This window comes from Nocardia sp. NPDC003726 (assembly GCF_053586955.1).
In genome coordinates this window covers 47,101-92,995 of the sequence record NZ_JBSFNF010000022.1, presented here as the reverse complement: position 1 = coordinate 92,995, position 45,895 = coordinate 47,101, and the positions used below count along the sequence as shown (strand labels likewise).

The 45,895-nt window shown below is 69.3% G+C and carries 41 protein-coding genes and 1 tRNA gene (1 of these 42 cut by a window edge); 15 read left to right on the top strand and 27 right to left on the bottom strand.

Annotated features, from left to right (window positions below):
* Nucleotides 1–343: 343 nt before the first annotated feature.
* Nucleotides 344–1,204, bottom strand: coding sequence for an aminodeoxychorismate lyase (locus ACWDMM_RS25660; protein ID WP_323124162.1), 861 nt, complete (start codon nt 1,202–1,204; stop codon nt 344–346).
* Here ACWDMM_RS25660 and ACWDMM_RS25655 point away from each other — a divergent pair.
* The 5 genes from ACWDMM_RS25655 (at nt 1,112) to ACWDMM_RS25635 (ending at nt 4,709) form a co-directional block, all read left to right on the top strand.
* Nucleotides 1,112–1,345 carry a hypothetical protein gene (locus ACWDMM_RS25655; protein ID WP_323124170.1) on the top strand — a complete coding sequence of 78 codons (234 nt, stop codon included), beginning with the start codon at nt 1,112–1,114 and terminating at the stop codon, nt 1,343–1,345. The genes ACWDMM_RS25660 and ACWDMM_RS25655 overlap by 93 nt on opposite strands.
* A gap of 101 nt (nt 1,346–1,446) precedes the next feature.
* A complete protein-coding gene (ygfZ, locus tag ACWDMM_RS25650; protein WP_357206582.1) occupies nt 1,447–2,559 on the top strand; it encodes a CAF17-like 4Fe-4S cluster assembly/insertion protein YgfZ in 1,113 nt (370 codons plus the stop codon).
* 101 nt (nt 2,560–2,660) lie between these two features.
* Nucleotides 2,661–3,377 carry an MOSC domain-containing protein gene (locus ACWDMM_RS25645; RefSeq protein WP_195078169.1) on the top strand — a complete coding sequence of 239 codons (717 nt, stop codon included), beginning with the start codon at nt 2,661–2,663 and terminating at the stop codon, nt 3,375–3,377.
* On the top strand, nt 3,374–4,327 hold the full coding sequence (locus ACWDMM_RS25640) for an asparaginase (protein WP_195078168.1): 954 nt from the start codon (nt 3,374–3,376) through the stop codon (nt 4,325–4,327). Before ACWDMM_RS25645 ends, ACWDMM_RS25640 begins: the two co-directional genes overlap by 4 nt.
* A 175-nt stretch (nt 4,328–4,502) precedes the next feature.
* Entirely contained in the window at nt 4,503–4,709 is a 207-nt protein-coding gene (locus tag ACWDMM_RS25635) for a DUF3073 domain-containing protein (protein ID WP_067795154.1), read from the top strand.
* 148 nt (nt 4,710–4,857) lie between these two features.
* Here ACWDMM_RS25635 and purM read toward each other — a convergent pair whose 3' ends face one another.
* The 7 genes from purM to purF form a co-directional block, all read right to left on the bottom strand.
* Nucleotides 4,858–5,934, bottom strand: a complete 1,077-nt coding sequence (purM, locus tag ACWDMM_RS25630) for a phosphoribosylformylglycinamidine cyclo-ligase (protein ID WP_195044398.1) — start codon at nt 5,932–5,934, stop codon at nt 4,858–4,860.
* A gap of 130 nt (nt 5,935–6,064) precedes the next feature.
* Nucleotides 6,065–7,753 carry an ABC transporter ATP-binding protein gene (locus ACWDMM_RS25625; protein ID WP_195078167.1) on the bottom strand — a complete coding sequence of 563 codons (1,689 nt, stop codon included), beginning with the start codon at nt 7,751–7,753 and terminating at the stop codon, nt 6,065–6,067.
* A complete protein-coding gene (locus tag ACWDMM_RS25620; RefSeq protein WP_195078166.1) occupies nt 7,746–8,744 on the bottom strand; it encodes an ABC transporter permease in 999 nt (332 codons plus the stop codon). Before ACWDMM_RS25620 ends, ACWDMM_RS25625 begins: the two co-directional genes overlap by 8 nt.
* Nucleotides 8,744–9,799 carry an ABC transporter permease gene (locus tag ACWDMM_RS25615; protein ID WP_357110277.1) on the bottom strand — a complete coding sequence of 352 codons (1,056 nt, stop codon included), beginning with the start codon at nt 9,797–9,799 and terminating at the stop codon, nt 8,744–8,746. The genes ACWDMM_RS25620 and ACWDMM_RS25615 overlap by 1 nt, the downstream gene beginning before the upstream one ends.
* 68 nt (nt 9,800–9,867) lie before the next feature.
* Nucleotides 9,868–11,433 (bottom strand): ABC transporter substrate-binding protein, encoded by a 1,566-nt coding sequence (locus tag ACWDMM_RS25610; protein ID WP_397071208.1) that lies wholly within the window; start codon nt 11,431–11,433, stop codon nt 9,868–9,870.
* A 306-nt stretch (nt 11,434–11,739) separates the two neighbouring features.
* Nucleotides 11,740–12,126 carry a hypothetical protein gene (locus tag ACWDMM_RS25605; RefSeq protein ID WP_449939907.1) on the bottom strand — a complete coding sequence of 129 codons (387 nt, stop codon included), beginning with the start codon at nt 12,124–12,126 and terminating at the stop codon, nt 11,740–11,742.
* A gap of 64 nt (nt 12,127–12,190) precedes the next feature.
* Nucleotides 12,191–13,780, bottom strand: a complete 1,590-nt coding sequence (gene purF, locus ACWDMM_RS25600; RefSeq protein WP_195078163.1) for an amidophosphoribosyltransferase — start codon at nt 13,778–13,780, stop codon at nt 12,191–12,193.
* 215 nt (nt 13,781–13,995) lie between these two features.
* Between purF and ACWDMM_RS25595 the strand changes: the two genes are divergently transcribed.
* The gene (locus ACWDMM_RS25595) at nt 13,996–15,264 is read left to right on the top strand and encodes a YhgE/Pip domain-containing protein (RefSeq protein ID WP_195078415.1); all 1,269 of its coding nucleotides are present in this window, start codon (nt 13,996–13,998) and stop codon (nt 15,262–15,264) included.
* A gap of 312 nt (nt 15,265–15,576) precedes the next feature.
* On the opposite strand, the gene ACWDMM_RS25590 is transcribed toward ACWDMM_RS25595, so the two are convergent.
* The 3 genes from ACWDMM_RS25590 to ACWDMM_RS25580 form a co-directional block, all read right to left on the bottom strand.
* Nucleotides 15,577–15,966: a sterol carrier family protein gene (locus tag ACWDMM_RS25590; RefSeq protein WP_195078162.1), complete on the bottom strand. Its 390-nt coding sequence runs from the start codon at nt 15,964–15,966 to the stop codon at nt 15,577–15,579.
* A gap of 79 nt (nt 15,967–16,045) precedes the next feature.
* On the bottom strand, nt 16,046–16,579 hold the full coding sequence (locus ACWDMM_RS25585; RefSeq protein WP_323124123.1) for a CPBP family intramembrane glutamic endopeptidase: 534 nt from the start codon (nt 16,577–16,579) through the stop codon (nt 16,046–16,048).
* Between the two features lie 176 nt (nt 16,580–16,755).
* On the bottom strand, nt 16,756–18,489 hold the full coding sequence (locus tag ACWDMM_RS25580) for an alpha/beta hydrolase (protein WP_357110144.1): 1,734 nt from the start codon (nt 18,487–18,489) through the stop codon (nt 16,756–16,758).
* Nucleotides 18,490–18,674: 185 nt separating this feature from the next.
* Here ACWDMM_RS25580 and ACWDMM_RS25575 point away from each other — a divergent pair, with 185 nt between their 5' ends.
* Nucleotides 18,675–18,965, top strand: coding sequence for a YiaA/YiaB family inner membrane protein (locus tag ACWDMM_RS25575; RefSeq protein WP_195078159.1), 291 nt, complete (start codon nt 18,675–18,677; stop codon nt 18,963–18,965).
* Nucleotides 18,966–19,026: 61 nt separating this feature from the next.
* Here ACWDMM_RS25575 and purL read toward each other — a convergent pair whose 3' ends face one another.
* Nucleotides 19,027–21,321, bottom strand: a complete 2,295-nt coding sequence (gene purL / locus ACWDMM_RS25570) for a phosphoribosylformylglycinamidine synthase subunit PurL (RefSeq protein WP_195078158.1) — start codon at nt 21,319–21,321, stop codon at nt 19,027–19,029.
* Between the two features lie 170 nt (nt 21,322–21,491).
* Between purL and ACWDMM_RS25565 the strand changes: the two genes are divergently transcribed.
* Nucleotides 21,492–22,805: a glycosyltransferase 87 family protein gene (locus tag ACWDMM_RS25565; RefSeq protein ID WP_449939902.1), complete on the top strand. Its 1,314-nt coding sequence runs from the start codon at nt 21,492–21,494 to the stop codon at nt 22,803–22,805.
* On the opposite strand, the gene ACWDMM_RS25560 is transcribed toward ACWDMM_RS25565, so the two are convergent.
* Together ACWDMM_RS25560 and ACWDMM_RS25555 are read right to left on the bottom strand one after the other, a co-directional pair.
* On the bottom strand, nt 22,754–24,052 hold the full coding sequence (locus ACWDMM_RS25560; protein ID WP_449939900.1) for a M18 family aminopeptidase: 1,299 nt from the start codon (nt 24,050–24,052) through the stop codon (nt 22,754–22,756). The genes ACWDMM_RS25565 and ACWDMM_RS25560 overlap by 52 nt on opposite strands.
* Nucleotides 24,053–24,279: 227 nt before the next feature.
* On the bottom strand, nt 24,280–24,804 hold the full coding sequence (locus ACWDMM_RS25555) for a MarR family winged helix-turn-helix transcriptional regulator (protein WP_323124121.1): 525 nt from the start codon (nt 24,802–24,804) through the stop codon (nt 24,280–24,282).
* Between ACWDMM_RS25555 and ACWDMM_RS25550 the strand changes: the two genes are divergently transcribed.
* Complete coding sequence (locus tag ACWDMM_RS25550; RefSeq protein ID WP_323124120.1) at nt 24,803–25,837, top strand: substrate-binding domain-containing protein; 1,035 nt, start codon at nt 24,803–24,805, stop codon at nt 25,835–25,837. The genes ACWDMM_RS25555 and ACWDMM_RS25550 overlap by 2 nt on opposite strands.
* 16 nt (nt 25,838–25,853) lie before the next feature.
* On the opposite strand, the gene purQ is transcribed toward ACWDMM_RS25550, so the two are convergent.
* Together purQ and purS are read right to left on the bottom strand one after the other, a co-directional pair.
* Complete coding sequence (gene purQ / locus ACWDMM_RS25545; RefSeq protein WP_195078154.1) at nt 25,854–26,531, bottom strand: phosphoribosylformylglycinamidine synthase subunit PurQ; 678 nt, start codon at nt 26,529–26,531, stop codon at nt 25,854–25,856.
* Nucleotides 26,528–26,764: a phosphoribosylformylglycinamidine synthase subunit PurS gene (gene purS, locus ACWDMM_RS25540; protein WP_195078153.1), complete on the bottom strand. Its 237-nt coding sequence runs from the start codon at nt 26,762–26,764 to the stop codon at nt 26,528–26,530. Before purS ends, purQ begins: the two co-directional genes overlap by 4 nt.
* Nucleotides 26,765–26,894: 130 nt before the next feature.
* Here purS and ACWDMM_RS25535 point away from each other — a divergent pair, with 130 nt between their 5' ends.
* Complete coding sequence (locus ACWDMM_RS25535) at nt 26,895–27,539, top strand: MBL fold metallo-hydrolase (RefSeq protein WP_195078152.1); 645 nt, start codon at nt 26,895–26,897, stop codon at nt 27,537–27,539.
* A 2-nt stretch (nt 27,540–27,541) separates the two neighbouring features.
* On the opposite strand, the gene ACWDMM_RS25530 is transcribed toward ACWDMM_RS25535, so the two are convergent.
* The gene (locus ACWDMM_RS25530; RefSeq protein ID WP_357110162.1) at nt 27,542–28,897 is read right to left on the bottom strand and encodes a dipeptidase; all 1,356 of its coding nucleotides are present in this window, start codon (nt 28,895–28,897) and stop codon (nt 27,542–27,544) included.
* A gap of 181 nt (nt 28,898–29,078) precedes the next feature.
* Here ACWDMM_RS25530 and ACWDMM_RS25525 point away from each other — a divergent pair, with 181 nt between their 5' ends.
* On the top strand, nt 29,079–30,470 hold the full coding sequence (locus ACWDMM_RS25525) for a glutamate decarboxylase (protein ID WP_357206594.1): 1,392 nt from the start codon (nt 29,079–29,081) through the stop codon (nt 30,468–30,470).
* 120 nt (nt 30,471–30,590) lie between these two features.
* Here ACWDMM_RS25525 and ACWDMM_RS25520 read toward each other — a convergent pair whose 3' ends face one another.
* The 3 genes from ACWDMM_RS25520 to ACWDMM_RS25510 form a co-directional block, all read right to left on the bottom strand.
* A complete protein-coding gene (locus tag ACWDMM_RS25520) occupies nt 30,591–31,292 on the bottom strand; it encodes a DUF2334 domain-containing protein (RefSeq protein WP_449939896.1) in 702 nt (233 codons plus the stop codon).
* A gap of 134 nt (nt 31,293–31,426) precedes the next feature.
* Nucleotides 31,427–33,595: a S9 family peptidase gene (locus ACWDMM_RS25515; RefSeq protein ID WP_357206598.1), complete on the bottom strand. Its 2,169-nt coding sequence runs from the start codon at nt 33,593–33,595 to the stop codon at nt 31,427–31,429.
* A 10-nt stretch (nt 33,596–33,605) separates the two neighbouring features.
* Nucleotides 33,606–33,977 (bottom strand): MerR family transcriptional regulator, encoded by a 372-nt coding sequence (locus ACWDMM_RS25510; RefSeq protein WP_195078147.1) that lies wholly within the window; start codon nt 33,975–33,977, stop codon nt 33,606–33,608.
* Nucleotides 33,978–34,023: 46 nt separating this feature from the next.
* Between ACWDMM_RS25510 and ACWDMM_RS25505 the strand changes: the two genes are divergently transcribed.
* The gene (locus tag ACWDMM_RS25505) at nt 34,024–35,112 is read left to right on the top strand and encodes an alkene reductase (RefSeq protein ID WP_357110174.1); all 1,089 of its coding nucleotides are present in this window, start codon (nt 34,024–34,026) and stop codon (nt 35,110–35,112) included.
* Between the two features lie 227 nt (nt 35,113–35,339).
* On the opposite strand, the gene ACWDMM_RS25500 is transcribed toward ACWDMM_RS25505, so the two are convergent.
* The 4 genes from ACWDMM_RS25500 to ACWDMM_RS25485 form a co-directional block, all read right to left on the bottom strand.
* The gene (locus tag ACWDMM_RS25500) at nt 35,340–35,762 is read right to left on the bottom strand and encodes an HIT family protein (protein ID WP_195078145.1); all 423 of its coding nucleotides are present in this window, start codon (nt 35,760–35,762) and stop codon (nt 35,340–35,342) included.
* 746 nt (nt 35,763–36,508) lie between these two features.
* Complete coding sequence (gene purB, locus ACWDMM_RS25495) at nt 36,509–37,930, bottom strand: adenylosuccinate lyase (RefSeq protein WP_449939894.1); 1,422 nt, start codon at nt 37,928–37,930, stop codon at nt 36,509–36,511.
* 6 nt (nt 37,931–37,936) lie between these two features.
* On the bottom strand, nt 37,937–38,635 hold the full coding sequence (locus ACWDMM_RS25490; RefSeq protein ID WP_323124119.1) for a TetR/AcrR family transcriptional regulator: 699 nt from the start codon (nt 38,633–38,635) through the stop codon (nt 37,937–37,939).
* 128 nt (nt 38,636–38,763) lie between these two features.
* Nucleotides 38,764–39,930, bottom strand: a complete 1,167-nt coding sequence (locus ACWDMM_RS25485; RefSeq protein WP_195078143.1) for a pyridoxal phosphate-dependent aminotransferase — start codon at nt 39,928–39,930, stop codon at nt 38,764–38,766.
* 53 nt (nt 39,931–39,983) lie between these two features.
* Here ACWDMM_RS25485 and ACWDMM_RS25480 point away from each other — a divergent pair, with 53 nt between their 5' ends.
* The gene (locus ACWDMM_RS25480) at nt 39,984–40,949 is read left to right on the top strand and encodes a M23 family metallopeptidase (protein ID WP_357110182.1); all 966 of its coding nucleotides are present in this window, start codon (nt 39,984–39,986) and stop codon (nt 40,947–40,949) included.
* 42 nt (nt 40,950–40,991) lie between these two features.
* Here ACWDMM_RS25480 and purD read toward each other — a convergent pair whose 3' ends face one another.
* Nucleotides 40,992–42,263 carry a phosphoribosylamine--glycine ligase gene (gene purD / locus ACWDMM_RS25475; protein WP_195078141.1) on the bottom strand — a complete coding sequence of 424 codons (1,272 nt, stop codon included), beginning with the start codon at nt 42,261–42,263 and terminating at the stop codon, nt 40,992–40,994.
* Between the two features lie 180 nt (nt 42,264–42,443).
* Between purD and ACWDMM_RS25470 the strand changes: the two genes are divergently transcribed.
* A complete protein-coding gene (locus ACWDMM_RS25470; protein ID WP_067795076.1) occupies nt 42,444–42,821 on the top strand; it encodes a PH domain-containing protein in 378 nt (125 codons plus the stop codon).
* A gap of 40 nt (nt 42,822–42,861) precedes the next feature.
* Nucleotides 42,862–43,287 carry an HIT family protein gene (locus tag ACWDMM_RS25465; RefSeq protein WP_195078140.1) on the top strand — a complete coding sequence of 142 codons (426 nt, stop codon included), beginning with the start codon at nt 42,862–42,864 and terminating at the stop codon, nt 43,285–43,287.
* Here the strand turns inward: ACWDMM_RS25465 and ACWDMM_RS25460 are convergent.
* Complete coding sequence (locus tag ACWDMM_RS25460) at nt 43,284–44,993, bottom strand: glycoside hydrolase domain-containing protein (RefSeq protein WP_449939888.1); 1,710 nt, start codon at nt 44,991–44,993, stop codon at nt 43,284–43,286. The genes ACWDMM_RS25465 and ACWDMM_RS25460 overlap by 4 nt on opposite strands.
* A gap of 878 nt (nt 44,994–45,871) precedes the next feature.
* A tRNA-Thr gene (locus ACWDMM_RS25455) sits at nt 45,872–45,895 on the bottom strand (it continues 151 nt past the right edge of the window).

Here is a 45,895-nt window from a genome sequence, read left to right as displayed (position 1 = left end):
CGGCGACCGATCACCGCAGCCCACGCGACCGATCACCGCAGCCCACGCGACCGATCACCGCAGCCCACGCGACCGATCACCGCAGCCCACGCGACCGATCACCGCAGCCCACGCGACCGAGCAACCCAGCCAGACGCAACCGAGCAACCCAGCCAGACGCAACCGAGCAACCCAGCCGACGCGACAACCGATCACACCGGCCAACGCGACAACTGATCTCGCAAGTACATGGGTAACTCACCGGGTACGCCCAGAACTCGCGCGGCACCCCACGCAGGACCTGTGACCAACCCACCCGCCTCCCAACCAGTACGGCCTGAAGACCCGGAGGGGCGGCACAGCATCACCAGTCGCCGATGGCTCCCGCTCGCTCGATGCCGCGATCGACCAGCCCGATGATCTCTTCGGCGTTGTCCGGCGCGGACATCCGCAGCCCGTCCAGCGAATTGACCCGCGCCGCAAGCGAAATGCTCGACAGCATCCAGATGCTGTCGCAGGTGAGCAGATCGGCGGTGAACAGCGAGTCGTAGCGGCATTGCCAGCCCGCCTTCTCGGCTTCGGCGAACAGCGCGCGCTGGGTGACGCCGGGCAGCACCCCGTTCTTCGCGGGCGGGGTGATCAACTGCTTGTCGCGGGCGATCACCACGGTGGAGCGCGGTCCCTCCAGCACCCGGTTCTCCGTGCTGGTGAAGATCACGTCATCCGCGCCCATGCGCGCGGCGAACCGGAGGGCGGCCATATTGGTGGCATAGGACAGCGTCTTGGCCCCGAGCAGCTGCCACGGCGCGGCCTGGGCGAGGTCGATCGAGATGCCGCGCGACAAAGACACCACGGCGACGCCTTCGGTGCGAGCCTTCTCGACCCGCTCCGGCACCGGCACCACGAGCACGAAAGCGGTCGGCACCGGCACGGCGGCGGCGAGGTCGCCGGTCTTCACCTTGTCGGGCGTGCCGGCCAGCTCGCAGTCGCGGCCGCGGGTGAGCACCAGCCGCATCACGCCTTCGCGTTCGCTGCCCCACTCCTTGGCCGCGGTCTCCACCGCCTCGCGCCATTTGCCCAATTCGGGCTCGGGCAGATCGAGCGCTTGTGCGGAGCGACGCAATCTGCCTAGATGAAATTCGATCGCGCACGCGACTCCCGCGCGCACGAGCACCGTTTCGAAGACACCGTCGCCACGCAATACGCCAATATCGTCCGCAAACAACAACGGCGCATCCGCATCTCGGACCGCGCCATCGAGAGTTACCAGAACTCGATCCACCATGCGACGAGCGTAGGCGGTGTGAGCGGACAATGCCTATGTCACGGCCGCTTTTGCCAGACCTTTTGTGCGGCCTCCCCATGAGGTCCGCCGTAATGCTCGGACAATGCCGATCCGCTATGCCGTTCCGCGACGCCGTGGCCCGGTTCGCGCACGGCCGGGCGGGCCCGCCTAGAGTGGGAGAGGTGTCCGTGGTCGTTGCGCCCAGCCCCATCCTCAGTGTGTCGGGAGCCGTCGCGGGAGCGGCGGGTTCGCCCGACGCCGCCGTCGCCTGGCACTACGGCGATCCGTTCGGCGAGCAGCGCGCGGCGGTACAGCGCGCCGCGATCGTCGACCGGTCGCACCGATTCGTTCTGCGCATCACCGGCGGCGAGCGACTGACCTGGCTGCACACCATCTCCAGCCAGCATGTCGCCGCCCTCGGCGACGGGCAGTCCGCCGAGAACCTCGACCTCGATCTGAACGGCCGGGTCCAGCATCACTTCGTGCTCACCGAACTGGACGGGACCGTCTGGATCGATACCGAGGCCGAGCGCGGACCCGACCTGCTGGCGTTCCTGCAGAAGATGGTCTTCTGGGCCGATGCCAAGCCGGAAGCCGCCGACCACGCGGTGCTGAGCCTGCTCGGCCGAGGTGTGGCCGCGCTGACCGAGACGCTGGGCATCACCGCCCTTCCCGAGGTCTACGAGGCCACCCCGCTGCCCGGCGGCGGATTCCTGCGCCGGATGCCGTGGCCGACGGCCGAGTCCTTCGATCTGGTCGTCCCGCGTGACCAGCTGACCGGCCTGTGGGACCGGCTCACCGCGGCGGGCGCCGTCCCCGCCGGAATGTGGGCGTTCGAGGCGTTGCGAGTCGCGGCCGTGCGCCCGCGGATCGGGCTGGACACCGACGAGCGGACCATCCCGCACGAGGCTCGCTGGATCGGCGGCGTCGCCGAACACGGAGCGGTCCACCTGGACAAGGGTTGCTACCGCGGCCAGGAGACGGTGGCCAGGGTCCACAATCTCGGCAAGCCGCCGCGGCACCTGCTGCTGCTGCACCTGGACGGCTCGGCGGACGAACGCCCGGCCACCGGCGACGACGTCACCGCGGGCGGCCGCGCGGTCGGCAGGCTCGGCACGGTCGTCGACCACTACGAACTGGGTCCGATCGCCCTCGCGCTGATCAAGCGCGCGGTTCCGGCCGACACCGCGCTGGTCGCGGGCCCGGTCGCGGCGTCCATCGATCCCGACTCGGTGCCCGCCGACGACGAACCGCAGGCGGGCCGTCTCGCGGTCGACCGGCTGCGCGGGCGCTGACCTGTTGACCGACCACCGGCAGGCGGGGGCCTTCCCTCAGCCGTCATCCGCACCTTTGCTCGATGCCGAGCTCCCCATTCCAGACGAGAGGAGCGCCGTTCATGCGCGTCGGTGATTCCGGAGAGGTGCTCGCGGCGTGCGTGGTGCACGCCGATATCGAGGTGCCGGGTCGAGTCGGTCGCAGTGCCATCGACAAGCGGCCGGTGGCGGGACGGGTCGCGGTGCGCGCCTTGGGCTTGGATGGCGATCACGTCTGCAACACCAAGGACCACGGTGGCGTCCACCAAGCCGTCTACGCCTACGCCGACGAGGACGCCCGCCGCTGGGGCACGGAGCTGGGCCGGGAACTGCCCGCGGGTTGGTTCGGCGAAAACCTGCGCGTGCGCGGCCTCCCCGTCAGCGACTCGGTGATCGGCGCGCGCTGGTCGGTCGGCGACACCTTGCTGGAGGTGAGCGCTCCGCGCGTGCCGTGCGCCACGTTCCAGCACTGGAGCGGCGAGCAGCAGTGGGTCAAACGGTTCGCCCTGCGCAGCGACACCGGCGCCTACCTGCGGGTGCTCACCGAGGGCACGATCGGAGCGGGCGACCGGATCTCGGTGGTGCACGTCCCCGCGCACGGCGTCACGGTCCGCGACCTGTTCACCGGCGCCGATCCGGACCTGTTGGCGATCCTGCTCGCCGACGAGCCGACCATCTCCGACGACGTGCGTATGCAGGTGCGACGGCACGCGCGCAGGCATGGCAACGCCGGGCGCGCCGCCGCGCACCGCCACGTGACAGCAAGCACCGACGACATCGGCACGGGAGCGAAATCGTGAGTGTGGAACTGGTCGAGGTGGTCCGCTCGGGCTTCCGCGAATGCGTGCACCGCGGCTCGGTGGTGGTGCTCGACGCCGCGGGCGAGCCCACCCTCGAACTCGGCGAAGTGCATCTGCCGATCTTCCCGCGCTCGACGAACAAACCGATGCAGGCGATCACCTTGCTGCGCAATGGTTTTCAACCGGTCGACGACGCCGAGCTCGCCATCGCCACGGCCTCGCACTACGGCGAGCCCGACCATGTCGCGCTGGTCCGCAGGCTGCTGGACCGGTTCGGCCTGCCCGATTCGTCCTTGGCCTGTCCGGCCGATCTGCCGTACGACGAGGGCGCGCGCACCGCGCTGCTGTCCGGCGGAGGACAGCCGCACCCGATCTACATGAACTGCTCGGGCAAGCACGCGGCAATGCTCGCGACCTGTGCGATCAACGGCTGGCCGACCGAGGGCTACCAGGACAGGGCGCATCCGCTGCAGCGCGCGGTGATCGCGACCGTGGCCGAGCTGACCGGCGAGCCGGAAGCCGATCTCGGCATCGACGGCTGCGGATTGCCGATCATCCCGGTGTCCCTGGTCAACCTCGCGCGGGTGTTCTCGGCCATGGCCACGGCCGAGCCGGGGAGCCCGGAACGGCGGGTCGCCGACGCGGTGCGGGCGCACCCGCGAGTGATTTCCGGCACGAACGCGCCCGATCTACTGACCATGCGGGCCACTCCGGGGCTGGTGTGCAAGATCGGCGCGGACGGCGTGCACGCGGGGGCGCTGCCGGACGGATCGGCTTTCGCGTACAAGATCGAAGACGGGCACGATCGCGCGCGAATGCCGCTGACGCTGGCGATTCTGCATCGAATGGGGATCGAGTGGACCGACGCGCACGCGGAGCTGGCGGCCCCCGCGGTGCTCGGCGGAGGCGCACGAGTGGGTGTGATTCGCGCGATACCGGGGGTGGTCTAGGTATTCCACGGCAGGGCGACAAGCGGGCAAACGGCACCGGTTCCGGAGTTCTTCACCCACTCCTGGAAGCGAGACCGCCGGACACACGCTAAAGTGTCTGTCAGGAAGAGTATTAATTCGAACGGGGCCGCCACCAAACCCCAGGCCGCCCCGCTGTGACGCGAGGGGGTCAGCCATGGGCCGTGGCCGGGCTAAGGCAAAGCAGACCAAGGTCGCACGCGAGCTGAAGTACAGCTCGCCCACGACCGACTTCGCGAGCCTTCAGCGCGAGCTTTCGGGAAGCCCCAACTCCCAGCGGGGTGGTGTGCTGTCCGATGAGCACGACGCGGACGACTCCTTGTCCCGCTGGGACGAGGACGACTACGACGACTGGCGCCGCTGACTCGGAATTACGCCGAAGGGGGAGGCCGACGGGCCTCCCCCTTCGGGCGTTGTCGCGGGTTGACGTCCCTGGCGCCGAAAAGGCTTGCAAGACACCGGAGTCCCGCATCGAACGCGGATGCGGGACTCTGACGTGTCTTCGCCGTGGATCAGAACCGCGGATGCTCACCGACCAGGACGGCGCGCACCGCGTCGGCGTCCTTGGCCTTCTTGACCGTGCCCAGCGTCCAGCACTCGATGTGCCGCGCGGTCAGCACCGCCAGCGCCCGGTCCACGTCCTCCGGAGCGACGACGGCGACCATGCCGACGCCCATGTTGAACGTCTTCTCCATCTCGGGCCGCTCCACCCGGCCGCGCTGGGCGATCATCTTGAACACCGGCGCCGGATTCCAGGTGCCGCGGTCCAGCTCGGCCACCATGCCCGCGGGCAGCACCCGGGCTAGGTTCGCCGCCAGGCCACCGCCGGTGACATGGGCGAAGGTGCGCACATCGGTCTCGGCGATCAGCGCGAGGCAGTCCTTGGCGTAGATCCTGGTCGGCTCGAGCAGTTCCTCGCCCAGGGTGCGGCCGAATTCCTCGACGTGTCCGGTGAGCGACATGCGGTCGATCTCCAGCAACACCTTGCGGGCCAGGCTGTAGCCGTTGGAGTGCAGTCCGGAAGACCCCATGGCGATCACCACGTCGCCGGGACGGACCCGGTCCGGCCCGAGCACCGCGTCGGCCTCGACCACGCCGACGCCGGTGGCGGACAGGTCGTAGTCGTCCGGGTCCATCAGCCCCGGATGCTCGGCGGTCTCGCCGCCGAGCAGCGCGCACCCGGCGCGCACACAACCCTCGGCGATGCCGGAGACGAGTTCGGCGACCTTCTCCGGGACCACCTTGCCGATGGCGATGTAGTCCTGGAGGAACAGCGGCTCCGCGCCGCAGACCACGAGGTCGTCCACCACCATGGCGACCAGGTCGAGGCCGACGGTGTCGTGTTTGTCCATCGCCTGCGCCACCGCGATCTTGGTGCCGACGCCGTCGGTGGAGGCCGCCAGCAACGGTTCACGGTAGCCGCCCTTGAGCGCGAACAGCCCGGCGAAGCCGCCGAGGCCGCCTTGGACCTCGGGCCGGGTCGCCTTCTTCGCCAATGGTCCGAACAACTCGACTGCGCGGTCACCTGCCTCGATGTCCACGCCTGCCGCGGCGTACGAAGCACCACCACTGGGGGTCTGTTCAGTCATTTTCGGGGAAAGCTCCAAACCGAATCGGCGGATAGATGCCTGCTCACGCTACCGGAGCCGGATAACGACCCCGCACCGGTGTTGGCTCGCCCTCTTGACAATAGGGCAGAGCCAACCGTAAAGCGGGCGATCAGTCCGTCTCGTCGCCGTAGAGCCGCGCCGCTCGTGCCCGGCGGCGGCGTTGCCGCACCGGATCCGGTACCGGCACCGCGGCGACCAGGCGGCGGGTGTAGTCCTCCTGCGGGGCGCGCAGAATGCGATTCCGATCGCCCTCTTCGACCACAGCGCCGTCGCGCAGGACCGTGATCCGGTCGGCGAGCTGGTCCACCACCGCCAAGTCGTGGCTGATGAACAGGCAGGCCCAGCCGCATTCGCGTTGCAGCTCACCGAACAGTTCCAGCACCGCCGCCTGCACCGAGACGTCCAGGGCGCTGGTCGGTTCGTCGGCGACCAGCAGGTCGGGGTCGAGGATCAGGGCGCGGGCCAGGCTGGCGCGCTGACGCTGACCGCCGGACAACTCGTGCGGGTAGCGGCGTTCGGCGCCCGCGGGCAACCGCACGTCGTCGAGCAGCCTGCGCACCCGGGCGCGGATCTCCGCCGCGCTTCCCGCCTTGTGCACCAGCAGCGGTTCGGCCACGCACTCCCCCACGGTGAGCCGGGGGTTCAGCGAACTGGCCGGGTCCTGGAAGACGAACCCGAAACGTCGCCGGATCGGCCGCAGCCTGCGCGGGGACAGCCCCACGATGTCCTGCCCGCGCACCCGCACCGTCCCGGAGGTCGGCCGTTGCAGCGCCGCGACGCAGCGGCCGATGGTGGACTTGCCCGATCCGGACTCACCGACCAGGCCGAGCGTCTCGCCGGGACCGATGCGCAGGCTCACCCCGTCGACGGCGCGCAAACGCGGCCGGCCGAACGGCCCGGGGAATTCGACCACGAGATCACGGACCTCGAGCACCGGGTCGCCTTCCGACCCGGCGGATCCGGACGGTCCGTGCGCGATCTGCTCGCTGCCCAGGTGAGGTACCGCGGCCAGCAGGGTGCGGGTGTAATCGGCCGTGGGACGGGCGAACAGCTCGTCCACCGGCGCCTGTTCGACCACCGCGCCGTCGCGCATCACCACCACGCGGTCTGCGATGTCGGCGACCACGCCCATGTTGTGGGTGATCAGCACGATCGCGCTGCCTATCCGGTCGCGCAGGTCTCGTAGCAGCGCCAGGATCTCGGCCTGCACCGTGACGTCCAGCGCCGTGGTCGGTTCGTCGGCGATGATCACCTTCGGCTCGCAGGCGATGGCGATGGCGATCATCACGCGTTGTTTCTGCCCGCCGGACAGCTGATGCGGGTAGTAGTCCACCCGGTGCTCCGGATCGGGCAGCCCGACCAGCCGCAGCAACTCCACCGCCCGCGCCTTGGCGGCCTTCTTGGACAGATCGGTGTGGGCGCGCAGCGCCTCCCCGATCTGGAAACCGACGGTGAACAGCGGGTCGAGGGCCGAGCCGGGCTCCTGGAACACCATCGAGACCGCGCCGCCGCGCAATGCGGTGAGCTGCTGATCGTTCATCGCGGTGACCTGCTCGGCTCCCAGGGTGACCAGGCCGCGCACCGTGGCCGTCTCCGGCAGCAATCCCATCGCCGTGCGCGAGCTCACGGACTTGCCCGAACCGGACTCCCCGACAATGGCCAGCACTTCGCCGGGATAGACCTCGTAGGAGACGTCGGTGACGGCGTGCACCGGCCCCGCGTCGGTGGCGAAGGTGACCGACAACGACTCGACGGACAGGGCGGGACGGCCCCGGTCCACGGCGGATGACTCAGGCATCGGTCGCGTCCTTCCTGCCGTCCGGACCGGCCGCGACCGCCGCCGCGCGACGGGTGCGCAGGACCGGATTCAGCACTTCGTTGAGACTCTCGCCGACCAAGGTCATGCCGAGCACGACGAGCACGATGGCGACACCGGGAAAGACGCCGGTCCACCAGATGCCGTTGGACACGTCCGGCAGCGCTTTGTTCAGGTCGAAACCCCACTCCGCGGCCTGGGTCGGCTCGATGCCGAAACCGAGGAAGCCCAGGCCGGCCAGGGTGAGGATGGCCTCTGACCCGTTGAGCGTGATGATCACCGGCAGCGATTGGGTGACATTGGCCAGGATGTGCCGGAACAGGATGCGCGTGGTCGACGCGCCGGTCACCCGCGCCGCGTCGACGTACGGCTCCTGCTTCACGGCCACGGTCGCGTTACGCACCACCCGGAAGTACTGCGGGACGAAGACCGCCGTGATCGCCACCGCCGCGGACAGCACACCGCCCAAGCTGGTCGAGCGACCGCCCGCGACCACGATGGACACCACGATCGCGAGCAGCAGCGTCGGGAAGGCGTACATCGCGTCCATGAACAGCACGAGCAATCGGTCCGGCCACCGGCCGACATAGCCGGACAGCAGGCCGAGCGGCACCCCGATCACCAGCGAGAGCACCAGCGAGATCGCGATCACCCACAAGGCGGTCCGCGCGCCGTAGACCACCCGGGAGAACACGTCTTCCCCGCGCACCGAGGTGCCGAACCAATGCTCGGCCGACGGCGCCTGCTGGCGCACGAAATCGACGCCGTCGGAGGCGCTCTGGGCGAATCCGTACGGCGCGATCAACGGAGCGAAGAGTGCGGCCACGACGAACAGACCGACCAGGGCGAGCCCGAGGACCAGCGTCGCACGCTGCAAACCGGCGGTCATCGCGAACAGCCGCAGGCCCGGCACACCCCGGCGCGCCGCGGGCGGGGGGACGAAAGGTTCGTTCAGCAATTCCGGAGCGGTCATCAGAACCTCACCCTCGGATCGATCAGCGCCACCAGCACGTCGACCAGGAAGCTCATCACCGCCACGATGAGCGCGATGAACGCGACGATGCCCTGCACGGCGATGAAGTCGCGCGCCGACAGGTACTGCGCGAACTGGTAGCCGAGGCCCTTCCACTCGAACGTGGTCTCGGTGAGCACCGAGGCGCCGAGCATCATGGCGATCTGCATGCCCATCACCGTGACGATCGGGATGAGCGCGTTGCGGAAGGCGTGCCGCCCGGTCACCACTCGGCGGGACAGCCCACGGGCCCGCGCCGCGTCCACGTAGTCGGCGCGGAGGGTCTGGATCAGGTTGATCCGCACCAGCCGCAGGAAGATGCCCGCGGTGAGCAAGCCGAGCGCGATGGCGGGCAGCACGGCGTGTTTCAGCACGTCGATCAGATAACCGGCGTCGCCGTAGAGCATCGCGTCGATCACCATGATGTTGGTCTTCGGCGAGACATGCTGCAGTCGCAGCTCCACATTGGTGCTGGCCCGGCCCGCCACCGGCAGCCAGCCCAAGCGCACCGCGAACACCAGCTTCAGCAGCAGGCCGACGAAGAACACCGGTGCGGCGTAGAACAAGATGGCCAGCAACCGCAGTGTCGTATCGGCGGGTGAATCCCGCCGGGTGGCGGCGTATCTGCCCAGCGGGACGCCGATCGCGAACGCGACGACCAGCGCCCAGCACACCAGCTCCAGCGAGGCGGCGCCGTAGGTGACCACCACCTCGCTGATTTCCCGGTTGTCCTGGGAGCGGCCGAGATCCCCGTGCAGGAGCCCGGACAGGTAGTCCCCGTACTGGGTCAGGATCGGCCGGTTCAGCCCGGCCGCCTCCTTGCGCGCCTCGATCTGTTCCTGGGTCATGCGTCCGCCCATCGCCGCGCTGATCGGATCGCCGACCACGCGCATCAGGAAGAACACGACCGTGACCAGGATCCACGCGGTCACCGGTATCAGCAGCAGGCGGACGCCGAGGTAGCGCAGCAACGCGCTGTGGCGAGAATCGCCGCCGCCCTTGCCGGTTCGCCGCAGGCCGGAGGACCGGGCCGGAACCGAGGCCGGTGCGGTGTCCGCCTCCGGTCCGGCCGTGTCGGCGGAACTCACTTGCTCAGCACCGTGTAGCGGAACTTGAACGACGCGTCGAGCGTCTGCTCCACGCCGTGCACGCCGGTGGCGGAGACCGCGATCTGCTTGCCGGACAGCAGCGGGACGATCGGCAGGAAGTTCTGCGCGAGGTCACGCTGCACCTGCTGGATCTGCGCGAGCCGCTTGTCCTTGTCGGGCTGGGTCGCCTGGGCGATCAGCTGGGCGGAGATGCCCGGGTCCTCGAAATGCGACTGCAGGAAGTTGTTCGGGCCGAAGAACGGGGAGAGGTAGTTGTCCGGGTCCGGGAAGTCGGGGAACCAGCCGAACTGGAACAGCGGGTAGCCGTCGCGGGCGCGTTCGCGCTGGTAGGTGACCCATTCGGTGGATTGCAAGTTGACCTTGAACAAACCCGTGGCGTCCAGTTGCGACTTGATCGCCGCGTATTCCTCGGAGCTGCTGGAACCGTAGTGGTCGGGGTTGTACTGGAGATTCAGTTCGACCGGCGTCGCGACTCCGGCATCGGCGAGGAACTTCGCCGCCTGGTCCTTGTTCGGCCCGGCGCCGTAGATGTCCTTGAACGGCTCGGCCGCGCCCGGCATGCCTTGCGGCACTGAGGAATACGCGGGCAGGTAGGTCTTCTTGTAGACGCCGTCCGCGAGCGCCGCGCGGTCGACGGTGGCCGCGACGGCCTTCCGAACGGCCAGTTTCTGCGCGGGCGTGCCACCCGGCATGGTGTTCAGATTGAACACGATGTAGCGCAGTTCACCGCCGGGGCCTTCGTGCACGGCGACTTTGCCGTCGTCGCGCAGCGACTCGATGTCGGTGGGCGTGAACGACCGGTATCCGACGTCGAGCGAGCCGTTCTGCAGGTCGAGTTTCATGTTGTCGGCGGTGGCGTAGTACTTCGTGGACACCGTCTCGGTCTTCGGCTTGCCGAGGATGCCGTTGTAGTCGGCGAAAGCCCGATACTCGACCAGCTTGTTCTTGTCGTAACTGGCGATGGTGTACGGGCCGGAGTAACCCTTGGCCTGCACCACGTCCTCGTCCGGCATCACCTTGTCCGGCGCGTACACCTTCTCGTCGACGATCGGCCCCGCCTGGGTGGGCAGGATCGCGGGGAAGGTCTGGTCGTTGGGCACCTTCAACGTGAACGCGACGGTGCGCGCGTCCACCACGTCGGTCTTCTCCAGGTTGCCCAGCAGCGACGCGGGACCGTTCGGGTCGTTGATCCGCACCATGCGATCGAAGGAGAATTTCACGCTGGTCGCGGTCAGCGGGTTGCCGTTGGCGAACTTCAAGCCGTCCTTCAACGTGCAGGTGTACACCGTGGGCGCGGTGAACTCGCATTTCTGGGCCGCGTCCGGTTTCGGCGTCGCGTCGCCGGGCGCGAAATTGAGCAGATACTGATAGATCTGCGTCTCGGCGACCAGCGACCCGTTGTCGTAGGCGGCCGCGGGATCGAGCGAGAAGATCTTGTCGGTGGTGCCCGCGACCAAGCCGTCACCGCCATCGCCGGTTCGCCCGGAACCGCAGCCCGCCAGTACCGACCCGGCCAATCCCAGCAAGCCGACGGCCGCGATGGCTCGCGTCCCGATCCGTCGCCCCAACCTCGAATTCCTCATCACGGCCCCACTTCTCGAGCGCCGCACCGCGTTGCAGGCCGGGTGCGGACACGGGTGAACTTCCGATCTGATCGGCACCGTACCTACGAAGCATTTTCGGCACGTTACGTTTCCGAAGAATATTCGCGGCGCTCTCAGCAGGTGTTATGCGCAGCGACTACGACCAGCGCGGAAAATCGGTCGTACGTCCAGAATTGCCGGTCGCCGCATCGCGTGATGTCTCGAGCAGGCCACATCACTACGCGCGACAGCGAACGGGACGGGTCATGGGACGCCGACTCCCAACTGCCCTATCGGCGCCACCATCGCCCCTGTCCGCGGACACGACCACACCGCCACCCCGCCGCTCACGCCCGCCGCCAGCGGATGAGTGTTCGGATGCGTCGGGCACACCGGCCACACCGGCGACTCGCCCGCCGTCCACAATGCCTCCACCGCCCACTCGTGCGCCTTGTCGGCGAGGTACGCCACCTGCTCCGCGTAGTCGTCGCCGACCAGCGGTCCGATCCCGGCGCCGCTACCGTCCGGTTCGTAGAACATCACCCAGTCCACGCCCTGATTCGTCTCCTGGACCACGATGGGCTGGACAGCGCAGGTAGCGGCCAGATCCCGGCGCACAGGCTCCAGCGCGGCGGCGTACGTCGGGTCCATGCGCTCATTGTGCGGCACGCCGTGAGCGAGTTCGGCTACGCGGATGCCGAGCGGCGTCCCGCGATCACGGACGGCTCAGCGCGCTCGCATTCGCGTTGTCGCCGAGCAGCTCGGCCTCGGTCTGGCCGGTGAGCATGCCCTCGAGCACGTTCTTGCCGATCGCGGCCTCGGTGGGCAGCGGGATCGGGTAATTGCCGTCGAAGCACGCGGCGCACAGTCGCGAGCGCGGCTGCTCGGTCGCGGCGATCATGCCGTCGAGCGAGATGTAGCCGAGGGTGTCGGCGCCGATCGACCGGCGCACGCCCTCGACCATGTCCGCGACGTCGCCCTCGGTGCCGGCGCCGTTGGCGATCAGCTCCGCCCGCGAGGCGAAGTCGATGCCGTAGAAGCAGGGCCACTTCACCGGCGGCGAGGCGATCCGCACATGGATCTCCAGCGCGCCCGCCTCGCGCAGCATGCGGATCAGCGCGCGCTGGGTGTTGCCGCGAACGATCGAGTCGTCCACCACGATCAGGCGCTTGCCGCGGATGACCTCGCGCAGCGGATTGAGCTTGAGCCGGATGCCCAGCTGCCGGATGGTCTGGCTGGGCTGGATGAACGTGCGGCCGACGTAGGCGTTCTTCATCAGGCCCTGGCCGTAGGGCACGCCCGAGCCCTGCGCGTAGCCGACCGCGGCCGGGGTGCCGGATTCGGGGACCGGGATCACCAGGTCGGCGTCGACCGGGTGTTCCTTCGCCAGGCGACGGCCGATCTCCACGCGGGTGGCGTGCACCGACCGGCCCGCGATGGTGCTGTCCGGCCGGGCCAGGTACACGTACTCGAAGACGCAGCCCTTGGGCTCCGGGTTGGCGAAGCGCATCGAGCGCACGCCGTCGGCGTCGATCGCCAGCAATTCGCCGGGTTCGATCTCGCGGACGAAGGCGGCGCCGACGATGTCCAGCGCGGCGGTCTCACTGGCAACGACCCAGCCACGCTCCAGCCTGCCCAGGCACAGCGGGCGCACGCCGTGCGGGTCGCGCGCGGCGTACAGGGTGTGCTCGTCCATGAAGGTCAGGCAGAACGCCCCCTTCAGGGTGGGCAGCAATTCCATCGCGGCCTGCTCGATGCTGGAATCGGCGGCGGCGTGCGCGAGCAGCGCGGTGACCACGTCGGAGTCGGAGGTCGCCGCGGCCGGCTGCGGGCGCCCGCCCCGGACCGAGGCGAGCAGGCCGAGTTCGCGTGCGCGGCCGGCCAATTCGGCGGTGTTGACCAGATTGCCGTTGTGCCCCAAGGCGAGTCCGGAGCCCACCGCGGTGGTGCGGAAGATGGGCTGGGCGTTCTCCCAGGTCACCCCGCCCGTGGTGGAGTAACGACAGTGACCGACGGCGATGTGACCCGGCATGGCCGCCAGCGTCTGCTCGTCGAACACCTGGCTGACCAGACCGAGGTCTTTGAAGACGAGGATCTGCGAGCCGTCCGACACCGCGATGCCCGCTGCCTCCTGTCCACGGTGTTGCAGGGCATAGAGCCCGTAATACGTGAGTTTCGCCACTTCTTCGCTCGGCGCCCAGACGCCGAACACTCCGCACTCCTCGCGCGGCTCGTTCTCGTCGACGTCCGGGGCGGGACAGGAGGTGGCGGAAATGCTCTGGACCGGCAGTTCGGCGTTGGTCACCGTTTGCTCCCTGTTCGGGCGGGCTGGGGGCAGATTTCATTCTACGGACGCCGCCCGGGTGCCCGCGCACCGCCGCGCATCCGAACAGCAATCCGAGGTGCCCGGAAGCGGGCCGCCGCAGCGCCCCGGCTGTTACGGTGCGGACCGTGACGACCACGGACGACGCGAGCACGACGGAGCCTGGCGCGGCGCCGGCGCGCAGGCCATGGCCCCGGATGGTGCTGTTTCCGCTCGCGGTGCTGAGCCTGCTCACCGCGCTGCTCGGGATCATGTACCTCGACTATGTCGTGGATCCGGAGCAGAACCTGCACGATTTCCCGATCGCCTTGGTGAATCAGGATGTGGGCGACATCATCGGTAGCGGGAGCGCCGAGCAGAAGGTCAACTTCGGCGACCAGATCACCCGGGCCCTGGCCGACGGGGTGCCGTCGGACAAGGTCGACCTGCGCGTACTCAGCATCAACGAGTCCGAGCGGCAGATGCAGTCGGGGCAGGTCTACGGCGCGATCATCATCCCGAGCGATTTCAGCAAGCAACTCGGCAACTTGGGTGTGGGCAGTGTCATACCCGGCGACATCCCGCGGCCGATCATCACGGTGCAGACCAACCCGCGCACCGGCGCGTTCGGCACGCAGATCGTGCTGCGGGTCGGCAACGAGGCGCTGACCGAGGTGAACAAGCAGGTCGGCAAGCAGTTGCTCGATCAGGTGAACGCCCAGCTCGCCCCGCGTCCGGGTGGTCCGCCCGCGCCCGAGCTGTCCGGCGCGACCAGGGTCGCGCTGGCGTCGCCGATCGAGGTGGTGCAGCAGCAGTACCACCCGTTGCCGCACGGCAGCGGCCAGGGCCTGACCGCGTTCTTCTACGCCCTGTTGCTGCTGCTGGCCGGTGTGGTCGGCGCGATGGTCATCCACACCATGATCGATGCGCAGCTCGGCTTCGTGCCCACCGAGTACGGCCCGTGGTACGTGCACTACCCGCCGACGCCGATCTCGCGGTTCAAGACGCTGCTGATCAAGTGGGGCGTGTTCGTGCTGGCGGCGAACATCGTCGCCGCGGTGTTCCTGATCGTCGGCAAGGTGCTGCACATGCCGATCGGCAATCCGCTGGCCCTGTACCTCTACAGCGCGCTGGCCATGATCGCCGTCGGCGTGACCGGGCTGTCCATGCTGGCGGCGATCGGCTCGGCGGGCCTGCTGGTGAACCTCATCCTGTTCGTCATCCTCGGCTTGCCGTCCTCCGGCGGCACCGTGCCGATCGAGGCGACGCCGCGGTACTTCGGCTGGCTCGCCTCCTTCGAACCCATGCACCAGGTGTTCCTCGGCGTGCGGTCGATCCTGTACTTCGACGCCGATTTCGAGGCCGGACTCACCCGCGGTGTGTGGATGGCGGTTCTCGGGCTGGCGATCGGGCTGATCTTCGGCGCGGCGGTCACCCGCTTCTACGACCGCAAGGGGCTGGAGCGCCGCAACATCGTCCGCGCGTGAACCGTCCGCGGCGGTGATCGAACGCGGCCGGGCGAGGACGTCCGCACGCGACCGTGACGCTGCCGCAACGGGTTACGAGCGGCATGTGACCGCTGCCGTGCCTGCCGCAACGGTTCAAGAGCGCTCGTGGCCGCTACCCTGCCGCAACGGACTGAGAGCGCACGTGGCCGCTGCCGTCAACGTGCCGCGACAAGTTCACGAGCGCTTATGTCCGCTGCCGTGACGCGATTGCCGACAGCGCGAGCGCGACCTGTCCTCGATCGTGGACACGTGGTGGGTCATCGGGCGGCCTGTGCGGTCGCGCGGCGCCGCTCAGCCGACTCGGACGATCGGCAGCCAGTGCGCGATCTCGGCCGCGCGCGTGCCGGACGCGGTGACCGCGCCGGAGGCGAGGGCGTCGTCGAACCCCAGCAGTCCCGTGGCCAGCAGCAGCCAGGTGCGCGGGTCGGTCTCCACGACGTTCGGTGGCGTACCCCTGGTGTGCCGAGGGCCCTCGACGCACTGCACCGCCACGAACGGCGGCACCCGGACCTCGACCGAGTGGCCGGGCGCGGAAGCCGCCAGCGAGCGCGCCGTGGTGCGTACCGCTGCCGCGAGTTCCGCCCGCGCGGGCGCGTCGACCGACTCGTCGCGCAACCACTCGCTCACCGCCGCCACCGCCGCCCGCGTCTGCGCGGGATCGACCGTCCCTCGTCCTGCCACGTGCCCGACCCTACTTTCCCCCTGGCGCGACCCACGCGCTGCAGGGTGACGGCATAGGCGAGCCACGACGTCAGGGTGCTCAGCCGCGCCCGAAACCGGGGGTCACTCGATCATCCCCAGCCGTCCCCAGACGGACCCGAGCCATACGAGCGCCGCGCGCCGCGGTTTCGAAACGTCTGGCCAGGCGGGGAGCGATCGCTCCGCCCGCGTTCATGGCGAGGTGCAGTAGGGCCGGGGCAGCAGTACTCCCGGTACGGCGGCGCAGCCAACCGAACACCAGCCCCCCTGCCGTGGTGACGGCCGCGGTGAGGGGAACGCTGTCGCCCACGGCTCGCGCGGGAGCGATGTGCCAGAGTCCGAAAGTCGCCGCACCCACCGATGCACCGGCCGGCGGACCGAGAACACGGTCCAGCAAAGGGTCGAGCGTGCCGCGGAAAACGAGTTCCTCGCTGTAGACGGTTCCGAACGGGATGTGCACCCCCACCCATTCCCTGGTCGACACTTCGGGCCCGCGGTCGGCGAGTTCGGCCATTTGCCATCGCAGCGACGGAACGGCAAGGGCGACAACGTAACCGGCCACGACGCCGGAGGCCGCCAGCAGCCCCCAGCCCACGCCACGCATCGAACAACGGCCCGGGTCGGCTCGCAGTGCGAGCGCGTACACCGTGGCGAAACCGGCATTGGTCGCCGACCGCCCGCGTATGCCGAGACCGAGGCGGGGCAGGACCGCGTTGTTCCAGACTAGCGGAACGGATACGGCCGCAACGACTTTCGCTAGTCGACCGGGACTCACTTCGTCTTCCGCTCGAATTCCTCCGCGGCCTCCACTTCGAGCCGGATCCGTTCGGAACGTTCCGCCGTCCAGTCCGGCGGCGCGGCGATGGCGGCCCAGCCGTCCAGCACCAGGCTCCCGTAGCGGTGCCCGTGCCCGTCGGTGACGCCCTGCGCGTTGGTCAGATCGGCGGCCACCTGCCAGAACGTGACGAACGGCCACCAGCGCATCTGGGAGGAGACATCCGAGCCGCGCGGCTCCGACAGCCAGTCCGGGCGCGAGAAGATCAGATCCGGCGACCACCAGACGATGGGGTCGGACGCGTGTTGCAGATACGCGATGCGCGGCGGCCGCCATTCCGACGAAGGCCGCGCCAGATCGGCGCTGTCGGAGGCGAACCGGACCACCAGCCCGTCGGCGTACAGCGGCTGGACCTCGCGGGAACCGGGATCGCGGCGGGCGACGAACTGCTGCCACAGCCGGTTGGAGTTGGGCGGGCCGACCCACAGCGCGCCGTCGACCTTGGCCCGCAGGTCGGCCAGACCGTCGAACGCCGCCTCGGAACCCTGTGAGCCCAGGCTCTCCCCGTACACCAGTAGTTTGGGCCGCACCTCCGGCGGCCGGGCGGTCCAGTGCCCGTACACCGCGTCGAACAAGTCCCTGCCCGCCGCGGTGGCCTTGTTGCGGTCGGCCAGGAACGACAGCACGCTCGGCAGATACGAGTACTGCGTGGCGACGATCGCCGTGTCGCCGTCGTACATGTACTCGATCGCCCCCGCCGCCAGTGAGTTCACCCAACCGGTCCCGGTGGTGGTGACCACCACGAGCGCCTTCCGGTCGAACGCTCCGGTGCGTTCCAGCTCGGACACCGCCAGCTCGGCCGGCTCCTGATCCCCTTCGACCGACTCCAAGCCGACGTAGGCGCGGATGGGTTCCTTGGCCGGACGGCCGGTGACCGAGGTGATGCGGCTCGCCGTCGGCCCGTGCGAGACGAACCAGCGCCCCTCGAAACCGAGGGTCTCCCATTTGGCCAGCGAGGCCGGGCTGCCGGAGCGCTCCGGCTGCTGCGGCTGCACCGCGTTCACCGAGGTGTGGTCGTTGCGCACGCTGAAGGCCGAGTTGGCGACCGCGAAGAACGCTTGGGTGGCGACACCGTTGAAGATCGTCACCGCCAGCACCACCAGCACCAGGAACCCGGCGGCCGGAGCGAGTTCGCGCGGCACCCGCACCCACCGGTTGAGCAGGCGGGCCAGGAACAGGATGATCTCCCGCACCGTCCGGTAGACCGCGACCGCCGCGGCGCCGACCGTCAAACTGAGCAGACCGGTGCGCAGATAGGCGGGCGTCGTGGTGCCCGCCATGCCCATCAGCGCCGTGATCTCACGCTGCCAGCGCGCCGACTGCACCAGCATCAGCGCGGCGCACAGGGCGGCGGTGAGCAGCACGGCGGACTTGATCGCGTAACGCGCCCACGTCGGCGGCGGTGAGATCTTCAGCCGCGGCCGCACCCACAGCCGGAACAGCCACTCCAGCAAACAGCCGGCACCGTACCCGATGGCGGCGTTTATCCCGCTGATCAACCCTTGGAACAGCCAGTCGCGCGGCAGCAGCGACGGCGTCACCGACAGTGCGAAGAACACTGTCGCCACCACCAAGCCGACGTAGTTCAGATCGATGACGTCCTCGGCGCGCCGGGTCGCCGCGACCGCGCGCGTGCGCAGCTTTCGCATGGTCCCGGCGGTCTCCAGCATTCGACCAGTATGGCGGTCACCACCGACGGTCCGGCGCGTCGCCCACCGCGACGCGGGCGGGTACGACGCGGATCACACCGCTCGCGGCCCCGTGATCGAACCCTGTCGCGCGGATGGCAACTACCCATTCCACTCGAGTAGTTGTACGCGGGTGCGCGGGTCGCGCCGTACGGAGACTTTTGGTCATGAGCACTACGACCGCGGGGCAGAAAGCCAGCGCCGCTTACGTCGCGCAGGCCGCGATCGCCTTCGGCATCAGCTTCGTCGGCGTCGGCATCGGGATCTACGCGCTGCCGCTGGACGTCTGGCAGCGCGGATTCCTCGGCATGTCCGTGCTCTTCCTGGTCACCAGCACGTTCACGCTGGCGAAAGTGGTGCGCGACCAGCACGAGGCGGCGACCATTCACGGTCGCATCGATCAGGCGCGGATGGAGAAGCTGCTCTCCGAGCACGATCCGTTCAATTCCGTCGCCTGAGTACGCGCACCTGGGCGGGCCCGGTAACGAGGGGTCCAGGCCCGCCCAGGTGGGCGTTTCGTCAGACGGTTCCCGCGCCGAACAGCCTCGGGAGCGTACCTTCGTGCGCGGCCCGCAACTCGTCCATGGTGATCGAGAACTGGCCCTGCACCTCGACCGAGTCGGAGCCCTGGTCGACCACGCCGATGCGCACCCACGGCAGTTCGCGAGCGGTGCACATGCGGGTGAACCTGGTCTCCTCCGAGCGGGGAACGGCGACGAGCACGCGGCCCGCCGACTCGGAGAACAGCGTGACGAACGGGTCGGCGTCCTCGGGAAGCAAGATGCGGCAACCGGTCTCACCGGCGAGCGCCGCTTCGACGACGGCCTGGGCCAGACCGCCCTCGGACAGGTCGTGCGCGGCGCTGATCATGCCGTCGCGCGAACCGGCGGTGAGCACTTCGGCGAGCAACTGCTCGCGGGCGAAATCGACCTTCGGCGGGACGCCGCCCAGGTGGTCGTGCGCCACCTGCGACCAGATCGACCCGCCGAACTCGTCACGGGTCTCGCCGAGCAGGATCAACGTCTCGCCCGGCTCCAGGCCGATGCCGGTCGGGATGCGACGGTGCACGTCATCGATCACGCCGAGCACGCCGACCACCGGGGTCGGCAGGATCGCGGTCTGGCCGGTCTGGTTGTAGAAGCTGACGTTTCCGCCGGTGACCGGGATGCCGAGCGCGACGCAGCCGTCGGCCAGGCCGCGCACGGCCTGCTGGAACTGCCACATCACGCCCGGGTCCTCCGGCGAACCGAAGTTCAGGCAGTTGGTGACCGCCTTCGGCGTCGCACCGGTGCTGGCCACGTTGCGGTAGGCCTCGGCCAGCGCCAGCTGCGCGCCCGCGTAGGGGTCGAGCTTGGTGTAGCGGCCGGAGGCGTCGGTGGCCAGCGCGATGCCGCGGCCGGTCTCCTCATCGATCCGGATGACGCCCGCGTCGGCCTGATCGGCGAGCACCGTGTTGCCGCGGACGTAGCGGTCGTACTGCTCGGTGATCCACTTGCGGCTGCACAACTGCGGGCTGGAGATCATTTGCAGCAGCGTGGCGCGCAGTTCGTCGGCGGTCTTCGGCCGGGCGAGCCGGTCGGGGGTGTCGGCGATCAGGGCGTCCTGCTCGTCGGGGCGCGCGACCGGGCGCTCGTAGACCGGGCCCTCGTGCGCGACGGTGCGCGGCGGCACGTCGACCACGGTCTCGCCGTGCCAGGTGACCACCAGCCGGTCACCGTCGGTGACCTCGCCGATCACCGTGGCCAGCACGTCCCACTTGCGGCACACGGCCATGAACGCGTCCACGTTCTCCGGGGTGACCACCGCGCACATGCGCTCCTGCGACTCGCTGGAGAGCACCTCGGCGGGCGTCATATTGGCCGCGCGCAGCGGCACCTTGTCCAGCTCGATGCGCATGCCGCCGTCCCCGGCCGCCGCGAGTTCGGAAGTGGCGCAGGACAATCCGGCGCCGCCGAGGTCCTGGATGCCGACCACCAGCTTCGCCGCGTACAGCTCGAGACAGCACTCGATGAGCACCTTCTCGGTGAACGGGTCGCCCACCTGCACCGAGGGCAGCTTCTTGCGGCCGGAGCCGGATTCGTCGCCGGAGAAAGTGTCCGAGGCCAGCACCGAGACGCCGCCGATGCCGTCGAGGCCGGTACGCGCGCCGAACAGCACGATCTTGTTGCCGGTGCCGGAGGCGAAGGCCAGATGCAGGTCCTCGACCCGCATGACACCCGCGCACAGCGCGTTCACCAGCGGGTTGCCCTGGTAGGAGGCGTCGAACACGGTCTCGCCGCCGATGTTCGGCAGGCCGAGCGAGTTGCCGTACCCGCCGACGCCGCGCACCACGCCGTCCACCACGCGCCGGGTGTCGGCCGCGTCCGCCGCGCCGAAGCGCAGCTGGTCCATCACCGCGATCGGGCGCGCGCCCATCGCCATGATGTCGCGCACGATGCCGCCGACGCCGGTGGCCGCGCCCTGGTACGGCTCCACGTAGGAGGGGTGGTTGTGGCTTTCCACCTTGAAGGTGACCGCCCAGCCGTCACCGACGTCGACGACGCCCGCGTTCTCGCCGATGCCGGCGAGCATGGACGCGCGCATCTCGTCGGTGGTGGTCTGGCCGAAGTAGCGCAGGTGCACCTTGGAGGACTTGTAGGAGCAGTGTTCGCTCCACATCACCGAGTACATCGCCAGCTCGGCGTCGGTCGGCCTGCGACCGAGGATTTCCTTGATGCGGGCGTACTCGTCGTCTTTGAGGCCGAGTTCTTTGTAGGGTTGCGGCACGTCGGGGTTTGCTGCGGCTGCGCTGACGGTGTCGACCTGCGGAGTCACGGAGTACCAGGGTCCTTTCGGCCGGGCATGGGGGTCGGCAAGCCGGCGGAGCCGGCGGGGTGGGCAAGCTCAGCGAAGCGACGAGCGTGTCACTGGGCGGCGGGCGGAATGCCTGGGTGCAAGTTTAGAGGCACTGGGTACCGGCCATGCGCACCGGCTACTCTGAGCCGGTGAACGAAGGATCGGGGGTCGCGAATCCGGGTGAGAGATCGGTCACCTCGACCGCAGCGCCGACCGGAGGCGGCGGATCGGGGACCACACCCGCTGACGCGTTGCCGAACCCGCGCGCGCCGCAAGTACGCTGGCTGATTGCTGCCATCGCGTTGTTCGCGGTGTCCGCGCTCGTCTCGCTGCTGGCGCACTGGTGGCACGGCTACATCGACCTCCAGGTCTATCGCAACGGCGCCCGGGTCTGGCTGGACGGCGGCGATCTGTACGGCCCGATGCCGCCGGTGGAAGGGATCGGGCTGCCTTTCACCTATCCGCCCCTGGCCGCGTTGTTCTTCGCGCCGCTCGCCCTGATGCCGCTGGTCGCCGCCGAGGTGCTGGTGGTCGTCACCAACGTGGCCAGCCTCGGCATCTCGCTGTGGCTGGTGCTGACTCGCCTGCGGCCCGGGCTGTCGCGTCCGATGCTGCTCACGCTGGTCATCGGCGCGGTCGCGGTGGCGCAGTTCTTCGAACCCGTCCGCCAGACCTTCGGCTTCGGCCAGATCAACCTGGTGCTGATGGCCGCGATCACGCTGGACTGCCTGGTGCGCAAGCCGTTCTGGCCGCGCGGCATGCTGATCGGCATCGCGGTGTCGGTGAAGCTGATCCCGGCCGGGTATCTGCTCTACTTCGTGCTGCGCAAAGACTGGAAAGCCGCGGGTACGCTGGTGGTCTCCGCGATCGCGGCGGTGGGCCTCGGATTCCTGCTGTTCCCCGGCGATTCCGTGGACTACTGGTTCCACACCCTCGCCGACACCGGCCGGATCGGACCTCCGTACTTCGCGGGCAACCAGTCCATCAAAGGCATGGCGTTCCGCCTCGGCGTCGACGACACAGCGGCCACCCTGCTGTGGATCACCCTGTCGGTCCTGGCCGTGGCGCTGGCCGCGGTGTGGATGCGCAGGCTGATCGACGCCGACGCCACCGTGGCGGCGCTGCTGGTGAATGCCGCCGCGGTGCTGCTGGTCTCGCCGGTGTCCTGGTCGCACCACTGGGTGTGGATCGCGCCGGCGCTGGTCGTCACCGCTGACCTCATGGTGCGCGGCACGCGCAGCCCTCGGGTGATCGGCGTGGTGGCGGTGGCCGCCGTGCTGTTCCTGATCGGTCCGCACTGGCTGCTGCCGCACTCGCACGACCGCGAGCTGGGCTGGGCCTGGTGGCAGCAGATCATCGGAAGCAACTACGTCCTCGCCACTTTCGCCGTGTTCGTCGTGGCGGTGTTCACCTACCGGCCGGTGACTCCCGGCGTGAGGAAGGCCGCCAGCGCGGCGGCGTAGGCGGGAACGTCGAACGCCCCCATCAGTTCGCGCGCCGAATGCATCGCCAGCTGCGGCGCGCCGACGTCGACGGTCGGCATGCCGGTGCGCGCCGCGGTCATCGGCCCGATGGTGGAGCCGCAGGGCAGGTCGGCGCGATGTACATAGCGCTGCAACGGGACCGCGGCCTGCGCGCACGCCAGCGCGAACGCGCCCGCGCCGGTGGCGTCGGTGGCGTAGCGCAGATTCTGGTTGACCTTCAGCACCGGCCCGCCGTTGACCTCGATCCGGTGCGCGGGTTCGTGCCGCTCCGGATAGTTCGGGTGCGTCGCGTGCGCCATGTCGCCGGACGCGCACACCGAACCGGCCAGCGCGGCCAGGTAATCGGCGCGGCCGCCGCCGCGCGCGAGCACGATGCGTTCCAGCACCGCGGGCAGCAGATCGGATTGTGCGCCGCGATCGGACTGACTGCCGACCTCCTCGTGGTCGAAGATGGCCAGCACCGGGACCGCCGCGCCCGGCTCATCGATCGCGGCGAGAAACGCCTGCAAGCCCGCGAAACAGGTGCCCTGGTTGTCCAGACGCGGCGCGCTGACCAGGTCCTGGTCCCGCCCGATCAGCCTGCTCGGCGTGAGGTCGTGGGTCATCAGCTCCCAGCCGAGCACATCGCCCGGATCGACCTCGGCCCAGTCGGCCACGAAATCGATGAAGGCAGCCGCCTCGTACCCCGCGCCCCACACCGCGTTGACATGCCGCTGCGGATCCAGCGTGACACCCTTGCGGTCCTCGGACAGATGGATGGCCAGTTGCGGCACCCGCAGGATCGGCTCATCGATGCGAACCAGGCGCTCGCGCACCGTGTTTCCGTCCCGCACGCTCAACCGCCCGGAAACACCCAGCTCCCGGTCGAGCCACGAGTTCAGCCACGCGCCGCCGTAGGGCTCGAGCCCGACCAGCTGCCAGCCCGCCGACGTCAGGTCGGGATGCTGTTTGACCCGCAGGTTGGGACTGTCGGTGTGCGCTCCGACCACGCGGAACGGGGTCGCGCCCTCGGTGTCCCCCGCCGCCCAGGCGACCAGCGAGCCACCACGAACCACGTAATGCCTGCCCGTGCTCTGCGCAGGCCAGGTCTGCGACTCGGCGAGCCGGGTGAACCCCCGCGCGTCCAATTCCGCGGCGACCGTGCGGCAGACGTGGAACGGCGACGGGGACGCATCGATGAACGCGCACAGCCCGGCGGCCGTGGCTGCGGTGGTGGAGACGGGCATGCCTGCGATCCTAGGCAAGCGGGGCGCGGCCGGCGTGTCCCGGTCGCCGGGACCGCGTGGCGAATACCGGCCGAAACGGTGTGACTATGCCGTCGCAGCCGCACGAAGATCAACACGAGGCGCCTGCCGATTCGACCCGCGACATAAGGGCAAGAATGGTCTGGCATCCGATCACGAATCGGATGTTCGCGGCATTCATCGGACGAATGTCCGGTACGCGAGAGTATTTACTCCGAGGCGATGGAAACCAGGTCGAGCAATCGCATGAGTTCGGTATATCGGCGCGCGCCGATTCGCCCGCGCAACTCCTGCTCGGCGCGCGCTTCCTCCGCGCGCACCTCGGCGACCAGATCGGCGCCGAGCCTGCTGAGGCCGATCAGGATGCGGCGCCGATCGTCCTGGGCGGCGAGCCGGAAGATCAGGCCGCGCTCGGCCAGATAGTCGGCATGCCTGGTGGCCGAGGAGGGCGCGAGCTGCGATTTGGCCGCCAGTTCGGTCATCGTGATGCCCGCGTCGCCACACAGGTTCGACAGCATCGACCACTGATCCGGCGACAGCTGCCTGGCGCACAGCGCCGCGTCCAGGTGCCGTACCCAACCGCGCTCCGCGGCACGCAGCGCGCCATGCAGCGTCGAATTTCCGCTTACAATGGACGTCATTATTTCCCGCCTGCCGTGAATTCCGCTCGAACGAGAAGAAGAGTACCGAATGTCGACGTCGATCGAGAGCCCCGACGGCACGATCGAGGTCATGAACATAGTTCCGCGGCAGGGACCCGGCGGTATCGTCGCACCGTCCTGCGATGCGGCCATATCGCTCGCGGTCGAGGAAATCAACCAGGGCCCGGGAATTCTGGGGCGGGAAATTCGTACTACGAATATCGACGGAGGGCGACCGCCGCACCAGGTGGCCGCTGAGGTCTCCGCCCTGCTGGCCACCGGCATGGTGCACGCGATCACCGGCTGGCACACCTCCGCGGTGCGCCGAGCGGTGGCGCGAGCCGGTGCGGGACGGGTGCCGTACCTGTACGCCACCAGCCACGAGGGCATGACCGACGAACTGCCCGGCGTGCTGATGGTCGGCGAGCACCCGGCCGGGCAGACCGTGGCCGCCGTGCACTGGCTCGAACGCGAGTACGGCGTGCGGCGCTGGGCCGTCATCGGCAACGACTACATCTGGCCGCGCCGGTCCGCCCGGGCGATTCGGGCGAGCCTGGCCGATCCGGCCGCGATCGTGCTGGAACGGTATGTCCCGCTGGGGTACGCGGACTTTTCGGACTTTCTCGCTCACCCTGCCCTGGACCTGGCCGACGCGGTGGTGATCCTGATGGTCGGCGCCGACGTCGCCCGCTTCAACCGGCAGTACGCGGCCGGTGGCCGCGACACGGGGCAACTGCGGCTGAGCCCGGCCGCCGACGAGAACGTGTTGCTGGCGGCGGGCGCGGAGGCCAACCACGACTTCTTCGTGGCGTCCAGCTTCTTCCTGGACGAGCGCGTACCCGACGCGCGCGACCGGATGACCCGCTACCGCGCGCGGCACGGCGCGTTCGCCCCCGCGCTGACCAGCTTCAGCAACGCCACCTACGAAGCCATCCACACCCTCGGCGCGCTCGCGCGGACGGTCGGGTCACTGCAAGTGCCGGAGATCCTCGGCGCGCTCGATCACGGCCTGTACCTGGAAACCCCGTCCGGAATCCGGGGTTTCCGAGGCAACCAGGCGATTCAGCACGGCTACGTGGCCCGGGCGAACGGCGTGGACTTCGAGATCATCGACCGCATCAGCTGAATCGGCGCCGGGACGATCAGACCCCTACGAGCGTGTCCAGCACCGAGAGGAACAGGCCGAGCCCGTCGTCGCTGGGACCGGTCAGCGGCTCGGTGGCGTGTTCGGGGTGCGGCATCAGCCCGACGACGCGACCGTTGGCCGACGCGATGCCCGCGATGCCACGCTGCGAGCCGTTCGGGTTGGCGCTCGCGTAGCGGAAGACCACCCGGCCCTCGCCCTCGAGCTGGTCGAGCACCGCCTCCGAGGCCTGATAGCGCCCCTCGCCGGACTTGAGCGGAACGAGGATCTGCGCGCCCGGCTCGAAGCGGGAGGTCCACGCGGTCGACACCGATTCCACGGTGAGCCACTCATCGCGGCAGATGAAGTGCAGCCCCTCGTTGCGGGTCAGCGCGCCGGGCAGCAACCCGGCCTCGCACAGCACCTGGAAACCGTTGCAGATGCCGAGCACCGGCAGCCCGGAACCCGCCGCGCGCACGACCTCGCCCATCACCGGGGCGAAGCGCGCGATGGCGCCCGCGCGCAGGTAGTCGCCGTAGGAGAAGCCGCCGGGCACGATCACCGCGTCGACGCCCTTCAGGTCGGCGTCGGCATGCCACAGGCTCACCGCCTCGGCGCCTGCCAAGCGCACCGCCCTGGCCGCGTCGATGTCGTCGAGCGTGCCGGGGAACGTGATGACCCCGATGCGCGCGGTCATGAGACGCGAACCACCTTCCACTCCTCGATCACCGTGTTGCACAACAGCGATTCGGCGATCTGCTCGAGCGCCGCGTCGTCGACGCTGTCATCGACGTCGAGTTCGAATCGCTTGCCCTGCCGCACGTCCGAGATGCCCTCGAATCCCAGGCGGGGGAGTGCGCCGACGATGGCCTGCCCCTGCGGATCCAGGATCTCGGCCTTCGGCATCACCTCGACCACGACTCGTGCCACGCGTTGCTCCTCATGTGGTTGGGGGGTTACCTCAGCAGCGTAGTTGTGCTGGTCGCCTGCGTCATCCGCGGGGTCGGCCGAGACCGCGCGCTGTCGCGGAGAACACACCCGGCGTGGCTAGCATGACGGCATGCGCATAGCCCACTTCGGTCATTCCTGCCTTCTCGTCGAGCTGCACGGCAAGAAGATCCTGTTCGATCCGGGCACCTTCTCGCACGGCTTCGAGGGCCTCACCGGCCTGGACGCGATCGCGGTCACCCATCAGCATCCCGATCACATCGACCCGAACCGGATCGAGGCGCTGATCGACGCGAACCCCGGCGCGCGCTTGCTGTCGGACCCACAGACCGCCGAGCAGCGCGGCGAGCGGTGGGAAGCGGTGCACGCGGGCAACGTGCTCACTCTCGGCGATCTCCGCATCACCGGCGGCGGTGGCAGGCACGCCGTCATCCATCCGGAGATCCCCGTGATCGACAACACCGTCTTCCAGTTGGGCACCGCCGAGGACCCGGCACAGCTCGTGCACCCCGGCGACTCGCTGTGGGTGCCGCCGGTGCCGGTGGGCGTGCTCGCCGCTCCGGCCGCCGCGCCCTGGATGCGGGTCAGCGAAGCCGTCGATTACCTGCGCGCGGTGGCTCCGCGTGTCGCGCTGCCCATCCACTACGGCATCATCCGGGATGAGGCGCAGGGCATCTATTTCGGCAGGCTGTCGGAGATGGCCCCGGCCGGAACCGAATTCCGCGTGCTCGGGCCGGAGAGCGACACCGATCTGTAGCGCTACCCGGCGTAGGTGGCGAGGAAGATCGCCTCGGCCAGCGCCATGTGTTCGATCTCCTTCGGATCCACGCTCTCGTTGGGCGCGTGGATCAAGGACTTCGGCTCCTCGACACCCATCAGCATGATCTCCGCGTCCGGGTAGGTGGTGGCGAAGACGTTGCACAGCGGGATCGACCCGCCCTGCCCCTGGGTCGTCGCCGGGCGTCCATAGGACGCGGCGAGCGCCGCTTCCATCGCGGCGCGCGCCGGGCCGCCCGTCGAGGACCGGAAAGGCGCTCCGGCGCCTTCCAGTTCGACGGTCAGCTCGGCACGCCACGGGGTGTGCGCCTCCAGATGCGCGACGAGCGCCCGGTACGCGGCATCCGGGTCGGTGCCCGGCGGGATGCGCAGATTGAGGCGGGCGCGCGCGGTCGCGGGGATCGCGGCGGCCGATCCCACCACCGGAGGGGCATCGATGCCGAGCACCGTCAGCGCAGGCCGGGCCCACAGCATGTCGGCGACGGTGCCGTCGCCGACGAGTTCCACTCCGCGCAGAACGCGCGCGTCGGCATGGAACTGCTCGCTCGGATACTGGACGCCGGGCCAGACCTGATCGTTCGGCAGCCCATCGATGGTGGTGTTGCCCCGCTCGTCGCGCAGCGAGGCCAGCAGGCGGATCAGCGCGGCCAGCGCGTCGGGCGCCGGACCGCCGAACATGCCGGAATGCAGAGGGCTGGCGAGGGTTTCGACAGTGACCACCACGTTCACGCCGCCGCGCAACGTCTGGGTCAAGGTCGGCACGCCCGCGGCGAAGTTGCCGCAATCGCCGACCACGATCGCGTCCGCGCGCAGCAGGTCCGGATGGGCCTCGACGAAACGCTCGAGTCCACCGGTGCTCTGCTCCTCGGAGCCCTCCGCGACGACGGTGACGCCAAGCGGCAGATCCGGGCCCAGCGCCCGCAACGCCGTCAGGTGCATGACGATGTTGCCCTTGCAGTCGGCGCTGCCGCGTCCGTACCAGCGCCCGTCGCGCTCGGTCAGTTCCCACGGCGGGGTGCGCCACGCCGCCTCGTCCATCGGAGGCTGCACGTCATAGTGACAGTAGAGCAACACCGTGGGCGCGCCGGCGGGGGCGGGCCGGGACGCCACGACCGCCTTGGTGCCGTCCGGCGTTTCGTGCAGGCCGACCGTGGTGAGTCCGGCGGCGGCGAACGCGTCGGCCACCCACTGCGCCGCCATGTCGCACTCCTCGATCGGATACTGCCGCGGATCGGCCACCGACCGGAACGAAACCAGCTGTGCCAAATCGGTTTTCGCCTGTTCCATCAATCCGGCCACCGCACCGCGCAATTCCGCCACCCGCACATCCTCCGCCATTCCCCCACCCTATCCCCGGCCCTCGGGCACAGTTCGCACCGCCGGGCGGGTGTCCACGCGGAAGCGCGTAGTGCGTCGAATGGCGGAATGGGTGTGCCAAGCTGAGCGTCGAGGGTGTTGGCAAACTGTCGGCATTCTCGGCAGGCACGCCCGCACACCGTCGAATCGGGAGGCCGTTGACATGTCCGAAGCAGCCGATGACCTGTTCGCCCTGCCGGGGCTCAGCCGGTCCGCGCCGCGGGCCGGATTCCCCGCGCACGAGATGTTCCCGCAGGTCGCCTACGAAATCGTGCACGACGAACTGATGCTCGACGGCGTCTCCAGGATGAACCTGGCCACGTTCTGCACCACCTGGGTGGACGACCAGGCGCGCAGGCTGATGTCCGAGTGCCTGGACAAGAACATCGTGGACAAGGACGAGTACCCGCAGACCGCCGAGCTCGAGCGCAGGGCCGTCCGGATGGTCGCCGATCTGTGGCACGCGCCGGACCCTGCCGCCACGCACGGCACCTCGACCATCGGGTCCAGCGAGGCGGCCATGCTCGGCGGCTTGGCGGCGAAATTCCGCTGGCGCAAGCGCGGCGGCACCGGGACGCCCAACTTCGTCTGCGGGCCGGTTCAGGTGTGCTGGGAGAAGTTCGCGCGCTACTTCGATGTCGAGATCCGCCAGATCCCGCTGCGCGGCGACCGGCTCACCATGCACCCCGACGACCTCGCGGAATTCTGCGACGTGAACACCATGATGGTCGTGCCGACCTTCGGCCAGACCTACACCGGGTTGTTCGAGGACGTCGACGGGATCAGCGCCGCGCTCGACGCGTTGCAGCGCGACAAAGGCCTGGACATCCCCATCCACGTCGACGCGGCCAGCGGCGGCTTCCTCGCCCCGTTCGCGGCACCGGATCTGGTGTGGGATTTCCGGCTGCCCAGGGTGAAGTCGATCAACGCCTCCGGCCACAAGACCGGGCTGGCCCCGCTCGGCGCGGGCTGGGCGATCTGGCGCGAAGCCGCCGACCTGCCGCGGGAGCTGATCTTCGACGTCGACTACCTCGGCGGCAGCATGGCCACCTTCAACCTCAATTTCTCCAGGCCGGGCGGGCAGGCGATCACGCAGTACTACCAGTTCATCCGGCTGGGGCGCACCGGTTACGCGCGGGTGCAGTCCGCGATCTACCGCGCGGCGCAGCACTTGGCCGCCGGCCTGCGCGGGCTCGGGGTCTTCGAGCTGATCCACGACGGCGATCCGCAGCGCGGCATCACGGCGGTGTGCTGGCGGCTGACCGGCGATCCCGGCTTCAACCTCTACGACCTGTCCGACCGGCTGCGCTCCCGAGGCTGGCTGATCGCCGCCTACCCGCTGCCCGCCGACCGAAACGACGAGACAGTGATGCGCGCGGTGCTGCGCCACGGCTTCACCATCGACATGGCCGACCTGCTGCTCGCCGATCTCGACCGCTGTATGGATCAGCTGCGGCAGCGGCCGTTCGCCACCTCGCTCACCCGTGCGGAGGCCGGCGGCTTCACCCACGACGCGGCGCCCGCCGTGGCGGAGACGACGATCGCCGCGTCCTGATCATGACAGCGCCGCCGCCCGGCTACGCCATTCGCGGGCGGCGGCGCCGATCGGTCGCGCCACAGCGGTCCCGACCGGCCGCGGGCGACGGAGCCGACCCGCCCCCGCCCGCGGCGTCAGTCATGCGGCCCGAGCCGCCCGGAAGGGCTCCCACCGGTAGGTGGCGCCGGTCGCGCCGTGGAACAGGGCGAGGTCGACGGCGTCGAGCATGGCTTGACGCGGGCCGGACCGCCCCAGCTGGGCGGCCGAAACGGCCAGGCGAAGCACGCCGCCGCGACGGGCGGTGCGCGCGGCGCCCATGACCAAGGCGCGGCACCACCACGGTTCCGCGCGGAAGCCTTCGCCGATGCCGTACACCCTCGCCTTCTGCGCCGTGTTGCGCTCCAGGTCGATGATCGAGGTGAGGCCGAGCGCCAACCGGAAACCGGCATCGGGCAGCGCGTCCAGCGCACCCGCCGAGGCATCCCAGCGCGGGGCGGCGAACAGCCGGGTGCGCAGGTCGACCTGCTCGAGCACCCGGTCGGCGGCGGTCAACCGCAGCCGCGCCTCGTGTCCGGGCAGCGTGGCGAACTCGGCGCGCCGCCGCTTGGTGGCCGCCTGGTCGTAGCCGTGCAGCACGATCGCGTCGCCCCTGGCCCGCCTGCCGCGCAGCCATGCCTGCGTCGCCGGGTCCTCGAGCAGCCGGTATTTGCCCTTCAACCGCGGCGCGACCAGCAGCGAGAGCGGCACGCCGCGCCGATCCATCTGTTCGGCGAATTCGATCGCCAAGTCCCGGGTGGTGTCCCTGATCCCGGAGACCGACACGATCAGCTCAGCGTTCATGGACCCCACGGTGCCAGCCGCACGTGTCCGTGATGTGCAGACTGTATGACCAGGTGGCGAACACTGCGCCACAGCTGCGTCGAGCGGTCGCCCCGCGCTCGGCGCGCCGCCGCCACCAGCGGCGCGCCGGTGCGTCACGCGTCGGCGAGACCGACCGTGTCCAGCACCCAGGCGTGCTCGAAGGCCACTTCCCGCCATTTCTCGTAGCGCCCGCTGACCCCGCCGTGGCCCGCGCTCATCTCCGTCTTCAGCAACAGCGGCGCGTCCCCGGTCGCGGTGGCGCGCAACTTGGCGATCCACTTCGCCGGCTCGACGTAGAGCACGCGGGTGTCGTTCAGGCTGGTGATGGCCAGGATCGCCGGATAGTCCTTGGCCTCGACGTTCTCGTACGGCGAGTAGGACTTCATGTACGCGTAGACGTCCTTGTCGGCCAGGGGGTTACCCCACTCGTCCCACTCGATCACGGTCAGCGGGAGCGACGGATCGAGGATCGAGGTGAGCGGATCGACGAAGGGGACGTTCGCCAGGATGCCCGTGAACAGCTCGGGAGCCAGGTTCGCCACCGCGCCGACCAGCAGGCCGCCCGCGCTGCCGCCGTCGGCGACCATCCGGTCCGGGGCGGTGACCCCGGTGTCGACCAGATGCCGTGCGGCGGCGACGAAGTCGGTGAAGGTGTTCTTCTTGGTGAGCGTCTTGCCGTGCTCGTACCAGAGCCTGCCCATCTCGCCGCCGCCGCGCACGTGCGCGACGGCGAAGACCATGCCGCGATCCAGCAGCGACAATCGGGCAACCGAGAAGGACGGGTCGATGCTCGCCTCGTAGGAGCCGTAGCCGTACAGCAGCAGCGGCTTCGGCCCGTCGGCGGTCGTCTTCTTCCGCACGAGCGAGATCGGGATCCGGGTGCCGTCCTCGGTCACGGCCCAATCCCGGTGCTGCTCGTACTCGTCGGCGTCGTAACCGCCGAGCACCGGCTGTTCTTTGCGCAGCAGCAGCTCTCCGGTGGCGGGAACGTAGTCGAAGACCTGCATCGGGGTGATGAAGGAGGTCAGGCCGATGCGCAAGGTCGGCTGGGCCCACTCCGGGTTGGAGCCGGTGCCGACCGCGAAGAGTTCCAGATCGAACTCGAGTTCGCGCCGCTCGCCGTAGCCGGAGGCGGTCAGCGGCCACACCGCGATCCGGGTGAGCGCCTCGCGCCGGTAGCTGAGCACCAGGTGGTCGCGGAACGCGTCGATGTCCTCGAGCCGCACGTCGTCGCGATGGCCGATCAGCTGGGTGAGGTTCGACGGGTCGTCCACCGGCGCCTCGGCGAGCACGAAGTTCTCCGCCTTGACGCCGTCGACCACGTCGTTGTGCAGGATCAGGAACCGGTCCCGCCCGCCGATCACCGCGTGCTCGGCGGAGTACTCGACGCCCTCGCGGCGCGGCAGCAGTACCCGGAACTCGCCCTCGGGATCGTCGGACTCGAGCACCCAGCCCTCGCTGGTGATCTTGGAGCCGACCCAGATCATCAGATATTTCTCCGAGCGGGTCGCACCGATGCTCACCCAGTAGCGCTCGTCGGGTTCGTGGAACACCTTGACGTCGGGATCGGTGCTGCCGAGCCGGTGGCGCCACACCGTGTCGGGCCGCCACGACTCGTCCACGGTCTGGTAGAAGACATGGCTACCGTCCAGCGACCAGGTCGCGCCGGGAGCGGCGCCCGCGATCTCGTCGCCGAGCAGTTCGCCGGTGCGCAGATCCTTGAAGCGCAGCACGTAGCGCTCGTCGCCGACGTTGTCCACCGAGTAGGCCAGCAGCGTGCCGTCGTGGCTGATCGAGAACGCGCCGAGCGCGAAGAAGTCGTGTCCCTCGGCCAGCTCGTTGCTGTCGAGCAGCACCTCTTCGCCCGGGACCTCGGTCTCGGCGTCCAGCTGCGGCGGCGTCCACGCGTCGATGCCTTCGGCCTCGGCGTCGATCGGGCACCGGCAGTGCACACCGTATTGCTTGCCCTCGAAGCTGCGCGAGTAGTACCAGTAGTCGCCCAGCCGGGTCGGCACCGACAGATCGGTCTCCTGCGTGCGCGCCTTGATCTCGTCGAAGATCGTCTCGCGCAGCGTGCTCAGGTGCGCGGTCTGCGCCTCGGTGTAGGCGTTCTCCGCCTCGAGGTAGGCGATGACGTCGGGGTTGTCCTTGTCCCGCAGCCACTCGTACTCGTCGACGAACACGTCGCCGTGGTGCACCCGCTCGGTGGGCACCTGCTTGGCGACCGGCGGCGCCACCGCGCCGCTACCGGGTTCGGAGATCGTTCCGCTGTCGAGAGCCATGGCGTCCACCCTACTGTTCGGCCGCCTCGCCGCCCGCCGCACGGATGATGCCGTCGAGCACGTCACCGGTGCGGCGCAGATCGCGCATCGCCTGATCGATCCTGGCTCGTTCCTCGGTGAGCTTTTCCACCAGGAACGGCGTGGCCATGGCGTTGGGCGTGCCGTCGACGTCGTTGATGCACGGCAGCAGTTCCCCGATCGTGTCGCTGTGCAGGCCCGCGGCGAACATCTCCTGGATGCGCAGGACCCGCTCGACCGCCGCCTCCGCGTACTCGCGCTGCCCGCCGGAGGACCGCTGCGAACTCAGCAGGCCCTTGGTCTCGTAGTACCGCAGCGACCGGACGCTCACGCCGGTCCGCTCGGCCAGTTCACCGATCCGCATCTTCGCTCCTTGACCTAACATCAATGTCAGGTTTTACGGTACAGCCATGCTGCTTCTGACCGAATACCGCAACCACCCGCTCGACCTGCCCAACCGGATCGTCATGGCGCCCATGACCCGGCTGCGCTCGCTGCCCGACGGGTCCCCGACCAGCGATGTCGCCGACTACTACGCCCAGCGCGCGACCGCGGGACTGATCGTCACCGAGGGCATCTGGCCGCATTCGACCGGTCAGAGCGAAGCGTGGGTGCCGGGCTTGCAGACGCAGGCGCACGTCGCGGCGTGGCGCCGGGTCACCGAGGCGGTGCACGCACGCGGCGGACGGATCTTCGCGCAACTCATGCACGGCGGACGCAAGGGTCACCCGCTCGCCCGGATCGACGGATCCTGGCCGGCCGGACCGTCGGCGGTGCTCGACGACGACCGGGTGCATCTGATCGACGGCGGCAAGGCCGATCCGATCACTCCCGCCGCGCTCGATCGCGCCGGTATCGAGGCCGCGATCGGGCACTACGCCGCCGCCGCGCGCAATGCCGTGGCGGCGGGCTTCGACGGCGTCGAGATCCACGCCGCCAACAGCTATCTGCCGCACCAGTTCCTGGCCGACAACACCAACCTGCGCGACGACGAGTACGGCGGTTCGATCGTCAACCGCATGCGGCTGCCCCTCGCGGTGGTGGACGCGGTGACCGGGGCGATCGGTTCGCACCGCACCGCCATCCGGCTCTCGCCGGGCAATCCCCAGTTCAACATGTACGAAGCCGACCCGGCCCCGCTCTACCGCGCGCTCGTCGCCGAACTGGACGCGCGCGACCTCGCCTACCTGCACCTCACCGACAACGATCGCTACCCCGCGCTGCGCGATCTACGCCCGCGCTGGCACGGCACGCTCATCGCGAATATCGGCGAGAACCGCGAGCCGACCACGGCGGCGGGCGCGGAAGAGGTGCTGCGCGCCGGACACGCCGACTTGGTCTCGTTCGGCAGGGCGTTCATCGCCAATCCCGATCTGGTGCATCGCATCCGGTACGACCTGCCCCTCGCCCCCATTCGCGAGGAGTTCCTGTACGGCCGCACTGCCGAGGGGTACAGCGACTACCCCAACTGGACGGCGGCCCAACTGGTGGGGGACTGACTCGTCGCCAAGTCCTGCGAATACCCGAGAGGCCGAGCCCTCTCGTGGGCACCGAGCGGTCGTCACCCGGCTGCCCGGCTTCCAGCGGATCGGAAGATGACGAATGCTCGGCTGTGGCACCGCAGCCGAGCGTTTCGCGGAGGCCCTCTCCGCGATCGACGCCGCCCAGCGCGATGACCGGCGACGACAAACGAGAGCCGACAAGAGCACGCAACCCGGCGGCGAGCTCAGTCGCCCAGCGCGCCCCGGATCGAGGCGGCGAGGTAGTCCAGATCCTCCCGCCGCGGACTGGTCGGGCGGCCGCGCAAACCGAACCCGTCGCCCGGCGTACGCGGGATGACGTGCAGGTGCACGTGGAAGACCTCCTGCCCGGCCGTCACCCCGTCCGCCAGAAAGAAATTCACCCCGTCGCAGCCGACCTCGCTGGTCCGCAACGCCGCCGCCAACCGCTGCCCCACCTGGAACAGCTTCCCCCCGACCTCCGGATCCAGCTCCGCCAGACTGCGCGCCGCCACCTTCGGCACCACCAGCAGATGCCCCGGCGTCATCGGCCGAATGTCCATGAACGCCAGGACATCGTCATCCTCATAGACCTTGCTCGACGGGGCCCGCCCGGCAACGATATCGGCGAAAATCGTGTAGGGATTCACGACCGGCAGCCTATGCGGTCTCCGGTCGCGGCGATGCCGGGTAATGGATAGCCCGGACACCACCGGTGCGGTACCATCGAATCAGCTCCTGGCAGTAGCTGGGAGAAGTGGACCCGGCTCCTCTCCGGACGGTGAGCAGTCGGGTTTCTGGAGTGGTTGTCGACATCGATGACGTCGACAACCAAGGAAGCCACCAGTGGCCGCCAAACCCCACCGGCGCCGAACGCCCCAGGCTACGGCGTCAGGCCACCATAGTCCCGGCTCAGTGTGCGGCGGCAGATGCAGGTACGGCAGTTCCGCCGAAGCCTTACGAAGCGCTGCGGCGATGCAATTGCGATCGCGATGGTCCAGGCTCTCGCGCGATTCGATAACCAACCGCTCAGCCTGCAGATCCACCAGATAGGTGACCAATCGAGCCATACTCTCGTCGCGAACGCGCACCTAAGGCGCCTTTCCCGACGAAGACCGCGACGCGCACGCCTTCACATCGGGCCATCGTGGCGAGGATCTGCCGACGTCGTTGGTCCGGCTCCTTCGCGAAATGCCACCGGCGCTGGCCGGGCAAACACAGACCGCGGACCACCGCTCGTGCGTGCTCGAGCAGCTGGGCGGGCACGAGGGCAGCGCACAGTATGTAGCGGTCGCGGCGAATCGACTCGTCCACGAAGGCGTGAATGGGCCCCGGGGGACGATACCGGCCACCAGTCGAGCCGACGAACGATTTGGCCGCGAAAGGCGCAGTCCCGCTACAGGATCGGCGACGGTGAATATCTGGCCGCGTCCGGGTAGCGGTCGACGAGTTTCTGCACCTGGCCGATGACGTCGGCGACCTGGGACTCCGCCGCGCCGACGAAGGCGGACTTGTCCGACAGCGCCGCGTCGAGGGCGGGGCGGTCCAGGGGAAGGCGCGGGTCGGCGGCGAGGCGGTCGAGCAAGTCGGGTTCGCGTCCCTGCTCGCGCATCGCGAGGGCGACCGCGACGGAGTGCTCCTTGATCACCTCGTGCGCGGTTTCACGGCCGACACCGGTCCGGACGGCCGCCATCAGGATGCGGGTGGTGGCGAGGAACGGCAGGTACCGGTCCAGTTCGCGGGCGATCACCGCCGGGTAGGCGCCGAACTCGGCCAGCACGGTGAGGAAGGTCTCCATCATCCCGTCGATGGCGAAGAACGCGTCCGGCAGCGCGACACGGCGAACCACCGAGCAGAACACGTCGCCCTCGTTCCACTGCGCGCCCGCCAGCTCGGCCGCCATCGAGGCGTAACCGCGCAGCACCACCTGCAAGCCGTTGACGCGTTCGCACGAGCGAGTGTTCATCTTGTGCGGCATCGCCGAGCTGCCCACCTGGCCGGGCTGAAAACCCTCGGTGACCAGCTCGTGCCCGGCCATCAGCCGGATGGTGTGCGCGAACGAGGACGGACCTGCGCCCACCTGCACCAGCGTGGACAGCACATCGTGATCCAGCGAGCGCGGGTAGACCTGGCCGACGCTGGTGAGCACGGTCGCGAAACCGAGATGCCGGGCCACCTGCTGCTCCAGCCGGGCGAGCTTGGCCGGGTCGCCGCCGAGCAGGTCGAGCATGTCCTGCGCGGTGCCCATCGGGCCTTTGATCCCGCGCAGCGGGTAACGCTCGATCAGTTCACGCAGCCGGGTGAGCGCGATCAGCAATTCGTCGGCCGCGGAGGCGAACCGCTTGCCCAGCGTGGTGGCCTGCGCGGCGACATTGTGCGAGCGGCCCGCCATCACCAGCGCCTGGTGTTCGGCGGCGCGCTCGGCCAGTCGCGCGGCGATCGCCACGCCGTGCGCGTGCACGTGCTCGAGCGAGAGCCGGATCTGCAGCTGCTCCACGTTCTCGGTGAGGTCGCGGCTGGTCATGCCCTTGTGCACGTGCTCGTGCCCGGCCAGCGCGTTGAACTCCTCGATGCGCGCCTTGACATCGTGCCGGGTCACCCGCTCGCGTTCGGCGATGGAGGACAGGTCCACCTCGTCGAGCACGCGCTCGTAGTCGGCGATGACCCCCTCCGGCACCTCGACGCCCAGCTCCGCCTGCGCCCGCAGCACCTCCAGCCACAGCCGTCGCTCCAGTACGACCTTGTGCTCCGGCGACCACAGGTGCACCAGCTCCGGGCTGGCGTAACGGGTGGCGAGGACATTGGGGACGATGCTCACGTCCGGTCAGTCTAGTGCTCGGTAACGATCCACTTGCTGGGGCGTGGCACGGACGGGACCGTCCGTGCCCGCGTAGGCCGCCGCCTCCGGGGCCGCCGACCGCGCGGGCGGGGCCACGATGTCGATCACTTCCAGCAGCGCGCCGCGGGCCATCCGCCGCGGTTCCGGGTCCATCTCGGTGAGCGCGGCGACCACGGCTCCGTCCACCACCGCGACCAGCCGGCGCAGCTGCTCCGGCCGCACCATCCGGTCGGATCGGCGCAGCACGTCGGCCAGCAGCTCGTCCAGCTGGGCGCGCAGCCGTAGCTGGACTTCGCGCAGCTCAGGGTGCCGCGCCGATGCGACCGAACGCTCGTAGCGTGCGATGAGTTGCCCGCGCGCGCCTTCGTCGGCCCCGTCGCTGCCCACCAGAAGGTCGAGCACCAGGTCGACGGTGGCCTCCGCGCCGCGGCGGCGGTGGCTCACCTCGCCGACCCGCCTGCGCATCGCGTCCAGCTCGGCATTGCCGCTGAACTCGACGGCCCGAGCGATGAGGTCGTCCAAGGATTCGAAATAGTAGGTGGTCGACGCCAGAGGCAGATCAGCGCGCGTCGCAACCGAACGATGCCGCACCGCCTCGAAACCGCCTTCGAGCAACAGCTCGGCAGCGGCGGCTATCAAAGCCTGGCGACGCCGTTCGCCTTTCGGGGTCGTCGCGGTGATCACCGTGCCATCGTGCCAGTCGTCATCAGTTCTTCCAGGGGAAATCAGCGAGGAAAAGCAACCATCGTTGTTTTACCGCATCCGCGCGGCCAGGGTGCCGAACTGCGAAAAGTTCTTGCCGGACAGGGCTTTCAAACGCCTAGATAGTGCCCTAGACGCAGCAGCGCCGCCTCGATGTCGGCGGTTGCTCCGGCAAACGAGAAACGAACCGTCCGGTGTCCGTTGACGGTGTCGAAATCCACCCCCGGAGCGAGCGCGACGCCGGTGTGGTTCAGCACGTCGGCGCACCAGGCGCGGGAGTCGTCAGTGAGGTGGCCGATATCGGCGTAGGCGTAAAAGGCGCCGTCGGCGGGGGCGAGGTCGGTGATGCCCAGTTTCGGCAGGCCGTCCAGCAGCAACCGCCGGTTCTCCGCGTACCGCCGCACGTGCCCGTCGAGTTCTTCCTTGGCCTCAGCGCCGAACGCGTGCAGCGCCGCGTACTGCGAGATCGCCGGCGGGCACACGGTCAGGTTGGAGGCCAGCCGTTGCAGCGCGGGGCGCAGGCCGCTCGGCACCAGCATCCAGCCCAGCCGCCAGCCCGTCATGGAGAAGTATTTGGAGACCGAGCCGATCACCACCGCTTCCCGCGAGGTCTCCCAGGCCGACGAGGTGGCGCTGTCGGGGCCCGTGTCGTAGGTGATGCCGTGGTAGATCTCGTCGGAGATCAGCAGCGTGCCGTGCTCCTCGCACCAGCGGGCCAGCGCGGCGAGCTCCGCCGGGGCGATCATGGTGCCGGTGGGGTTGGCGGGGCTGGCCACCACCAGGCCGGCGGGCGGCTCGGGAAGCGCCTCGAGCATGGCGACGGTGGGCTGGAACCTGGTCTGCGCGCCGCAGTCGAGTTCCAGCACGCGGCAGCCGAGCGCGGCGAGGGTGTTGCGGTAGGCCGGATACCCGGGACGCGCCACCACGACGGTGTCGCCCGGGTCGAACGCGGCGAGGAAGATCAGCGAGAACGCGCCGGACGAGCCGGTGGTCACGACCACGTCGTCCGGGTGGACCTGGTAACCGTAGGTTTCCCGATGGTGTTGTGCGATCGCTTCCCGAATCGCCAGAATGCCGAAAGTCTCCGTGTAGCCGAGCAATTCGGACCCGATGGCCAGTTGAGTCGCGCGCAGGACGGGCGCGGGCGCAGGCGTCGACGGCTGCCCCGCCGCGAGCACGAGCACATCGCCGTGGGTCCGGGCGCGTTCCGCGGCGGCTTTCCACACATCCATCACGTAGAAAGGTGGAATGGTCGACCGGCGAGATTCTCTGGACACTCGACAGACGGTAGAGCACGCTTCGCCGCACAGTCGCGGTTATGGTCTACCCGATGCTCGATAAGTCTCGACGAGACGGACTCGACCGAGTGCGCGGAGTGGCCGGTATCGGCGTCATTCCGCGCGATTGGCGTGCGGGCTTGCCGCGCCGGTCCCGGCGACGGCTTTTCGGCGATGGCGGCCGGTTCGATCCGCGCCGGCTGCGGGCCTGGTGGCAGCGCAGGCCGGACCCGCGCGACCTGTGGCGGCGCAAACCCACCGGCGAGGAGTTGCTGGCGCTGGCGCGCAAGCACAAGGTGCTGCTGGGCGGGCTCGCGGCGACCGCGATGTTCGCCGCGGGCGACATGTCCTTCGCCGGGACGGTCACCGATCGCACGCCCGCACCGGACCGCGCCCAGCGCGTCGCCGTCGCCTATCCCCCGCAGATGCAGAACACCCCGCCTTCGGTGACCAGGTTGCTGAACGCGATCGCCAACGGTGAGCGGCTGCGCGAGCAGGCGGTGGTCGCGGCCGCAGCGCGCGCGACGCTCGAACGCGCGAAGGCCGAGGCGGCCGCCGCCGTGGCCGGTGAGCGGCAGCCGTGGATGACCGGAACCGCGCCGGTGCAGCCCGGGGCGACGCTGCCGGGCGGCCACGGCTTCGCGCTGCCCGCCCACGGCGTCTTCACCTCCGGCTTCGGGTCACGCTGGGGAACGTTCCACAACGGCATCGACATCGCGGGCCCGATCGGCACCCCGATCTACGCGGTCGCCGACGGCACCGTCATCGACGCCGGACCGGCGCAGGGCTTCGGCCTGTGGGTGCGGATCCGCCACGACGACGGCAGCATCACCGTCTACGGGCACATGTACGACTTCTTCGTCTCGGTCGGCGAGCGGGTGCCAGCGGGCATGCAGATCGCCCGCATGGGCAACCGCGGCGACTCGACCGGGCCGCACCTGCACTTCGAGGTGATCGCCGGCGGACAACACGTCGACCCGCAGCAATGGCTGGCGGTGCGCGGACTCACGTTCGGCTGAGCCCGCGACGCGCCGGGCGGCTCAGGGGAGTCGAGCCGCGGCTCAGACCTCGATGCGGTTCTCCACGGCGGCCAGGCCGATGTCGGTGCGGTAGTGGCTGCCGGGCAGTTTGATCGCGGCGATGCGGTCGTAGGCGCGGGCGCGGGCTTCGGCGAGGTCGGCGCCGACGCCCACCACGTTCAGCACCCGTCCGCCCGCGGAGACCAGCGCGCCGTCCTCGCGCTGCGCGGTGCCCGCGTGCAGCACCGTGGCGTTCTCGTCGGACGCGCCCTCGCCAGCGCCGGAGATCGCGTCGCCGAGACGCGGACGCCCCGGGTAGTTCTCCGCGGCGAGCACCACGGTGATGGCGGAGCCGTCGCGCCAGCGCGGCGGGGCCACCTGTGCCAGCGTGCCGGTGGCGGTGGCGTACAGCAGCTCGCCGAGCGGGCTGTCCAGCAACGCCAGCACCGCCTGCGTCTCGGGATCGCCGAAGCGGCAATTGAATTCGACCACGGCGGGGCCGGCCGCGCCGATCGCCAGCCCGGCGTAGAGCAGGCCGGAGAAGCCGCTGCCGCGCCGCACCAGCTCGGCGGCAACGGGTTTCACCACGTCGTCGACGATCGCGGTGACGGTCTGCTCGGGCAGCCACGGCAGCGGCGTGTAGGCGCCCATGCCGCCGGTGTTGGGTCCGGTGTCACCGTCACCGACGCGCTTGTGATCCTGCGCGGGCAGCAGCGGAACCACCGTCTCGCCGTCGACCAGGCAGAACAGCGAGACTTCCGGTCCGTCCAAGAACGACTCCAGCAGCACCGGGTGGCCCTGCTCCAGCAGTTCGGCCCCGTGCTCGCGCGCCGCCGAGCGGTCGGCGGTCACCACCACGCCCTTGCCCGCGGCGAGTCCGTCGTCCTTCACCACCCAGGTGGGACCGAAGCGGTCGAGCGCGTCGTCCAGCTCGGCCGGGTTGTCCACCACTTCGCTGTGCGCGGTGCGCACGCCCGCCGCGGACATGACGTCCTTGGCGAAGGCTTTGGAGCCCTCGATCCGGGCGGCCGCGGCCGACGGTCCGAAGCACGGGATGCCCGCCACGCGCAGCGCGTCGGCGACGCCGAGCACCAGCGGGACTTCCGGGCCGATCACCACCAGGTCGGCATCCACCTCCGTGGCCAGCGCGACCACGTCCTCGGCGGCACACGGGTCGACCGGGCGAACCTGCGCGTGCTGCGCGATCCCGGCATTGCCTGGAGCGGCGAACAGCGCGGTCACCGCGGGGTCCCGGCGCAGGGCCAGGACGAGGGCATGTTCACGGGCTCCGGAACCGATGACGAGTACACGCACGGCAGACAGCCTAAACGAGCCGTTCGGCGGGATCGCCGCTGCCGGTGCGCGCGGAGGGGATGATGAAAGGGGACAACGGATGTGGGACGGCACCCGGCCCGCACCGACCACTGTGTCCTTTTCCGGCATGAGCGGGGGCCTGACCACTCGTGCCTCCGGAGCACCGAAGGAAGTGCTGAAATGGGTCTGATCGACGGACTGATGGGCAACGCCGGCCGGATCGATCCGGGGCAGGCGCAACAGGAGTACGCCAAGCTCCTCGGCAACGGCGAACAGGTCTACGCGGCGTACCTGCTGGTCCGCGACGCGATGCTGTTCACGAACCGCCGCCTGATCCTCATCGACAAGCAGGGCGTCACCGGCCGCAAGGTGAGCTATCACAGCGTTCCCTATCGCGCGATCACCCACTTCTCGGTGGAGACGGCAGGCACCTTCGATCTGGACGCGGAGCTGGCCATCTGGATCTCGGGCAGCGACGAGCCGCTGCTGAAGCGGTTCAACCGGCAGGTGGACATCTACGAGGTGCAGGGCATCCTGTCGCACTTCGTCGCGGTATAGCGCGGGGCGCCTGCCGCGACTCGGGGCTACGCTGCGGGACATGGCTTCTGTCTTCAGCGCGATCATCGCCGGTCAGCTCCCGGGCCGTTTCGTCTGGGAGGACGACGAGTTCGTCGGTTTCCTCACCATCGCCCCGGTCACTCCCGGTCACACCCTCGTGGTGCCCCGCAAGGAGATCGACCAGTGGCAGGACATCGACGCGGGCACCTTCGCCCGGCTGACCGCCGTCGCCCAGAAGATCGGCCAGGCCGTGCGCGCGGCCTGGGACGCGCCGCGCGCCGGTCTGCTCATCGCCGGTCTGGAAGTGCCGCACCTGCACGTGCACGTGTTCCCGGCCTTCTCGCTGGGTGATTTCGACATCTCCGGCGCCGACCCGAACCCGAGCCCCGAGTCGCTGGACGAGGCGCAGGCCAAGATCAAGCAGGCGCTGCGCGATCTCGGCTACGGCGAAAACGTGCCCGCCTAACTCGCCACGTCGCGCAGGGGTGTGTCGACTCCGCCGACCGCGACCGTGGCCAGGGTCTGGCTGGGGGTCCAGTAGATCCGGCCGTGCTCGAAATCCTGGTAGGTCCCGGTGTCCCAGGGGATTTCGTCGGTGGCCGGCCAGCCGAGCGGTCCGTTCTCGTAACCCGAGCGGTTCCAGCGGTCGCGGATCGCGCCGTGCACCCAGCACACGTTGTCGCTCGATTGCCGCCGATAGAGCGCTCCGCCCTGGAAACCCTGCACCTCACCCGTCAGCTGACCGTCCGGCCCGTGCGTCACGGTGCGGTCGGTGATCGGATACCCGAGCGGGCCCGCCTCCCAGCCCATCGCCTCGAACTTTCCCCACAGCGTTTCCGGGATGGCGTGCGCGCCGGTATCCGGATGCCAGTAGATGTAGCCGTGTTCGAACTGGGCGAAGCGTCCCGCGCCGTCGGGCGTCGCGATCTCCCCCTGCGTGATCCGCCGGCCGAGCCACGGATTCGCCGCCGCGCAATCGTTGATCGCGTTCGGCTCCGACCCGCTCGGCTCGCCGGTGGCGAAGCCGCGCACATCGTCGGCGAACACGTCCCAGGGGAAATTCGGTCCCACGTCGGTGTGCGTGCCGATGCCGAGGCACTCGGTGACGTACTTGTGGTCGGAGATGCCCTGACGCCGCTGGTAGGGCGGTGCGATGACATACGTGTCGAACCCGTACTTGCGCGCGTCCTGCACCGCGAGCCACGCCGCGATGCGGATGTCGTCGCGGATGCGCAGCCAGTCGTCCCGGCTCCACGCGACGCGGCTGCCAGCGAAACAGAGATTGATGGTGAACGAGTTCGCGTCCAGCACCGACCAACTGGCCAGGTCGGTGTCGACCACGTCGACCACCACGCGGTCGCGGACGGTGTAGTGGTAGCTCACCCCGTTCGCCGGATTGTTGAGGTAGTTGGCCAGGCTCTCCGCCGTTCCATTGCCTTCCTGGGTGTGCAGCAGGAAGTTCTCCACGCGGGCGCCGTGGCGGCTGGACGCGGAGTCGCCCATCCGGTCCAATTCGATGTAGTCGGGCTTTTGCATTGTGCCCCCTGAATTCGGCGCCTTCGACCATTGGCCGTAGTCGTCGGCGAGAACTTTGTCGATATCCACCACGACACCGCCGACCCGGTCGGCGTCGATGCGGATCTGATGCAGGTGCGCGGCGGGATGGTCGCCGTTGATCGAGGGATCGCCGGACCAGTTGTGTTGCCAGAACCAGCTGGCGACGCCGTCCTCCAGCGCCCAGTCGATGCATCGGGCATTGCCGTACATGCCGGTCCATTCCAGACCGACCACCGACGCCCAGCCTCGGAGAAACGGCGCGATCAGCGAATTCCATTCCGCCAGCGTCGGATTTGCGTCGACCGGGGCATACAGCGGGCGCGAGCGCGGCCCACCGGCCGCGCGGTGATAATCGAGCGCGATCCGCGCGTGGTGCACCCCCGCGTCGTAACCGCCTTTCCAGTCCGACGTCTCGCCCTTGCCGTACTGGTAATTGGTCACTATCTCGAGCCCGATGGCACGCAATCGGTCGCAGTATTCCCGCCGCAGCGGCTTCGCACCGAAATTCGTCCCGGGCCGGGAATCGCTGAAGTAGCCGATGACGCCCGCGTATCCGGCGTCTTTGATCGCTTGCGGCTCGATGAGCGCGGCGGAGAAGTCGATCAGCTCAGTCATCGCGCGCCCCCTGGATGGTACGAGACCGCGCAACGGCCGGCGGCAACGCGTTGTATTCGTACATCTCAGTAACTTTCGACAGATGGAGAACCCGGTACAGCTAGAGTCACCCGAATGTGCGCGAAGTATGCCGCCATGCTCTATTTGTGGCCCATCCGGTGTTTGCGCGTGATCTGAACATGCCTATCCCGAGAAATGTTTGCGCACACCAGACTACAAACAGACTCGTAGCCGGAAACATGCTTGTCGGTCGGCGCTCAGATGTGCTGCCCGTTCGCTACCAACCACCGAACTGGTCGGCCGCTTTCCCAGCCCGGCCGCGACGGGACCACGAGGACGAATTCTCCGACATATGCGATGAATTGGATCGGCGCGTTCGACGACACGTCCCACTTCGGAACAGTTGTCCCGTGGCGGCACCGCAGCCCACGAATTCCGCAACGAAAAGCACAGGCGGTGCGCTCGCTCCGCGTCGGCCCTCGCCCGCCCCGCTCGTCACGCGATCCCGCAGATCCGCTCGAAGGCTGCCGACCCGACCGCATCGTCCAGCCGAACCCGAGCGAGGCCACAACTGACGGCGACTACGAAGAACCACACCGGGGCACCCACCGAATGAAGCGGCACCCTCTCGATCAGAGACCCCGAACACCCGGCACGGCCTCTACCACTGAGCCACAGCCGCGCAGCGACTGGATGGAGCCCCCTGTCAGGATCGAACTGACGACCGCTCGCTTACAACACCGGGCACGGCCTCTACCACTGAGCTACAGCCGCGCAGCGGCTGGATGGAGCCCCCTGTCAGGATTGAACTGACGACCGCTCGCTTACAACACCGGGCACGGCCTCTACCACTGAGCTACAGCCGCGCAGCGGCTGGATGGAGCCCCCTGTCAGGATTGAAC

What these genes read in the sequence shown, in the direction of transcription:
- ACWDMM_RS25655 (WP_323124170.1), top strand. Translation starts at nt 1,112, where the DNA reads ATGAAATTCGATCGCGCACGCGACTCCCGCGCGCACGAGCACCGTTTC.
- ACWDMM_RS25645 (WP_195078169.1), top strand. Translation starts at nt 2,661, where the DNA reads ATGCGCGTCGGTGATTCCGGAGAGGTGCTCGCGGCGTGCGTGGTGCAC.
- ACWDMM_RS25635 (WP_067795154.1), top strand. Translation starts at nt 4,503, where the DNA reads ATGGGCCGTGGCCGGGCTAAGGCAAAGCAGACCAAGGTCGCACGCGAG.
- purM (WP_195044398.1), bottom strand. Translation starts at nt 5,934, where the DNA reads ATGACTGAACAGACCCCCAGTGGTGGTGCTTCGTACGCCGCGGCAGGC.
- ACWDMM_RS25625 (WP_195078167.1), bottom strand. Translation starts at nt 7,753, where the DNA reads ATGCCTGAGTCATCCGCCGTGGACCGGGGCCGTCCCGCCCTGTCCGTC.
- ACWDMM_RS25620 (WP_195078166.1), bottom strand. Translation starts at nt 8,744, where the DNA reads ATGACCGCTCCGGAATTGCTGAACGAACCTTTCGTCCCCCCGCCCGCG.
- ACWDMM_RS25605 (WP_449939907.1), bottom strand. Translation starts at nt 12,126, where the DNA reads ATGGACCCGACGTACGCCGCCGCGCTGGAGCCTGTGCGCCGGGATCTG.
- ACWDMM_RS25595 (WP_195078415.1), top strand. Translation starts at nt 13,996, where the DNA reads ATGGTGCTGTTTCCGCTCGCGGTGCTGAGCCTGCTCACCGCGCTGCTC.
- ACWDMM_RS25580 (WP_357110144.1), bottom strand. Translation starts at nt 18,489, where the DNA reads ATGCTGGAGACCGCCGGGACCATGCGAAAGCTGCGCACGCGCGCGGTC.
- ACWDMM_RS25575 (WP_195078159.1), top strand. Translation starts at nt 18,675, where the DNA reads ATGAGCACTACGACCGCGGGGCAGAAAGCCAGCGCCGCTTACGTCGCG.
- ACWDMM_RS25560 (WP_449939900.1), bottom strand. Translation starts at nt 24,052, where the DNA reads ATGCCCGTCTCCACCACCGCAGCCACGGCCGCCGGGCTGTGCGCGTTC.
- ACWDMM_RS25550 (WP_323124120.1), top strand. Translation starts at nt 24,803, where the DNA reads ATGAACATAGTTCCGCGGCAGGGACCCGGCGGTATCGTCGCACCGTCC.
- ACWDMM_RS25555 (WP_323124121.1), bottom strand. Translation starts at nt 24,804, where the DNA reads ATGACCTCGATCGTGCCGTCGGGGCTCTCGATCGACGTCGACATTCGG.
- purQ (WP_195078154.1), bottom strand. Translation starts at nt 26,531, where the DNA reads ATGACCGCGCGCATCGGGGTCATCACGTTCCCCGGCACGCTCGACGAC.
- ACWDMM_RS25535 (WP_195078152.1), top strand. Translation starts at nt 26,895, where the DNA reads ATGCGCATAGCCCACTTCGGTCATTCCTGCCTTCTCGTCGAGCTGCAC.
- ACWDMM_RS25530 (WP_357110162.1), bottom strand. Translation starts at nt 28,897, where the DNA reads ATGGCGGAGGATGTGCGGGTGGCGGAATTGCGCGGTGCGGTGGCCGGA.
- ACWDMM_RS25525 (WP_357206594.1), top strand. Translation starts at nt 29,079, where the DNA reads ATGTCCGAAGCAGCCGATGACCTGTTCGCCCTGCCGGGGCTCAGCCGG.
- ACWDMM_RS25520 (WP_449939896.1), bottom strand. Translation starts at nt 31,292, where the DNA reads ATGAACGCTGAGCTGATCGTGTCGGTCTCCGGGATCAGGGACACCACC.
- ACWDMM_RS25515 (WP_357206598.1), bottom strand. Translation starts at nt 33,595, where the DNA reads ATGGCTCTCGACAGCGGAACGATCTCCGAACCCGGTAGCGGCGCGGTG.
- ACWDMM_RS25510 (WP_195078147.1), bottom strand. Translation starts at nt 33,977, where the DNA reads ATGCGGATCGGTGAACTGGCCGAGCGGACCGGCGTGAGCGTCCGGTCG.
- ACWDMM_RS25505 (WP_357110174.1), top strand. Translation starts at nt 34,024, where the DNA reads ATGCTGCTTCTGACCGAATACCGCAACCACCCGCTCGACCTGCCCAAC.
- ACWDMM_RS25480 (WP_357110182.1), top strand. Translation starts at nt 39,984, where the DNA reads ATGCTCGATAAGTCTCGACGAGACGGACTCGACCGAGTGCGCGGAGTG.
- ACWDMM_RS25470 (WP_067795076.1), top strand. Translation starts at nt 42,444, where the DNA reads ATGGGTCTGATCGACGGACTGATGGGCAACGCCGGCCGGATCGATCCG.
- ACWDMM_RS25465 (WP_195078140.1), top strand. Translation starts at nt 42,862, where the DNA reads ATGGCTTCTGTCTTCAGCGCGATCATCGCCGGTCAGCTCCCGGGCCGT.
- ACWDMM_RS25460 (WP_449939888.1), bottom strand. Translation starts at nt 44,993, where the DNA reads ATGACTGAGCTGATCGACTTCTCCGCCGCGCTCATCGAGCCGCAAGCG.